Origin of the sequence: Caballeronia hypogeia (genome assembly GCF_001544875.2) — a bacterium.
Lineage (GTDB): Bacteria > Pseudomonadota > Gammaproteobacteria > Burkholderiales > Burkholderiaceae > Caballeronia > Caballeronia hypogeia.
Window position 1 is genome coordinate 114092 of record NZ_FCOA02000007.1, and the last position, 56336, is coordinate 170427.

The 56336-nt window shown below is 60.7% G+C and carries 56 protein-coding genes and 1 pseudogene (2 of these 57 running past the window's edge); 35 read left to right on the forward strand and 22 right to left on the reverse strand.

Annotation, left to right across the window (positions count from 1 at the left end; genetic code table 11):
• The 4 genes in view from AWB79_RS13495 to AWB79_RS13510 are tightly spaced (at most 15 nt apart) and all read left to right on the forward strand, a layout consistent with a single transcriptional unit that may run on beyond the window.
• A protein-coding gene (locus AWB79_RS13495; protein ID WP_232470902.1) for a GspE/PulE family protein crosses the window boundary here: on the forward strand, positions 1-2463 show its 3' portion. Its footprint begins 21 nt before the window's first position; 2463 of the gene's 2484 nt are visible here — the last part of the coding sequence; its start codon lies beyond the left edge, outside the window; its stop codon occupies positions 2461-2463.
• Between the two features lie 12 nt (positions 2464-2475).
• Positions 2476-3594 (forward strand): type II secretion system F family protein, encoded by a 1119-nt coding sequence (locus tag AWB79_RS13500; RefSeq protein ID WP_061167931.1) that lies wholly within the window; start codon positions 2476-2478, stop codon positions 3592-3594.
• Between the two features lie 11 nt (positions 3595-3605).
• Positions 3606-4220: a hypothetical protein gene (locus AWB79_RS13505; RefSeq protein WP_082862358.1), complete on the forward strand. Its 615-nt coding sequence runs from the start codon at positions 3606-3608 to the stop codon at positions 4218-4220.
• A 15-nt stretch (positions 4221-4235) separates the two neighbouring features.
• Positions 4236-5537 carry a hypothetical protein gene (locus AWB79_RS13510; RefSeq protein ID WP_061167932.1) on the forward strand — a complete coding sequence of 434 codons (1302 nt, stop codon included), beginning with the start codon at positions 4236-4238 and terminating at the stop codon, positions 5535-5537.
• Positions 5538-6287: 750 nt separating this feature from the next.
• On the opposite strand, the gene AWB79_RS13515 is transcribed toward AWB79_RS13510, so the two are convergent.
• From AWB79_RS13515 to AWB79_RS13535, 6 genes are all read right to left on the reverse strand, one after another.
• On the reverse strand, positions 6288-7274 hold the full coding sequence (locus AWB79_RS13515; protein ID WP_061167933.1) for a CAP domain-containing protein: 987 nt from the start codon (positions 7272-7274) through the stop codon (positions 6288-6290).
• Positions 7275-7481: 207 nt separating this feature from the next.
• Entirely contained in the window at positions 7482-7856 is a 375-nt protein-coding gene (locus tag AWB79_RS13520) for a hypothetical protein (RefSeq protein WP_061167934.1), read from the reverse strand.
• A 3-nt stretch (positions 7857-7859) separates the two neighbouring features.
• Positions 7860-8030, reverse strand: a complete 171-nt coding sequence (locus AWB79_RS40060; protein ID WP_165830008.1) for a hypothetical protein — start codon at positions 8028-8030, stop codon at positions 7860-7862.
• A 25-nt stretch (positions 8031-8055) separates the two neighbouring features.
• Entirely contained in the window at positions 8056-9252 is a 1197-nt protein-coding gene (locus AWB79_RS13525; protein ID WP_061167935.1) for a FlhC family transcriptional regulator, read from the reverse strand.
• A gap of 78 nt (positions 9253-9330) precedes the next feature.
• Positions 9331-10569, reverse strand: coding sequence for a coiled-coil domain-containing protein (locus AWB79_RS13530; RefSeq protein WP_157695766.1), 1239 nt, complete (start codon positions 10567-10569; stop codon positions 9331-9333).
• 281 nt (positions 10570-10850) lie between these two features.
• Positions 10851-11591, reverse strand: coding sequence for a nuclease-related domain-containing protein (locus tag AWB79_RS13535; protein WP_063963493.1), 741 nt, complete (start codon positions 11589-11591; stop codon positions 10851-10853).
• 383 nt (positions 11592-11974) lie between these two features.
• Here AWB79_RS13535 and AWB79_RS13540 point away from each other — a divergent pair, with 383 nt between their 5' ends.
• From AWB79_RS13540 to AWB79_RS13565, 6 genes are all read left to right on the forward strand, one after another.
• Complete coding sequence (locus AWB79_RS13540; protein ID WP_157695767.1) at positions 11975-12274, forward strand: hypothetical protein; 300 nt, start codon at positions 11975-11977, stop codon at positions 12272-12274.
• Positions 12275-12381: 107 nt separating this feature from the next.
• Positions 12382-12816 (forward strand): hypothetical protein, encoded by a 435-nt coding sequence (locus tag AWB79_RS13545; RefSeq protein WP_061167938.1) that lies wholly within the window; start codon positions 12382-12384, stop codon positions 12814-12816.
• An 11-nt stretch (positions 12817-12827) separates the two neighbouring features.
• Positions 12828-13619 (forward strand): hypothetical protein, encoded by a 792-nt coding sequence (locus AWB79_RS13550; RefSeq protein WP_061167939.1) that lies wholly within the window; start codon positions 12828-12830, stop codon positions 13617-13619.
• Positions 13620-13631: 12 nt separating this feature from the next.
• Positions 13632-14174: a single-stranded DNA-binding protein gene (locus tag AWB79_RS13555; RefSeq protein ID WP_061167940.1), complete on the forward strand. Its 543-nt coding sequence runs from the start codon at positions 13632-13634 to the stop codon at positions 14172-14174.
• Between the two features lie 254 nt (positions 14175-14428).
• Positions 14429-15511, forward strand: a complete 1083-nt coding sequence (locus AWB79_RS13560) for a DUF7146 domain-containing protein (protein WP_061167941.1) — start codon at positions 14429-14431, stop codon at positions 15509-15511.
• Positions 15512-15614: 103 nt separating this feature from the next.
• On the forward strand, positions 15615-15839 hold the full coding sequence (locus AWB79_RS13565; RefSeq protein ID WP_061167942.1) for a hypothetical protein: 225 nt from the start codon (positions 15615-15617) through the stop codon (positions 15837-15839).
• Between the two features lie 585 nt (positions 15840-16424).
• Here the strand turns inward: AWB79_RS13565 and AWB79_RS13575 are convergent.
• Positions 16425-16787 (reverse strand): hypothetical protein, encoded by a 363-nt coding sequence (locus AWB79_RS13575; RefSeq protein ID WP_061167944.1) that lies wholly within the window; start codon positions 16785-16787, stop codon positions 16425-16427.
• Positions 16784-17821 (reverse strand): PRTRC system protein D, encoded by a 1038-nt coding sequence (locus tag AWB79_RS13580; protein ID WP_082862359.1) that lies wholly within the window; start codon positions 17819-17821, stop codon positions 16784-16786. The genes AWB79_RS13575 and AWB79_RS13580 overlap by 4 nt, the downstream gene beginning before the upstream one ends.
• Before the next feature lie 1790 nt (positions 17822-19611).
• Here AWB79_RS13580 and AWB79_RS13590 point away from each other — a divergent pair.
• A complete protein-coding gene (locus AWB79_RS13590) occupies positions 19612-20748 on the forward strand; it encodes an integrase domain-containing protein (protein ID WP_061167947.1) in 1137 nt (378 codons plus the stop codon).
• Between the two features lie 205 nt (positions 20749-20953).
• Here the strand turns inward: AWB79_RS13590 and AWB79_RS39485 are convergent, their stop codons facing one another.
• The 7 genes from AWB79_RS39485 to AWB79_RS13620 form a co-directional block, all read right to left on the reverse strand.
• Positions 20954-21094, reverse strand: a complete 141-nt coding sequence (locus tag AWB79_RS39485) for a hypothetical protein (protein ID WP_157695768.1) — start codon at positions 21092-21094, stop codon at positions 20954-20956.
• Positions 21095-21165: 71 nt separating this feature from the next.
• Positions 21166-21831, reverse strand: a complete 666-nt coding sequence (locus AWB79_RS13595) for a Lar family restriction alleviation protein (RefSeq protein ID WP_061167948.1) — start codon at positions 21829-21831, stop codon at positions 21166-21168.
• Between the two features lie 121 nt (positions 21832-21952).
• Positions 21953-22345 carry a DUF7682 family zinc-binding protein gene (locus AWB79_RS13600; protein ID WP_061167949.1) on the reverse strand — a complete coding sequence of 131 codons (393 nt, stop codon included), beginning with the start codon at positions 22343-22345 and terminating at the stop codon, positions 21953-21955.
• Positions 22346-22713: 368 nt separating this feature from the next.
• On the reverse strand, positions 22714-23235 hold the full coding sequence (locus tag AWB79_RS13610; RefSeq protein WP_063963494.1) for a hypothetical protein: 522 nt from the start codon (positions 23233-23235) through the stop codon (positions 22714-22716).
• 52 nt (positions 23236-23287) lie between these two features.
• Positions 23288-24499 (reverse strand): DUF1173 family protein, encoded by a 1212-nt coding sequence (locus AWB79_RS13615; protein WP_061167951.1) that lies wholly within the window; start codon positions 24497-24499, stop codon positions 23288-23290.
• Positions 24480-24809, reverse strand: coding sequence for a hypothetical protein (locus AWB79_RS40435; protein ID WP_133246985.1), 330 nt, complete (start codon positions 24807-24809; stop codon positions 24480-24482). Before AWB79_RS40435 ends, AWB79_RS13615 begins: the two co-directional genes overlap by 20 nt.
• 26 nt (positions 24810-24835) lie before the next feature.
• Positions 24836-25273 carry a hypothetical protein gene (locus tag AWB79_RS13620; RefSeq protein ID WP_061167952.1) on the reverse strand — a complete coding sequence of 146 codons (438 nt, stop codon included), beginning with the start codon at positions 25271-25273 and terminating at the stop codon, positions 24836-24838.
• Between the two features lie 385 nt (positions 25274-25658).
• Between AWB79_RS13620 and AWB79_RS13625 the strand changes: the two genes are divergently transcribed.
• From AWB79_RS13625 to AWB79_RS13645, 5 genes and pseudogenes are all read left to right on the forward strand, one after another.
• On the forward strand, positions 25659-26591 hold the full coding sequence (locus tag AWB79_RS13625; RefSeq protein ID WP_232470903.1) for a hypothetical protein: 933 nt from the start codon (positions 25659-25661) through the stop codon (positions 26589-26591).
• A 63-nt stretch (positions 26592-26654) separates the two neighbouring features.
• Positions 26655-29774, forward strand: a complete 3120-nt coding sequence (locus tag AWB79_RS13630) for an SNF2-related protein (RefSeq protein ID WP_061167953.1) — start codon at positions 26655-26657, stop codon at positions 29772-29774.
• Positions 29775-30023 carry a hypothetical protein gene (locus AWB79_RS13635; protein WP_061167954.1) on the forward strand — a complete coding sequence of 83 codons (249 nt, stop codon included), beginning with the start codon at positions 29775-29777 and terminating at the stop codon, positions 30021-30023.
• A 431-nt stretch (positions 30024-30454) separates the two neighbouring features.
• Entirely contained in the window at positions 30455-31039 is a 585-nt protein-coding gene (locus AWB79_RS13640) for a DUF7673 family protein (RefSeq protein WP_198399020.1), read from the forward strand.
• Positions 31040-31216: 177 nt separating this feature from the next.
• A pseudogene (locus AWB79_RS13645) lies at positions 31217-32182 on the forward strand (PRTRC system ParB family protein); the annotation flags it as partial.
• A 201-nt stretch (positions 32183-32383) separates the two neighbouring features.
• On the opposite strand, the gene AWB79_RS13650 reads toward AWB79_RS13645, so the two are convergent.
• The 4 genes from AWB79_RS13650 to gmtY all read right to left on the reverse strand — a co-directional run bounded on the left by AWB79_RS13650 (position 32384) and on the right by gmtY (position 38588).
• Positions 32384-33519, reverse strand: a protein-coding gene (locus tag AWB79_RS13650) for an IS3 family transposase (protein WP_374728541.1) whose coding sequence is annotated in 2 segments (ribosomal slippage) — positions 32384-33255 and positions 33255-33519 — 1137 coding nt in all. Because the reading frame shifts where the segments join, the coding sequence is not laid out codon by codon here.
• Positions 33520-33915: 396 nt separating this feature from the next.
• Positions 33916-34575 carry a gamma-mobile-trio protein GmtX gene (gmtX, locus tag AWB79_RS13660; protein ID WP_061167957.1) on the reverse strand — a complete coding sequence of 220 codons (660 nt, stop codon included), beginning with the start codon at positions 34573-34575 and terminating at the stop codon, positions 33916-33918.
• Positions 34572-37178 carry a gamma-mobile-trio integrase GmtZ gene (gene gmtZ, locus AWB79_RS13665; RefSeq protein ID WP_074169372.1) on the reverse strand — a complete coding sequence of 869 codons (2607 nt, stop codon included), beginning with the start codon at positions 37176-37178 and terminating at the stop codon, positions 34572-34574. The genes gmtX and gmtZ overlap by 4 nt, the downstream gene beginning before the upstream one ends.
• 9 nt (positions 37179-37187) lie before the next feature.
• Positions 37188-38588: a gamma-mobile-trio recombinase GmtY gene (gmtY, locus tag AWB79_RS13670; RefSeq protein ID WP_061167958.1), complete on the reverse strand. Its 1401-nt coding sequence runs from the start codon at positions 38586-38588 to the stop codon at positions 37188-37190.
• Between the two features lie 273 nt (positions 38589-38861).
• On the opposite strand from gmtY, the gene AWB79_RS13675 reads away from it, so the two are divergent.
• From AWB79_RS13675 to AWB79_RS13720, 9 genes are all read left to right on the forward strand, one after another.
• Complete coding sequence (locus AWB79_RS13675) at positions 38862-39569, forward strand: hypothetical protein (RefSeq protein WP_198399021.1); 708 nt, start codon at positions 38862-38864, stop codon at positions 39567-39569.
• A gap of 85 nt (positions 39570-39654) precedes the next feature.
• Entirely contained in the window at positions 39655-40143 is a 489-nt protein-coding gene (locus tag AWB79_RS13680) for a PRTRC system protein E (protein WP_061167959.1), read from the forward strand.
• 9 nt (positions 40144-40152) lie between these two features.
• Entirely contained in the window at positions 40153-40389 is a 237-nt protein-coding gene (locus AWB79_RS13685; protein ID WP_061167960.1) for a PRTRC system protein C, read from the forward strand.
• Between the two features lie 99 nt (positions 40390-40488).
• Positions 40489-41628: a PRTRC system protein F gene (locus AWB79_RS13695; protein ID WP_074169373.1), complete on the forward strand. Its 1140-nt coding sequence runs from the start codon at positions 40489-40491 to the stop codon at positions 41626-41628.
• Between the two features lie 13 nt (positions 41629-41641).
• Positions 41642-42370 carry a PRTRC system protein B gene (locus AWB79_RS13700; RefSeq protein ID WP_061167963.1) on the forward strand — a complete coding sequence of 243 codons (729 nt, stop codon included), beginning with the start codon at positions 41642-41644 and terminating at the stop codon, positions 42368-42370.
• A complete protein-coding gene (locus tag AWB79_RS13705; protein WP_082862360.1) occupies positions 42370-43026 on the forward strand; it encodes a PRTRC system protein A in 657 nt (218 codons plus the stop codon). Before AWB79_RS13700 ends, AWB79_RS13705 begins: the two co-directional genes overlap by 1 nt.
• Positions 43023-43856 (forward strand): PRTRC system ThiF family protein, encoded by an 834-nt coding sequence (locus AWB79_RS13710; RefSeq protein ID WP_061167964.1) that lies wholly within the window; start codon positions 43023-43025, stop codon positions 43854-43856. Before AWB79_RS13705 ends, AWB79_RS13710 begins: the two co-directional genes overlap by 4 nt.
• Before the next feature lie 92 nt (positions 43857-43948).
• Entirely contained in the window at positions 43949-44428 is a 480-nt protein-coding gene (locus tag AWB79_RS13715; protein WP_061167965.1) for a hypothetical protein, read from the forward strand.
• A gap of 93 nt (positions 44429-44521) precedes the next feature.
• Positions 44522-45529, forward strand: coding sequence for a hypothetical protein (locus AWB79_RS13720; RefSeq protein WP_157695769.1), 1008 nt, complete (start codon positions 44522-44524; stop codon positions 45527-45529).
• Positions 45530-45587: 58 nt separating this feature from the next.
• Here the strand turns inward: AWB79_RS13720 and AWB79_RS13725 are convergent, their stop codons facing one another.
• Positions 45588-46778, reverse strand: a complete 1191-nt coding sequence (locus AWB79_RS13725; protein ID WP_061167967.1) for an adenine nucleotide alpha hydrolase family protein — start codon at positions 46776-46778, stop codon at positions 45588-45590.
• A gap of 958 nt (positions 46779-47736) precedes the next feature.
• Here AWB79_RS13725 and AWB79_RS13730 point away from each other — a divergent pair.
• From AWB79_RS13730 to AWB79_RS13770, 10 genes are all read left to right on the forward strand, one after another.
• Positions 47737-47982: a hypothetical protein gene (locus AWB79_RS13730; RefSeq protein WP_157695770.1), complete on the forward strand. Its 246-nt coding sequence runs from the start codon at positions 47737-47739 to the stop codon at positions 47980-47982.
• A gap of 117 nt (positions 47983-48099) precedes the next feature.
• Complete coding sequence (locus AWB79_RS40795; RefSeq protein ID WP_269767937.1) at positions 48100-48234, forward strand: hypothetical protein; 135 nt, start codon at positions 48100-48102, stop codon at positions 48232-48234.
• A gap of 97 nt (positions 48235-48331) precedes the next feature.
• Complete coding sequence (locus AWB79_RS13735; RefSeq protein WP_061167969.1) at positions 48332-48793, forward strand: outer membrane lipoprotein; 462 nt, start codon at positions 48332-48334, stop codon at positions 48791-48793.
• Positions 48794-48908: 115 nt separating this feature from the next.
• Entirely contained in the window at positions 48909-49292 is a 384-nt protein-coding gene (locus tag AWB79_RS13740) for a hypothetical protein (RefSeq protein ID WP_082862361.1), read from the forward strand.
• Complete coding sequence (locus tag AWB79_RS13745) at positions 49289-49672, forward strand: hypothetical protein (protein ID WP_061167971.1); 384 nt, start codon at positions 49289-49291, stop codon at positions 49670-49672. Before AWB79_RS13740 ends, AWB79_RS13745 begins: the two co-directional genes overlap by 4 nt.
• 309 nt (positions 49673-49981) lie before the next feature.
• Positions 49982-50440: a hypothetical protein gene (locus AWB79_RS13750; RefSeq protein WP_061167972.1), complete on the forward strand. Its 459-nt coding sequence runs from the start codon at positions 49982-49984 to the stop codon at positions 50438-50440.
• 99 nt (positions 50441-50539) lie between these two features.
• On the forward strand, positions 50540-52057 hold the full coding sequence (locus AWB79_RS13755; protein WP_061167973.1) for a hypothetical protein: 1518 nt from the start codon (positions 50540-50542) through the stop codon (positions 52055-52057).
• 252 nt (positions 52058-52309) lie between these two features.
• Positions 52310-53335, forward strand: coding sequence for an ATP-binding protein (locus AWB79_RS13760; protein WP_061168061.1), 1026 nt, complete (start codon positions 52310-52312; stop codon positions 53333-53335).
• A gap of 109 nt (positions 53336-53444) precedes the next feature.
• Positions 53445-54359, forward strand: a complete 915-nt coding sequence (locus AWB79_RS13765) for a hypothetical protein (RefSeq protein WP_061167974.1) — start codon at positions 53445-53447, stop codon at positions 54357-54359.
• A gap of 9 nt (positions 54360-54368) precedes the next feature.
• Entirely contained in the window at positions 54369-55655 is a 1287-nt protein-coding gene (locus tag AWB79_RS13770; protein ID WP_061167975.1) for a vWA domain-containing protein, read from the forward strand.
• 73 nt (positions 55656-55728) lie between these two features.
• Here AWB79_RS13770 and AWB79_RS13775 read toward each other — a convergent pair whose 3' ends face one another.
• Entirely contained in the window at positions 55729-56199 is a 471-nt protein-coding gene (locus AWB79_RS13775) for a hypothetical protein (protein WP_061167976.1), read from the reverse strand.
• A 26-nt stretch (positions 56200-56225) separates the two neighbouring features.
• Positions 56226-56336: the 3' portion of a zinc-finger-containing protein gene (locus AWB79_RS13780; protein ID WP_061167977.1), read on the reverse strand. It continues 357 nt past the right edge of the window; only the last 111 of its 468 coding nucleotides appear in the window; its start codon lies off the right edge, out of view; its stop codon occupies positions 56226-56228.

Sequence of the window (56336 nt, forward strand, 5' to 3'; positions counted from 1 at the left end):
GAGCAGGGCGCGCCAGACGCTCCTCGCGGTGGCTTCCTAAAGCGGTTTCGCGCGCCGCGCTCGAGCTTCGTCGAGCCGGGCAGCAGTGCAGAGCCGAAATTCTCCGCTCCTAAGCCAGTCGCGCCGGAGGCGAAAGCGCCTGGCAAAGCGCCGGGAAAACCGAGGGGCGACGCGTCGACGCGTGCAGTCAATCCGCAAGTCATGTTTCTAGGTCGCGCACTGTCGGGCGGCGATGTCGAAGACGTCGAGAGCACTGAGCTCGACGATGACTGGCGCGGGTCCGTGCCCCCTGTGCAGACGCAGTCGAGGCCTGAAGGTGACGCGGTCGATGATGAGCCAGGTTTCAGCCCGTTCGTCCCACCGAGCTTCGAGCGACCGAGCTACGCGAGCATGTCTGCTGCGATGGCGGCTAGGGAGGGCGGTCAGCCGGTGAACGACGAAGCCCTGACGGCGCAAGCAACGCCGTCTGGCGCGCAACATCGATCTAAACCTCAGGCCGAACTACAGGTCGAACCGCCGCAGCCGCAGCCGCAGCCGCAGCCGCAGCCGCAGCCGCACCCGCAGCCGGAGCCGGAGCCGGGGCTGGGGCTGGAGCCCCGGTCGGCGGCAGCGCCATCGGACTCGATCAGGCACGCGAGTGTCGCCGGGAGCGACGCTAATGCCGAGCGGTTCGGTGCGCAACCGGAACCTGCGCCACAACGACCAGCAAGTCCCAACGAACATAAGGCCGCGTCCGCGCCGACTATCGCTGCGCAGGAATACCCAGCGGATGACGAAGAGCAGACCGATGGCGGCGGGCTGGCATCTGGCCGGCCGGAACTGGTGTCGCCCGATTCGCTTCCTGACTTCAAGCGCGTTCTCACCGTCGCTGACGACGACGCCGCGCTGCGCATTCCGGCGGCTGCGCGCAAGGAGTTCGTCGCCGTCGAATTGCAACCGGGCGTGGCGATCACGGTGGCCACCGCCCGATTCGCGGAGAAGGCCCAATACGCAACGTTCATCAAGGATCTTGGCGCCAACGACATTCTCGTGCGCGAGGAGATGATCGCGACGGAAGCTGTGATCGCCGCCATCTACTCGGGCAAGGCCGCCGCTTCCGCCAATTCCACAGTCCGCGAAGCCAGCCGGGCGATCGGCAACTTCCGCGATATCGTTGAGGCCGCGCACGCATACGGTGCGAGCGACATTCATTTCGAACCACGCGAATTTCACAATGAGGTCGAAATCCGGTTTCGTGTGAACGGCGATATGTACACGTTCAGCCGCATGCGAAAGGCGATCGTGCGTCGCGCGTTATTTGCTGCGTACAGCGATCTCGTTCAGCGCAACACCAACTCCGGCAACAGCTTTCAGCCGAGCGCGCCGCAGTCGGCAATGATCCCGCTGGTCGTCAAGACGGACACGGTCAACTTGCGCTGGCAATCGTCTCCGCTGGTGGGCGGGTATGACGTCGCCCTGCGTCTGCTCGACGGCAACTTCAAGAACTATTCGGTGCTGCTGCCGAAGGACATGGGATTCGAGAAGAGCCAGCTCGAGCTGATCGAGACGCTTAACTATGTGAGCGGCGGCATCACGGCGCTCACCGGCGAGACCGGCTCCGGCAAGACGACGACGCTGCGCGCGCTGTCGTACATGCTCCCGGATCGCGAACTCAAGAAGCAGTTCGCGGTGAACGAGCCGTCCGAGTATCCGATGCCGTGGCTGTCGGACTACTCGATCATTCGCCGCCCTGACGAGACTGACGATGAGGCGAACCGCAAGTATGCGGAAGTGATTCGAACGCTGATGCGGCAGGACCCGGACGATTTGACCATCGGCGAGGTCCGCGATCGCGTTGTGATGGGCCTGGTCGCGGAACTGGCGCTGACCGGTCACCCGGTGCGTTTCTCGCTGCACGCCGGCGACATCATCGCGGCCGTGATGCGTATGGCGGGCGGGCGGCTGCAACTGCCGATCGACGAGCTAGCGTCCGAAGGCTTCATCAACGCGGTCGGTAACCAGAAGTTGATTCCGACGCTTTGCGAGCACTGCAAGCTGCCCGCCGAAGACGTGATGCCCAAGGCCGACCTGGAACTGTTACGCACGAAATTTGGCCTCGACACCTCGCGCATGGCATGCCGCAACTACGACGGCTGCGAGCACTGCCGACTGAAGGGGCTTTTCACCCGCAACGGCAAGGCAGCGGGTGGAACCACGCGCCCGTCATTGGCCGCCGAGCTCTACCGCCCGACGCCTGAGTTTTTGGAGCGTGTGGCCGAGCGCGACTGGGCCGGTGCCCGCAAAGTTTGGCGCGGTGAACGCCGTACCGGGTTCGATAACGCGGATATGACGGGAAAGACCCTCTATGAACATGCTCTTTTCAAGGCTTCGCGCGGTTTGATTGACCCACAATTCATCAATCGCTCGATGCAGTCGTTCGCGCAGTACCGCGTAATGCCCGGCGTCGATGGCTTAATGGTCTAACCCTGGTCCTCCATGTTCACCACGTTCGCAAAAATGCTGCCCGAGCGGCAGCAGTTGGTCGTCGCGCGCTGGCGGTTTCAGAAAGTCCGCGAGGACTTCTACCGCGAGACGCGTCTCGATATCGCAGCAAAGGGCCTGCGCAACACCGAGACGCTGTTCGACCGGCTCGAAACGTACGAAAAGCGCAGCCGCACTCGCGGCAAGCTCGAATGGCGGGTGTTCTCCAGCATCCGGGAAACTATGCAGCGCGGGGAGAGCTTCTCGCTCGCTATCAAGCCATTCATCCCCGGCGACGAGTACGCGCTGCTGGACATTGCCGATGAATCTTCGCGCCAAGACTCCGTCGTGCGTGGCTTCGAACTCGCGGAAATGGCGGCGAAGGCTAAGCGCGTGCTGTCGTCAACAACTTCGGTGCAGATGGCCTACCCAGCGTTGCTGCTGGTCTATATGTACGCGTACTGCATGCTGTTCGGCGGCGTCATCTTTCCGCAAGTGCTCGATGTCCGCCCGCTCGACCAATGGCCCGATCTTGGCCGGTTCCTGTATCACGTTGACACGTTCTGCTACGAGTACTGGTGGCTCACGCTCACGGCGATCATCGGCCTCGTGCTCGCTTACTTCTCGAGCCTGAAACGTTGGTCTGGGCCTCTTCGAGACAAGTTCGACCGCATGCCGCTGCTTTGGCGCAATCGCCGCGACCTCCGCGCGGCACTGCTTATCGTCTCGCTCGCGGGCCTCTTCGACTCCAATCTCACGCTGCGCGCCGCGCTCGACCGGCTCTTAAAGACGGCTGACCCGTGGCTGCGCTGGCATCTGAAGATCATGGATCGACGCTTGACGGCCCGGTCCGATGAGCCAATGCGCGCGCTCGACACCGGGATTTTCTCGGTGACGATCGTCGACACGATCACCGACGCTGCGGGCCGCGACCAGTTTGAAGCCGCTATCAAGAGTCTTGGCCGTGAGTCACTCGATCGCGTCGTTGAAGCAGTCAAGCGCAACGCCCGGATGACGCACTTCATGCTGCTCGGTTTTGCCGCTGCACTGTTCCTGACGCTTGGCATTGGCTCATACGTCGTGACGGGCGCCGTCAATCTCACATCGGGGAATCCCGCCGCATCTAGCTATTAAGGAAAAGCAGAATGACCAACGAAAATAACCAAGCAGTTCAGACCGACCCGATCAAAGAGCGCCGTGCGCGCCTCCTCATGATCGCCCGTGCGAAGAAGCAGTCAGGCGAGTTGTCCATGATTGAAGCGGGGGCGGTGATGGCGGGTGCCGCGTTGCTCGCGCTGGCTGTGTACGCGGGCGGCAAGTATGTGCTCGATCTGATCCGTGCGGCGCAGTTCAAGAGCGAAGCGCAGATGTTCCACACTGGTATCTTGAACGCGACGCAGAACGACGCCGATTTCTCGTCGGAGACGCTCACTGTCCTTGCGCAGAACCACGCCTTCGACTCGGCGGGTTCGCGCGTCGCATCGGATAAGTCGTCGGTCAAGGGCATGTTCAATGGCACCGTGACCGCTGCCGTTGGCACGCTCGTGACCTCCAACGACGCGTTGGTTGTCACGTATCCGGTGACCTCGACGGTTTGTTCGTTGAGTGCGGCCGCATTGGTCACTGTGTACACACAGGTGACGGTGAACGGGACGACGATCTTCTCGCCAACCACGACGTACAACCCGGCGACCGTTGCGACCGCCTGCGCGTCGAACGGCGGAATGGCGTCGATGGCGCTGTGGACCACTCGCACCTAATCGCGGGGCGCCGATATGGGAAGCATTCTTGAGATGTTGATCGTCCTGATCGGCGCGGCCTTGCTGACGGTACAGGGAATCAAGGAAGACATTTCTGCCAAGCGCCAGAACCTGCTCCAGATCGAAGGGCAGAACATTGCGTCGATCAACTCGGCGCTTGGCAGCTACATCACTAACAACTACGCGTCGTTGATCCCCGCAGGGTTTTCGCAGACGACGTCGACTGCGATAGCCGCGCCCACGCTCGCTCAGTTGAGCGCGCAGGCTAACAACAAGGTCTCGTTCAAGGACGGTCCTTTTTGGGGTGGAACCTACCAGATAGCGCTGTCGATCGTGCCCGACAACTGCTCCACCGCAGCGGGCAACTGCCATATTGCATCGCAGATCTATCCGAGCTTGCCGCTGATCAGCATGAAGGACAAGACGGCTGACATCGCCGGTGCAGGTGTGCTCACGGCTGCGGGGGGAGCACAGTTCGGCTACTCGACAAACCGCACGCCAGCCACGATTACCGGGATTCATGGACAGTGGACGGTGCCCAATCCCGTTGGCAGCAAGCCTGGGATGGTGCTCGCGATCAATGGCTTTGGCGCGGACGGTAACTCGCCGTACTACCGGCGCGATGGTGCATTGCCGCTGACCGGCACGATGAACGCCAACAATCAGGACATGCAGAACGTCGGCAATGTGACGCTTGGCGCGAACAAGGTTATGAAGTTGCAAGCGGGGAACAGTCTTCAGATCGACAATGGCGCTATGTACTACGGCGATAGCGTGAATGCGGCGGTTCGTACAAAAGGCGCGTTGTACGTCCAGAACTATCAAGGTACCGGCGCTGCACCGATCAATGTCGGCGACGTGAATTCCAGCGGAACGGTGAACGCCAATGTCGTGAACACGAACGTCGCGAATATCAACGCTGCCGCCGGCAACTGCGGCTGGAACGGCGTGACCATCCGCAACAACCTCATGTACGTCTGCAACAAGTGGGGCAACTGGGTCGGCGCCAGCAGTCTCGTTAGCAACCAGTCGGCCGACGCGCAGTACAGCGGTTGGTACAACGGGTGGGGCGTGAATCCGCCCGCATGCGGTCCTGGCGGCTCAGCGTGGTACCGAATTACTCCGCTATCCGTAACGACTGACTACTCGAACCATAATCCGCCGATCGCCGGTGCGCGCTTTTCAATGGGCTGGAACGGGTCGCAATGGGTCCTCCAGATATACGACGTTCTCGCAGATGGAGCGAATACCCTCGTCCCAGACCAGCTTGGCCTGCAGGCGCAGATCGACGTCGGCTGCAATTACTCCAACCAATAAGAAGATGAAGCGAATCAAGACGGCAATCTCGCTGACATTGCTTGCGACGCTGGGTGGTGTGCTGACGGCTCCTATCAGCTCTAACGCCGAGTGGGTGCAAAATCCCATGGGTGTTCCGCGCGCCCCTGGCTGCGATCCGGGATATTCGTGGCAGAAACTCGGTGTGCGGTATCAGTGCGCCACGCCGCAGCCGTCGTGCGCTTATGGTTTCGCGAGCGGCCCTTCTTGGAACGGCAGTACATGGGTCTATTCGTGCAATGCGCCGCCTCCGCCGCCGCCCCCGCCAGCGTGCCCGAGCGGGTACACCCAACAGACTGCGCCATCGTGGAACGGCTCGGCATGGGTTGGACAGGTGTGCATACCAGCCGCGCAGACCCGACCTCCGGGACCGAATCCGCAAATCTGCCAAGCCTACGTAACTCAGAAGCTCGGATTTTGGCCTGGGTGGGGGCAGCAGAACTCGATTTATGACGACGGCAGGAATACCACCTACACAACCAACACCTGGACCGCATCCGTGAACGAGTACGAGTTCGCGACATGCAGTGTGAGCGATAGCACCGGCGCCGTCACAGGCTACGAAGTCCAGGGTTATGGCGACACCTCGGGCTTTGGCGGGTGAGGCAACTGGTCTTAATAAAACGCCTCGGAGCTTTGCTCCGGGGCGTTTTTCTTCCGGTCTTGCAACCAATAAGAAAGCCGCCAGATCAACTGGCGGCTTCTTCTTCCTACTACTCGCAACCTTGCTCGTTAACCGCCGAGCGAGGTTCCGGTTGTGAAGCTGAAGGTGCGCGAGAATGCGACGCCGTTGATCGCACCGGTGAGCGAGACGGTGTATTGCGAGTTCGGGGACAACGGCGTGGTCGGGTACGCGACCCCCTGATCCGCCAGCAAGAGCTTGTTGGGGTCCTTGGCTGAATCGAGAACCTGCAAGGCGATCACGTGCCCGGACGAATCCGTCATCGTGCCCGTTTGCATAACGATGGTGTCGGTCGAGTTGCCGACTACAGCTACGGGCGTACCCCAATGACCGGACGTTGCAGGCGGCGTAGGGATTTCTCCAAAGCTGTCGTATGGAACGCCGGTCGTCCCTTGGCACGGGAACGTCAACGGCGCGTTGGCCGTTCGCTGCTGGAAGTTGGTCAGATTCAACGAGAACTGCTCTTGGGGAAAACCGTTGTACGTCTTTGCGACCTTGCCAATACCGACCGTGGTCGCAAGCGACGCCGCAATGCTGACGTGATATACGCCACCCAAGAATGCATAGATCGCTCGGTGCCCATATTCTGCTTCGGTCAACGTCTCGTTCGTATAATAGCCACCCGACACCCCGATAGAACCGTTGTACTGCGTATATCCGAAATGGGCTGCGCGATCAACGAAAGTAGCTCCTGTAAAGCCGGGATTGCCCGCTACTTCGGTATCGGTAATTACATCGTTCGCCGTAAGATACTGCGCGTGTGCCGCCGTCGCCTGATCAAGCGCGGTGTTTTCCTGAAGGGCCGGGAAGCCGCATTGCTGGCGCTGTTGGTTGAGCAAGTTGAACGCTGCCAGATGGAAGCTGTCAGCGGGGTACTGAGGCGTCGTTAAATCCGCCGGATTCGTCGTCGCGGGCGTGCTCGCACCGCTTGCAGGGGATGCACCGCTGCTGCCGCCACCACCGCCGCCGCAAGCGGCCACCAGCAGCGATGCAGCGATCGCGGCCATCGAGAGTTTGAAGTCTTTCTGAATCGTCATTGTTGTTTCCGATCTAGTTGTTGCAGTCGCCCCCGCGATCTGCTTACTTTCATCATATCGAGCGGTGTTCGAAGTCAAGGCAATTCGGAAGCCCGCTCCGAAACCGCTTTCCTCGTTGGCAAATTGCGTTGGCCGTTGGCGGCGCACGCATTGTAATACTCGGAAAGGGTCCGTAATTCCGCACCGTTGCTGGATCGCAACCGTTTGCTAACGATGTTTGGCGCGGGCTCGGAAGTGCTTCACCCGCAAGGCGACGAAGACGACGCCCAGCACCGCAGCGACGGCGACGGGCTGCGTCGCGCCGACGGAAGAAAGGAGCAAGGTGCCGCCCCACAGGAGAATCAGGAAAGTTGCGAGCGCGCCGAATGCTTCGCTTTTTGACACGGCCGCGAACTGCCGCCTGCCTGAGCCGAATCTTTGCGCGAAGCGAATGTTGCTTTGCTCAAGGTCGAACGCCTCCTGCGACTGCACCGTTGCCCGATCTGCGCGGTAGTGCCTCTCGTACCGTTGGAATCGCGCGTCGCCGCGGCCTTCGAGCCACGCGGCGGCGCTGTCGGGAAAAAGGTAGGCGAAGTCCTGCATGGCTCAGTGCGTCACGTCGGAGTGAAATTCGATTGCACCGATTGCGTCCGGAATGCAGCGTCCGTCGGCCTCGGAGTAATAGGCGCCCGTCTCTAAGTCGAGCCAGCCAAACTGCGCGCGGCCGTCGTGTGAAAAGACGACTAGACCGGCCTCGATTGAGAAATCGTGGGACATCCTGGACACCTCCTTTTCCTGTTTATCACTTGCTCTTTGAGCGCTTTTTTCCCTTGCTTCTCGGTTCACTATGGCGGGGCCTAAGGTCGCTCTCGCAACCTGGGCACACGAAGTCCTTCGCCAATTCGATCTTTCCTTCGTCGTTGGACAGGATGTAATCGGTGCCGCAGCTTCTACACGGCGCCACGTTCAGGCGCGAATCCATGGCCATCGAGCGGGTGAGGTGGTTTGCTCGGTCGGCAGAGAGAAGGAGCCGGGGCCCGAACATCTTGTCAAGCACGTCGTTGGATGCAATGAGCGCTTCGGGAATGTTGGCTCCGTTCTTGAGTGCGCAACGATAGAGCCATACCAGCATGGTCGCCTGTAGGCGTTGGACCGGGCGCTCAACGTACCAAGTCAGGGAGCTTGCACTGTTGCCGCAAGGCGAGCTGACGCCGTGGATCTGGCGGTAAGTGTTGCGGGTGATGGCCGAGTTGAGGCTAAACAAATTCGTTGCCGTTGAGGCCCGGCAGCCCTGAGTCATCATCAGACGCGCGTAGACTTCTCGCTTGGCTCGGTCGAGTCGCAGATCGGACCACAGGTTCTTATAGGGAAGCGCGCCCGCCTTGAGCGTGGAGGTGCGCATGACATAGTGCGCCACCGACTCTTCGGTAAGACGGCCAGCAGGGTATTCAATCCAAAATAGTGCGTCGTCAAACCGCCATCTATACAGCGGAAAGCGGATACCCCCGATAGCGGCTTCGAGTCGACCGATTGGCAAGCTCATCAAGTACTCGGCCAGTTCGAACGAAATGCCAAGCAAGGGTGCGGCAAGAACATTCTGGTGCAGCACGTCTTTCAGCAGAGAAACGTAGCTGCAGTTGTAATGGAAGATATCGCGTGCGGTCACGTCGTCAACGAATGGCATTGCAGACGACAGCTTTGTCACTGTCTGGGAATGCATGATGCCGTCGACAAACGTCGACCAGTCACGAGGGTCCTGAAGAGCTGGGGACAGCGCTAGAAACGGCATATTCATCAGCTTCGCCATGGGTACGGCGTGGGCCTTGAGCGTTTCCATGTTCTCGAAAGACACGCCAAAGAAGGCGTCTGCGGCGCTGTACCGTGCAAGCACTTTGTGCATCACAGCGGTGAGCGCGTAGTTGGTCCGCTGGATCTTCTCGGCAAGATACGTTGGCAGCGGAATATTGGTCTCGACGGCGTCTAGAATGTTGGTCGTCATACTATTTATTTTTTTGGTTACGTGCGGAAGCGACCACGTTCGCTTCCGCCTCATCATTTCTCGTCCGGCGAGCGCTGACTACTTGCGCAGTGCCGTTTCGACTTCCGTCAGATACTTGCGCATCATCGCCGCGAGCGTTTCGATCATTGGATGATGATGTTCCGGAGCCTCACAAGCTTGGACCGCAACCTGTGCCGTCGATAGCTTGCCGGCAAACGCTTCGAATGCAGACACGGCCTCGACCATCGTGGCCTGCACGCGGCTCGCAGCTTCAAGCGCGTGCGATTCCTTTTCCCGATCGGCTTGCAATTGTGCGAGTTCCGCGCGCTTTTCGAGCAACCTCTCCTCGATTGCTTGGAGTTCCGCATTGCGCTTTTCAAGCGACTCGGACAGCGTCTTGTAGCCTTCAGGAGTGGTAGGCACCTCCTTGATCTGTACTTCGGGCTTCCGGTTGAGCAAAGCGTTCCTCTCGGAGACGAGCTTCGAGATTTCCTTGTCCTTATCTGCGAGGTCCTTTTCCAGGTTCGCAAGTCCGGCTTGACGGCCGGTGTAGTAGCTGTCCATGCGTTGCAACTGCGCCTCTTTGTCTGCGATGAGCTTGCCCGTCGCCTCTAGTTGCTGTTGGAGACGACGTGCTTCGTCTTCGGCCACTCGCTGAGCGGTCTTGCTGTCTTCCAACAGAGTCTTATAGTTGTCGACCTGTACCTGCCGGTCCGCGAGAGCCTCTTCTTGCTTCTGCAACGTAGCAAGCATTTTCCTGACGTCCTCGCGCGTCATTTGATCGTTGGCTTTCTTGGCCTCCAGGATCGCTGTGACCTGCTCGTCAGTCACGTGATCGGCCGCAAGAATGTCAAGTTCGCCGACGTTGAATACGCGAATTGCCTCGGTGTTGTCTGCGAAAGCTTCGTAGCAACGCATGTACTGGCGGGCTGCCGCGTACTTCACCCCAAGTGAGAGTTCAAAGTACGAATATCCCAAAGTTGCGGCCTTCCGCAACGTACTGGTCTTGTTGCCGGACCTCGCGACCATTACGTTCTTGATCAAGTGCATGGAGTTGATCAACTGCCCACCGATCGTTTGCAGGTCGGATGAGATTCGCGCTCGAGCCTCAGAGATCGCCATCATGTTCTCGGCAAGTTGGCCGATGAGCTCGGTGAACTCGTCGCCGTCGCCGAACAATTGCCGGGCGACCTTTTCAAACTTCGAACGCTCGGCCCCGCTCGCCGTGATACCGCCGAAGATGTCGTCCAACGACTCTTGGAGTTCGGTTTTTCGCAGTTGAAGGTCTTTCTTGGAATCGTCTTTATTTGAGGACAAAACTTCTCTCCAGATTGCCGCAGCGCCCCCGCGCGCTGCCGTGAAACGCCACAAGGAGCCTGCCTTGCGGAAACGAAAGTGCTGTTGTTACGTGTTGTCCACCTGCGACCCGCTTCGCTATCGCCGTCAATGTGTAAGCGATCGTAACGGTCCGGTTACGGATTTCACCTCACGAAAGACGCCGTCTTTTACCCGTCTTTCGCCCTCTGCGGACGAAAGACGCATTTTTTCTATCGAAAGCAAACGTTTAACGGTTCATTTCTGTAACACTTAAGCGCTTTTTAAGTATTTGCATGGAAGTAGTTACCTAGAATTCCCTCTTGTAATTTGGCGAAATTACCGCTATCGGGCGCTACGCGCGTCTTGTGGTCCAGAAGACTGTTTGCCGACGTCTCCGCGTACATCAACACTGCCGCGCGGGCCCGGCTGATATCTATCGGCGTTTTTCCGTTGAATGCTTCCCGCCTGAGTCTGAGCCAGTGGAGGAGATCGTTTATCGACAGAAGATCCGTCGACAGCGTTGGCTCGAGCATGACTTCTGGGAACGTAAATAGGCCGGCACCGGTCACCGGCCAAATGGGAGGGAGCTGGTCCCGGAGGAACCGGACTTTGCTGCGGTTTTGTTCGATAGGCGAGCGCCTGTCCTCAGCCTCACCATTCGGTGCGATACGCGTGAGCTTCCCGGGGCTGCTCGACGGCGCTATCCGGCGCGACCAGTTTTTTGTCTCGAAGATGAAGATGCCGAACGGCGTGATCGCGAGGTGATCGATCTCTGCCGTGGGAAACGCTGTGCCGGGAGCGTGTTCGATGAGTAACTGCCCATCGTGCAGGTAGAAGTCGTTGCCGCACAGCCATTGAAGCGTCGTGCGCAGTTTTGCCTGCGCCACAGCTTCACCAGCCGCACCGATTTCATGCGATGAGCGCTTCACACGACCGGCACTCCGCGATCCGGACGGGCGCCGCCGCCGAAGCCCCTTGAACAAGCGGTAACCGCCGACTGCGACAAGTATCTCTAAGAACATCCGCTGCCTCCGTTGTGTATGTAGATCAGCATGACAGGGGGTGGAAGAAGTCAAGGATGCGATGCGGCACTGCCAAGAGCGCCCGAAAACCGAAAGGCCCTATAAAAACGGAAGCTTTCCCGACCACGCGTATCGGCGCCGCGCGTAAATTGCCTGTTATCCCCGCGTCAACGACGCATCGACTCGAGCCGCCGCCAAGCATCGGTGCGCGTGCTTCCGATCTCTTCTTTCATCCGCAGTGAGCTGCTTCCGCCACGCCTTTATCGAGCCGTGACGAAAGCGCCTCTCCGCGCGCCCGTTTTTCCTGCTCACCCGAGCATCGAAAATCATCCAGCGCTGTACTGGCTGGACATCCCCTAGTGCGTCTTTTTCTGGAGAGAAAAATGCCGAAGCAGTTGGTATTGAAGGCGATGAAATCGCCCGGCTGGTTGGTCGCTCTTTGCTTTGCCCTGTGGTTTGCCGCGCACTCGTTCTTCGCCTTTCTGTTTGTCTCTGCCACCGTTGCTATATGGATCAAGAGATCCATCAAGGCGGCGTTGAAAGAGGAGAAAGTCGAGGATTCGAAGGCGCCCGCGCACGCCGTTGTCGCTCCGGCTCCCGCCGACGCCAACGTCACGCCCCTCAAACGTCAGTACGCCAAGTCCGCAGTGGTCGTTCCACTTAAGACAGGCACCGACGACTAGTCGCGACGCCTGAATGTCAAGACTGCCCGTACGGGCGGTCTTGACCCCTCACCCCAACGGGAACCATCCCGTTGCGGGCATGGGTTCCCGTTCATTCGGAGATTCCCATGCAAACAGAAGTAGCAGCATGGCAACTGGACATGTTCGACGCTCCTCCAGCGCCGATCGCGCGTGTTCAAGCCAAGCCTGATCCGCTGCCCGATCCGCAATTGTGGAGCGAGGCGGTCAAAGACAAAATGGTCGACGCGTTGATCAGTCTCGCGACTGACAGCAGACGCGGCGACAACATGCCCGAGTCGTTGATGGATTGCGCTGTCCTCTTCAGCGAGCGACTCAAACACAGAAAAAAGATGGAACTCGAGGACTACCGGGCTACGCTCGGTTGGGTCATGGAGTTCTGGAACGGCGCGCTGCCGTATCGGTTCGTCTGCCAGATCAATGGCGTCGATCCCGAGATCTTGCAAGACGTCATCCTGAGCAACCCACTGCTCAGGCGCGACTTGGAAGAGGTGCGTCGCGAGTGCTTCGGCACGCTGCTGTAGGGGGCCGATCAATGAGCACATCAACATTCGGTCGGCTGCTTGGGACACTTTTCGGGGTGACTCCCCAGACGCAGCCTCGCAGCGGCTATCCCGCAGGCCAGTCATCCCCGGTTGAGGTCGGAAAGGGCGGCCCCAACGAACGGCACATCGCCATCGCCGGTCAACCGATGCTGTTTCGCGATGAAGGTGGCGTCGTCGTGCAGTTCCGTCCGGCGTTCGACTACGAGCTGCGGCCAACGGCTGTCGGTATGAAACTGATACCGACGCTTGCGCCACACTGGGAAGTGCTGCACGAGCACGAGGGAACGTTGACCGAGGCCATTGCGGCTGCTGTCAAGGGCGCCCAAGCGCAAGACACGCCTGTTGGCCGTATGCCCGACACCGAACCCCCTCGATCGGTCCTCGTCAACGAGGCTCGACCCCGGCCGGCGATTGCGGACGCCGTCGAATCGACGCCGCCTCGATCTGCTGAGTCGTCACATCGACGCACTGAGCGCGGGAGGTACGGCGTGTTGAGAGAGTGGGGCGAGAAACGCTTCCCCGATGGCAAGCGCCCTGGCAAGACGTATGAATCGTTTTGCGTGACGCTCGAGCATCGCGGCGAGACGCACGTCCTGCAAGGTGAGGGCCTGCGCGACGCAATAGCAGAGTCGGCCTGCCGCATTGGCGACCGCGTTGAAGTCAAGCGGATCGGCAAAACCAAAGTGCCAGCAGTCGATGGACGTGGACGGCCCAAGCTAGACGCCAGCGGCGAGCAAGTGCTGTGGGACAAGTGGCTTTGGTCAATTTCCAAAAAATCTTAAAAGGAGTCAGTTATGGCATCAGTAAACAAAGTCATCCTCGTAGGCAACCTCGGGGCTGATCCCGAGACGCGCTACCTGCCGAGCGGCGATGCGGTCGCGAACATCCGGCTCGCAACGACAGATCGCTACAAGGACAAGTCCTCAGGCGAAATGAAGGAGCAGACCGAGTGGCATCGTGTTTCGTTTTTCGGTCGCTTGGCTGAGATCGTCAACGAGTACTTGAAGAAAGGCTCCTCGGTGTACATCGAAGGCAGAATCCGCACGCGCAAGTGGACGGACCAAGCTGGCCAAGAGCGGTATTCGACCGAGATCGTTGCGGAGCAGATGCAGATGCTCGGCGGCCGCGCGACGGGCGATCGTTCATCCAATGACGGTTTCGAGAGCCAACGCGCCGCGCGTCAAGAAAGGTCTGAGGCGCCTCGGTCAAGCAACGCTGCGCCGGCGCACCGGGAACCGCAATCGACGTCGTCCGGAGGGGGGGGCGGCTTCGCAGATATGGACGACGACATCCCGTTCCGACCCTATTTAAAGGGGCGCGAATGGTCTGCCGTCTGATCCCGTAACTGCTCACCTTACTTCCTGTTTTCCCTCACCTTCGTAGCTTCGTCGAACCGGAAACGGTCGGCGAAGCCGCGAAGCGTCTCTTTCTCGCGCGACCTTTCGTCAGTCGCAACTCCCGCCTTTCGCTTTCCCCTGCTGAAAAAAGCCGCCCGCCGTTGCTCGCCTCGCGCGAGTCGGACGGCTTTTTTGAGCACGGTTTCACCGCCTGTTCAGGCATCGACCTCAACCACACCACTACTGGAGTGCCAATGAATATCAAGGACATCAAGCTGTCCCCGGAACAGTGGGTTGCGTTGCTCCAGAAGTATGGAGTTCCCGCAAGCTCATTGACCGGGAAGGGCGCACCCTGTCCCATCTGCGGCGGAAACGACCGCTTCACCTACGACAACAACCGCGGCCGCGGCGACTGGGTCTGCCGCAAGTGCAACGACGGCGACCGAAAAGCCGGCGACGGCTTCGAGCTCATTTGCAAGTCCGCCGGAATGACCTTCCGCGAACTCATGATCGAACTCGAAGGCGGCAGCCTGGCCGATGCACGGCAAAACCGAGCGCAACCGGCGGCCCCGGCGCCCGGCCGAAAGGTCGATCCCGAGTGGGCGCGCAAGCGCCTCGACTCGATGTGGGATCGAGCGACGCTGGTCGGTTCGGATGGCCTCGTTCCGCGGTACCTGCGCGAACGGGTGCCGGGTCTGACTGTGGCGCCGTCCGCGGCGCTGCGCATGGCGATGCTCGATTACCGCCACGAGAAGAAAGTTATCGGTCAGTGGCCGGGCATCCTCGCTCGCTTCACGCTGCCGGACGGCCGTCTTGGAACGCTGCACCGCACGTTCCTTGAACGCTCGAAACCGGCGAAGGCGTCGATCGTCACTAACGATGGCGAGATCCTTCCGGCCAAGCTGAACGACGTGACGCTTCATAAGCTCAACGGCGGCGCAGTCCGGCTGATGGATCCAGTCGATGGCGAAATTGGCGTCGCGGAAGGTCTCGAGACGGCGTATGCCGCGCACATGCTGTTTGGTGTGCCGGTCTGGTACTGCCTGAATCGAATCCTTCTCGCCGATTTCGTTGTACCAGACGGCCTCGGCATCCGCGTTGTCCATATCTTCGCGGACTTCGATGCGGTCGACCCACGTACCGGCAAATCGCCGGGCGTCGATGCGGCCTTGAAACTCGCGAAGCGGCTGCGTGCGGAAGGCTACACGGCTATGGTTCACCGGCCGAAAAAGCGGGAAACCGATTTTGCCGACGAGTGGTGCGCAACTCAGGTTGCGTGTCGCCCTGCAGTTAGAACGCTGGTGCGTCGCGAGCTACGCGAAGCACTGCACGTCTGAAATTCCGCGGCCTTCTGGCCGCTAACAGTAACTTTTTGCCCGGTGGGGATTCGTCCCCTCCGGGGCCGCAATCCGCCCGAGCTTTTCCAATGGAGACGAGGAAATGAGCTTCAGCATGATTGTTGGCCGGTATCAGATCGTGGCAACTTCCGGCGTCGAGAACGGCTCCGTGAGAGTAGGGAAGTCGGAGGCGGAAGCCTATGACGTCATCGACCGAAAGCGAGGCGGTCATGCCCGACTTGAAAAACAAGGCGTCACGCTGGACACTGCTTGGTTTTACTGCATTCGTCGACAGGCGAGCGCACAAGGGGTATCTCTGCTGCACTGAGTATCCCGTTAAAAAAAACCCCGACCGATTGGTCGGGGTTTTTTTGTCTGTCGTGGCGACTTCTCACCACGGATTAGTGTGGATTCGCAAAGCGACCTTGAACACATAGAGCATGACCTTCATAGCCGGAACCATCACGCCGCTAGCCCAAAAGGAACCGACGAGCGAAAGTCCGAAAATCCAGTTGCATAACGGCGTATCCGGCAGACGAGCCGCGACGCAGGCAACGCACAAAAGAGTGACCGCAATCACCGCGCGACGTGCGACTGGGGGCAACGTCTTAAACTTAGCGTACATCGTCGACGCCTTCGCTTGGTCGGAACACGGCACGACGAAACAGATAAGCCGACTCGCATGCGGCGAACGCGGCCGCCACGAGAATCCACATCCGAACGCCGCGGGTCCAGTCGAGTTGCGTCAAAGTATCGAGTATTGTCATTTGGTTTTCACTTGGGCTTTGCGGCCGCTTAGCTCGGCCTTATGAGTAATGATGCCACGACAGGGTCGGAGTCAAGGTGCGGGGTGCTGACACGGGCGGACGGCGAGAAGCCACCGCTCCGTGACACGCGCAGAGAACTGCGCTCTCTAAGCAAAAGCTGAGAGGCTATCTGCTAAGTAGTTCAGATGCCTATCATCGCCAATGGGCGACGACTGCTCCGGGTACTCAGCCCGCACTTGCGGCTTTTCGTCTTCACCAGATGCCGGCTTCATCTGCGTTTCGATTGCCGCTGCTCCTCTGTCGGTAACCTCGCTCTGTTGGGCCGCCGTGTGCGCTTGGTCGGCCGTGGGAACGAGACCCACGCTTCCCCGGCCGCGCAGTGCGTCGTCGGCAAGACGCTTGAGCAGCGCGGCCCGTTGCCTTGGATTCGAGACCGCCATTAATGCAGCAAACAAAGTGGGCGTGACAGCTTCGCTGACGGTCAGCTTAATCTCGATAGCCCCTCTCATGCGGTCATGGCCTCCTTCCGCTTCTTATCGCGCTCGCGCATCAGCGTTGCCTCGCCGGCCGCAAAGAACCCACGGACGTTCGAGAAGCACGCGTTCTTCATGACTTCGATGCGGTTGCGGGGAAAGAACGCGCGGATCGCGGGCTCGTAAAGCGCCGCACCGCCGCCAGTGAGGAAAATGCAGCGGATGTCATTTGTGCTCCCGACCGAATTACCGATCGTATTGACCGCTGCTTCCGGTACCGACTGAGCCTGTGCGGCGTAGTGCCCCAGATCGATCTCTTCGTTGAAAACGTAGTAGGGCGTGCCTGCGCGAACCGCCTCGTCGATTTCTTCGATCGCCAAGGCCGACTCGTTCGTCGCTGCACCGATAAGCTCCGCCATTTTCTGGAAGAAATGGGACGCGCCGCTCTGATGTCCGCCACTACGACGCTCTTCCATCGTCAGCCCCTTGGCGACGACCCAGTCGGTCGTGTAGTAACCGACGTCGATGATCATATTGCGCTGCGACGGGGCAAAGTCGGGGTGCTGTGAAAAATGAACCAGAGCGCCCAACGGTTGAGGCAGCACCATCAGATTTCCGACGCGAACTTCCTCATCGCCGAACTGCAGCGTTCCCGAAAACTTGCTGCGCAACGCCTCGGCGTGTTGTTGAAATGTCTGAACGGGCAGTCCGAGCACAAGCCGGTCGACCGACGATACGTTGGCGAAGTGGAAGGCTCCGCCGAGGAGCGCTTCATAGCTATCTGTAGTGCAATAGTTGCCGACGAGCGTGCGACCAGGGTCGCCGTTGCGAGAGGTCAACGGCACTTCCGGTCCGACCTCGTACTGCTTTCCGTTGACTTCAATTCCAACGGTCCGGACTGCCTTCAACACGCCGTTGCTTTGCTTCGTCATCGTCTTAGCCTGATAGTCAGGGGTCAGAGACGGAAACATGAACGTTGAGACTTCCGAGCCGTTGCGAACGGCAACCTTGGTGTTCCCATATCCGACGTCCACGGCAAGGACGGATGCATGCGTTTTCATTGTGTTCATTCTCTCTCCAGAGCAGTTCGATTGGTGCGCTATCTGCCCGTTATCTGACCGAAAAGTGGCAGATGGGCGGTGGTGGCGGCTCCCTTTCTCCAAACGTCCGCATAAGTGTCAGTTATCTCCCCCTAAACGGTGAGATAAAGAATCTGCCCGTTGAGGCGGCGAAAATCTGTCAGTTATCGGAACGAAATCGGTGAGAAAAGTCCCCGTTACGCCTGTCCAACTCTACAGAGCGACACGCAATGTCAAGGAAGCAAAAGCTCGCAACATTTAGGCAGCTTTTAACTCTTCGATTGTTCAAGGCGCCGGTATTCTTTTAATTACCAACCGCGCGCATGCGCATCGACCCTCCTGAAAAGGACCATCGAGGGGACCGCTTTGCCTAGCGGAAACCCCTCTGTCACGGCCGCAAAATGAAGCGGCCTTTTTCTGAATCTAATCAAGTGCAAAGTGACCCACATTGAGGACACTGGACACGCGATATCCATTGGGTTTGCGGGCGGTTTTGCCCGATTGTCCGAATTGAGACGGCTTGGGAGTGGGCATGGACACTTATCCGTGATCCGCTTTTCAGCACTCAATGACGATGGACGCATCCTTACAGCACACGACGCTGGGTACGTTGCATGAGGTCCGACACACCGCGACCGAGTGAACGCGCTTTGGGATGGGAGACCAGCTAGGCCGACACGGCAAGCTGATCTCTGTACGAAAGACGAACGGGCGGCGCACCCGGAAGAACGAGCGCAAAGAGATTACCGAGCACTTGGCCGAGGTCGTGCCGTCGCAAAGACGAAGCACACCGGCGCGCGACAGCGCGTTGCTGGCCGGCGCGGTAGCCGTAGCAGCGGCATAGCCGAATCGCACACTCACTAGTGCGACGGTTCGACTGCTGGGAGCAGCGGGAAGTACACGACGACGAGAGATTCCGCGAAGCGGGTCCGCGTTGGATGTGCGCCGGCAGCAAATCAGCGGCGGTCAACACGCGAAGCGTGACGACTGGCAGCACGCAGCAGTACGGAGGTCGATGCACGTTTCTTCCACGTGCGGGGCTATCGGATGGAATCGCTAAAGGACCGGAAGGCAGGACCCGGCGGGGATACGCAGCAGCTGTGCGGCAAGACTCGGGGATAGGCTCCCGAAGCCTGCGGCGCAGGGGCATTGAATGGCACCGGGCACAGATGTGCACGTCGCTGACTCGTTCGCAAAGATGGAGAACGCGCTTGCTAGAGCCGCTGAAAAATTACGTTTCGCGATCGGAGCTCGTCTCGAGCGACGTTGCAATTGCGTCGTATGCGCTGGGCTGGTACCGCACGACTGCGAGCGCTGATGCTTGCTGATGTGATCGACGCGTCAGGCGCTGATGCGCTGGCGCGAGCGCTGTCTGTGTGGACGCCCAGGCGGGGCGAGGTACCGAGCGTCGCTACCGTGGCAGTGAAGCGCTGCCAGGTCCAGAGCAATGCGACTCGGAACGAGAGACCGCACCGCTCGACTGCCCCCAAGCAAAGCCAACGACGTCGGGCTTTCACGCTGATAGATCACGCCTTCGAAGCTGAAGTCGCGTGGTCTCTGTGGCGGCTGTCGATCAGCTACGGATTTGACGACATGCGCTCTCGGCGAAGGGCAACACGGCATGCGGCGATAGCTGGATGGATTTTCGCCACGTGCGCGCCCGGCGGGTTCTCGGGTGCCTTCCAGCGCTCAAGTGAGCTGGCGAGGGCGTTCGAGAGGGGCCGAGCGATCTACTTCGCGGCCATGAAACTGCAATCAACCAACGAGGAAGAAGCATCTGCATGACAGTAACCATCTATGTGAAGGGCGTCGTTGCCGATTATCCCCAGCTTCCACCCGACTTCCGGGCCCACCTTGAACTCATCTTCACCAACAACGTAAATCGTGTTCACAGTCGCACGCGCGTTAGCGCTAAGCCTCTTTCAGTAAAGACGCAAAGCTTTCGACTGCGCACGCTTTGCCGGTCGTTCGTCGAGCTGCGCCAGATCGGCTTCGCGCTACAAACGCCGTATGCGCTCAGGGAAAAGCACATCGAGGGTCTCGTGACACTGTGGCACAAAGGGGGGCAGAGTCCGGGGACCATCGAGAACAAGTTGACGTACTTTCGCGCATTCGCGAAATGGATCAATAAACCCACCGTAGTTAAGACGATGGCGGAATACATCGACCCGGACGCGCATAACTTCCGGCGCTCCTCCGTTGCGACAGAGGATAAATCGTGGGAAGGCAAGGGAATCGACGCGGTAGCAATCCTCGGAGAAATCGCGAAGACAGAGCCTGTGGTGGCAGTGCAGATGAAGTTGCAAGTAGCGTTCGGGCTAAGGGTCGAAGAAAGTTTTCTGTTGAGACCTAAAGATGCAGTCCGTAAAGACGGAAAGCTCAACGTAGTCCACGGCACTAAGGGCGGTCGCGCTCGTGTGGTGCCGATGGAGTTCAAGATGGATGTGCTACTAGAAGCTGCTCAGATTTCGAACAGGTCGACCGGTTCAACTATCCCCGACGGCTATAGCAAGACACAGTGGAGGGACCACTTTTATACGGTTCTCAAACGCCATGGTGTGACGAAGGCGGGATTGGGCGTGACCTGCCATGGCCTGAGGCATCAGTTCTTGCAGCAAATGTTTGAAAAGTACGCTGGCGTTCCTGCGCCGATCAAGCGCAGCGATCAGCGGGCCGATCCGGCGCTTCATCGGGAAGCGATGCAAGCCGTGGTAGAGGCTGCCGGCCACAGTAAAGCGCAAAAGGCCGGTGCTTACCTGTCGAGCTATTTCACCCAGCGGCAACTCACGTCACCGAAGGTCTCGGTCGACCAAGTTCGCGACGCCGTTGCTGTGGCGGAGGGCAATATTTCCGCCGCGGCCAAATCTCTTGGCATCTCCAGGCAGAAGGTGTATCGGATTTTAGAGGCAGCAACCTGAACGGTCCTGTTTACGCCGATGACCCTAGCGGCAACGCGTGTGCGGAACGGCAACGTGGCTTACTGGAGTGAAAGGAAACCTGCCGTTTAAGAGGGTGGTGACTAAACGGCAGTTTTTGTAACACGCATTTTCGTCAACGAAAACATGTACTTGCCGAGCGGAGGGCAGTGCGCGTGACGCTATCCGGATAGCGTCTCTTGCGGTCTTAACCGAGCAGCCAGTCCAGTTGACGGCTTGTTTCCGCGTGATACGTGAGGATTGCAGCGAGCGCGAGCACCGTCGTGATCTGCGGTGCGAGCTTCCTCCGGAACCGATAGGCAGCAGCGATGTATTGGATGGGCGACATTTCTCTTTCCGGTTGAGCTCGGCCGAACGACCGAGTTACATTCAGTATGACCGGCGTTTCGCAGAGTCAAGTCACCAGCGGTTTCGATCGGGCAGATCGTCGACAGCGAGGTTGATGCTGTTCTCGAAGTTTCCTTCGTCACCGCCTGTGGCCGGGATGCGCGGAAACTGGATCGAGGCGATACCGTCAATGTAAATGCGTTTGGCCAACTGTTGAAGTTTTCGATAGCGGGCTGCATCGTTGAGCACGGTGTCTACAGGCCAAAAATCACTTAGGGTGATTTTGCTGTCGACGATCTTCCTGGCGAGCATGGCGAACACGGGACCGCGCTTCTCCCAGTCACCTTCGGTTCTGGCCAGCAGGTCAATTAGGAAAGGAGCGTCGACGGCGCTGAGCTCTTTCCTAATCAGTTTCAAGAGGTCGCCCTCTTTTGCGGCCGGACGCCTCGTGCGGGCGTTCCAGATAGTGCCGGCCTTTTCAAGAGCGGCGTGCCGGTCATTCCCGATTGCAATCCAGGGCGTCTGCATCCCGCAGTCTTCGCAGAAAATGCAGCAGACTTTTTCCTGCGGGATCGCATACAGCGAGCGCGCCTCGAGATCGTTCATGTCCGGCGCGACGCTCGCGTCCGCGCCTAGGTAGTCGATAGCGGGTGCGGACGGGCGTTTAAGTAGCCGGTGAGAATAGCCGAAGGCCCATTTTCCACCGCAATGGTCGCAGGGGAACAACTCGTCAGTCATGGCAGCGTGGTCCGGGGGCTCTCGCCGAGGGCCGGCGAATAAAAGTTGGCGTGAAGCATTATAGCTACGGCCGTTCTCGCCGAATTAGTGGGAAACGCCGACCTTAACAAAAGCTTACAATCTAAGCCGCTACGCGACTTGCCGCGATTGCGTTGTACTGCTCGTGACTGACGAGACGTAAGGGCGTAAGCGACGGCGCGTCGAAAAGGAGCCGATACGAGCGGCCGACGGGGACTGATAGTACTTTGCCGGCTGTCGATCTCAGGTATTTGCCGTCGAGCGACAACGGGTGCGCGCCGTTACTGACTTTCCCGAGCAGCTCCCTGGCTTCTCGTTGGACTGCGGCCAGGTGCCGGACGATGGACAGGTCGATGGGATCGTCGGCGTGTGACTGCTTTGCCGCGCGCTTTTGCTCGAGGGCAAGGCGCTGTTCTGCTTTTTGCTTTTCTGCGGCTGCGCATGCGTGGCAATACTTCCCTTTGCCGGTGTGACCGCACGAAAACGTCTGTTTCATGATGCATTCAATAAGGTTGCCGATGAGGCTATTGCACCATCTTTCGGCATCCCGTCAAGGCTCGGTAGACGACGGATTTGAAGGGCTTTCTTTCCGAGCGAATGCGTCAAGTTCGGCAGACAGTTCAAGCACTCGAGCGTCGGCGAGGGATAGCCGGGTGGTCAGTCGCTCGATCTGAGACATAGCAAGTCTGTACTGCTCGGACAGCATGGACAGCGCCCAGAAGGGCGCGAGCGTTGCATTGCAATCGACGCAAGTCACGACGCCGCCGTGAGGTTCGAGCCGGATGCGGCGATGAGCGCAAACACCCGGGGGCAATGCCCGCTTCTCGATGATGACCGGTACGCGCCTGAAGGGGATGACGCGACTCATTCGGGCAGTAAAGGATGCTGGCCGTCAGCGTGAAGGTGCGTCGCCGAATCCCCGCGGTACAAGCCGTCGGGGAACAAAACGCGCGAGACTGTTTCGTCGCGTCGGTATTGAAGCTCGACCGCGTCCAGATACCGGCGGAACGACGTCGTGTCAGTTGGCCCGCCTTCGACGTCCCGATTGGCGAAACGAAGGTCGGTCGGCGCGAAAGCATTGTGTTCAATCCACTGAGCGTCCTTGAGGCTCGGCAACCACCATCGGTTCCAACGAATCGTGAATGCGAGCCAGCCACGCGCACCCGCGTCGATTTCCGTCCAGGAAGCCTGGAAATCCAGGATTGCACCGAGCGAGCTGAAGAAGACCATGCGCAAGTCTGTCTCGTCCGCGGCCGCGACGACGATCTGTTTTCGCCGCTCGTCGACCGCGTCGATGGAGCTCGCCATCGACAGTGCCGGATAGCTCACCTGCCAGTCGGAATCACGCGCGACTGCGCGCTTGAGGAAAAAAGAGTTCGAGTCCATGGGGCCTTCGGCGGTTATAGATGCGCTCACGCTATCGCGGCAAAGCGCCGTGTCAAGCTCCGTCGGGAAGTCGAACTGAAGCCAGATCGTTGGGTGGCACCCATTCGACGCATGGCGTACGTTCACGCGCGTACAACGCCTGTTTTTTGGCTTTCCTTGCCATGTATTGCGCGTTGCCTTGCATCCCGTATACCTCTATCGCTGTGGGCACGGGCGTATCGGTCAGCCTGAAGTCGGGCAGCATCGCATCTCCCGGTTCAAGCCGCATGGGTTTTACGAACCGACGGCGTTGCCCCACAAGCCGGTTCGCCATTTCGACCTCAAAGCTCGAGTCGCAGGGTAGGAAGGTGCTGTTGCATAGTTGCAGCGCACAGTCGACGATCCGGAGGTTGCCCTCTTTCGTCCGCTCGATAACGGCCAGTGTCACCACCCGAGCGCAAGCGTCGCCGATCATGGCCCACGCCGACCGGAACGAATCAGCGGCAGAGTCAATCACCGCTTTCGACGCAAAGAACGTCTCCCTGGTCTGGCGCAGTCTGACGACGAATCCGTATCTCGATGGTTCGACGCTGCGAAGTTCGGCAATCAGAAGACCGCGGTCGGACCGGGCCGGGGTTGTGACTATTCGATCAAGGAATGACTGGAACTCGGCGAGCACAGACGAACTGTCAGCATCGTCGTATCGGCGCATGACGTGAAGCACATCTTGCATGGATTTGCCGTTAAGCTTTCCGTCCCCGAGCACAGAGAGAAGTTGCGCATTGCAGGCGCCCCACCCACGCGAGGGCGCGCCCGCCCACTCGTTCAGTCCTGCGTCCTCCCATACTCGTTGCAGGAAGCCGAGCAGCGGGGCAGCGCGGCGCGAAGTGCCGCCCGAGGTCTGGTCAGATGACTGCCGCGTCGATTTACCAACGGTGCGGACCGACAGCGAAGTGCTCAGCTTGACGTCCAGCCCACCAGCAATGGTGCGAATCGCGGCCAGCGTGTCACTGCTGCTTCTGTCTGGCTGGGACACCGCGCGATAGAACGAGCAAGTCTTGGCGTTGTGCCGGTGACCATCGTCAGGCCACCTCGCGAGATGGAAAAGTGCCCCGTAACGCCGGATGACTAGACGTAAGGGCGCCCTCGGCGATTCGGGCAGGCAGCGGCAAACGGCGTGCCCCGGGACCTTCTTGGCTCGCTCGAGCGCTCGCGCGTACTTTGCGGGGTTGTCTTGAACCTCAGTGAGCGCTACGGTTATGCCGTCAAATGAAACGAGCGTCATACCCCTTCACCTCGCGCAACGTTGAATGCGCTTGCTCAATCGGAACCTTGTGAACGTGAGCGCGCGTGCCTAGCAGACTCGCCGCTTTGCGAACGCACAGGCAAAACTGCTCGGCATGGTCGCTGCTCGGGAAATGGAGTCCAACGGTCGATACCGCACCGGGCGCCGCGTAATCGCGCGAGAAAACTTCACCTGTTCCGACCAACGCGTCTAGCCAGCTGTCCGGGAAGCCGGCGCACGGTGTCGAGTCAGCGCGCGCGCCCGCCGGATCTCGAGTGAAATCTTCGAAGCTGACAACAATCAAGTTCATCGTTGGGAAGAAGCGGCCGAACCGCCTTAAGGTGTGACGGCCGCCACCCGCTGCTTCCGAGTGGCCGCTATGTCGTAGGTGGCGATTGCGCCCATTAGCGCTGCGATGCCTGCAAAGGCGCACGCAGCCAGCAAGCCCGCCAAACGCTTGTCGTTGGCCCTGAGCGTGTCCGCCCGCACTTGCTGCGCCTCGCCAAGTTCCCGACGCCTATCTCGCAACGCCTCGTCGAATGCATCGCGATCGGAAAAGCCATATTTCTGGAGCAACGCTTGTTGGTCCGCCGCTGACAGATATCCGACTGCGTCGGAAACACCCTGCATGCGTTCAACGACCGCCGTGTTGACGACGACCTGCACAGCGGTGCGCTCGATCGTGAATTGGCGAGCGACCAAGCCGACCCCTGCTATGGAGCTAACAGCGGATGCGCAGAGTATGGCGACGGTGATGATGTGACTGAGCTTCATAACGTCGGTGATCGTTTTTTATGCATTGCTGATTCGGTGCCCAATTTTCGTCGGACGCCGCGAGCAACGGTGTCCGAAAGACGCCCCGAATGAGGCGTCTTTCGCCGGCCGTACGGACCGTTTGAGCGCCGAGCCGAAAGCGCGGCGTAATGTACGCGGGCGAAAGCTATATGTTTTTGTGCGTCATTTCGCGAAACGGCTGCTATCCGGATAGCGTTGGTCGGCACCAGCGCCAGGACCGCACTCCCGACCGGTGATTGCAGCCGAAATAGTTATCCCCAGGCTTATCCAGAGAAACTGGGGATATCTTTCGGAAGCGTTTGGCGAGAGGCACCATCAAATGGTCGTCTTTCTGCCTGTATGAGCAATCTCCAGCAGGTATCGTTTGTCGATCACCCGCGCATCTCGCGCATCGACGTTGCGGCGCTCCACGAGCTCACCGCGCAATCAATTTTCCTATCTCAACCCGCAGGGGCATGTCCCCCTGGCGGGCGTGCGCCTGCTCACCTTTTGGAGCAATCGCATGTACACACAGTTGATCGAGCAATTCAAGACGGCACAAACCGCGGCAGCAGCAGCCTACGGCGCTGTCGTTCAAGCGGAGCGCGACGTCTTTTCGGACGGACTGACCGAGTATTCGGCGATGGAAGCCCGAAGCGAATACAAGGTCGAGCGCGAGCTGGAAACGTTCTGTCTCAGGCTGCTCTCGAGGCTTGTGATGGAGGCAAGTCGCAAGTTCGCGCCCGCCGGCGGCAGAATTGAGATCGATCAGAATCACGAACTCGATCGAAGTGGCGTTGATGTTGGGCAAGCTCTGAGGAAGGGCAACGTCCCTGACTTGGATGGCTTCTGGCAACACCTCGAGCGAACGTTCGGCGGTGAAGCTGGTGAGCGCGTCGCGTTCGAGCAGGCAGCCAAGGCCATCATCAACGGCTTTTGGCTCAAGCCCGATACCGAGATCAAACGCACCAGCAGCGCGGTCATCTTGGAAAAGCGCGTCACCTCTCAATCGTGCTTTCATTCGAAGGGCCAACGCGAGGTCTATTACTCCTCTCAGCAGGCGGTCGTCACAACCTTCGACGGCCTGGCGACCTTCGCGAAGAAGCATCAGTTCGGCGCGCTGGCGATGCAACTGCGCAATTTCAGCGTTCACCGGCTGACGTTTTCCACCCGCGAAAAACTATCGTTCACGGGGCTGGAGATCGTGATGTTCAACGACAAGTGGCAGTTCAAGTTCGCTCACGACGTGGGCGACGCGCTGTCCCTCTTCATTAGTGAGTTTGGTGCGGAATACCTCGCCTCGCGCGACCGGTACTGACGCATCCACCTTCCCATCGTTTCGACCCGCTCCGGCGGGTCTTTTTATTTCTAGAGGCAATTCATGCAGAGAGATCTGTTTTCGTTTGAGCCAGATTGGTACGAGCCGTTGCGTGCGATCAGAAGTTTGGGATCGCAGGCGCCGTCGATCGCCCATCAGGGCGAGCTGGCCGCCGCGCGTCGGCTGCACCTCGGCCAGTTCTTCACGCCGGATGCGATCGCGGCATTCATGTGGAGCTTCGTGAGCGGCTGGAAGGTGAATCGGCGTATCCGCGTCCTGGATAACTCGGTCGGCTCCGGTCGGCTGCTTCAGTACGCGGACCCGGAACGCCATGCCTTGTACGGTGTCGATGTCCACGCCGATGTCATCCAGCAGTGTCAGAAGGTGTTTGAGGACGCGGGGTTTCATTGCGAGTTCCGACAAGCCGGCATGGAGGACATTCATCCGACGCGCTTCGATATCGCACTCATCAATCCGCCGTTCTCGATCCACCTCGAATCACCGCATCTGCAGACGCTCGAATGCACGACGTGGGGCCGGTACGGCGCGCACACCAGCGCGTTGAGCCACGACTACGCGGTGCATCAGGCTCTGGAGGCGGCGAACATTGTCGTCGCGCTGCTGCCGATCTCGACTGCTGAGTCGATGATTGGGGGCGAGCAGGGCGACCGTCTGAAGCGGCGCGCGGCGGGCCTGTTCGAATTGCCGGCGGACGCGTTCAAGCTCGAGGGCGCGAACGTGCGAACGGCGGTTGTGGTGTTCGACCGCTACCGCGATCGTCCCTCGGACTTCGTGCGTGCGCTCGTCGACGATCTGGCCAAGCCCGGCCCGGATCTCGGGCTGCACTTCGAAGATCGCTCCTTTGGTGAGGCGCGGATGCGCCTGCAGAAGCTCGATGACAGCGTGCCGTTCATCACGCGTGCGGTGACCGGCGACAAGTCGGTCAAGGTGTCGCACGATGGCCGGCGCATTCGTTTGTCCTTTGCCTGTGGCTTCAACGAAGCGATGGTGCTCAACGCGGTTCTCGTGAAGCGCATCTATTCGCGCGACGGCCACCGGCTGCCGCGTGGCTTCCGTTACTCGGGGCAAGGCTTGCTGGATATGGAAACGTATCTTGTGCAGGACGATCCGGTCGCGGCGCTCGATCAGTTGCTCGATCGAATCCGCAGCGTCGGTGGCGAGCCGCAACTGGCGCCCGGCTTCATGGAGCACTTCGGGAGACGCATGCAACGCAGCGTGCGCCAGGCGATACCGTTGCGGCATGTGGCGTGGACGACTGGTGCCGGGTCGCGGGATCAGGTGTCGGGCATCGCAAAGGAGACCCACAAGGTCGACGCGACGCGCTGGGCCAGTCCGCTCATTAAGGCGGGCGACGAAGTCCAGTTTGATCGCGAACCCGACGGGCGCTACCGATACGCGCTGCATGGCGTCTGGTACCACCTGTCTGTCGACGAGCTCAATGCGCGGTTCGCGGTCGAGAACGTCAGCGAGGGATGGGAAGTGGTGCACGAAGGTCTGTGCGCGCGTTTCCCTGACCAAGCAGCGGCGCTCCGGTCGCGCGTGAAGGCGCTCGGCGTCGATCAGTGGCTCGACTGGGAGTTTCAAGTTGATGATCTGGTCGAAACGCTGCTCAAGCCGACCGGCTGTGTCGTCGCATGGGAGCAGGGGTGCGGCAAGTCCCGGCTCGCGTTGGCGCTGATCCTCGTCTCGGGCGTGAAGCACGGCCTGATCGTTGTTGAGTCACGGCTCATCGAGGAAATGCTCAAGGAGGTGGGGCAGTTGCCCATCTCGGCTGAGCAGGTGAAGGTAATCGAATCGGCGGCCGACCTTAACGACCTCCGTCAGATCAACCTTATCTCGTATGAGCGCCTGCGCATGCCGGTCGATAAGGCGGCTTCGGCGCGCGTGACGTACGCCCATCGACTGCGTCGCCGCATCGGCCTGCTGGTAGCCGACGAAGGCGAGCGCCTGGCCAACCCCACGAGCGACCAGAGCCGCGCGCTTTGGCAGCTTTCGGCGCGGCGAAGGTTTGTTTTGACGGGGTCGCCGATCCCCAACTACCCGAGAGATGCGTTCGGTCTGATCGCGTTTTCTGGTGGTGATGGAACGGCGGCTCAGCCGTATGGTTATCGCTTGGGCTATCTGGAGCAGAACTGGATCAATTCGGTGGAGTACGCCATGCGCGGCGTCGATCGATTCAGGGATGACTTCGTGGTGCTGGAGTGGGTCACGTGGCAATTCGCGGAGAGCCTGCAGGATGGGGCGAAACGCGAGGTGCCCAAGATCGGAAACCTGCACCTGTACCGCGCGATGCTCGCGCCGCACATCAAGCGGCGGCTGGTCGCAGAACCCGAGGTGTCGCGCTACATCCAGATCGAACCACCGCAGTTCGAGGTGGAAACGGTCGATTGGGATCGCGGGCATTTGGCCGCGTATCTCCGCGCTGCCGACGAGTTCGCCGACTGGTACCGCTCATCGCGCGATGACAAGAAGGCGTGCAACCTGGTCACGATCCTCGCTCGTATCCGTGCCGTTCACTTTTCCGCCAATTACCCGCAGTTTGGGATGGATGGCGTGGAGTACATCGGCGGGCTGACGAGCAAGCAACGCGCAATTGTCGCGCGCATGCGCGCGATCGCGGCGGAAGGAAAGCAAGCGATCGTGTTTGCCGAGAATCCGGGCGTGCTCGATCTTCTAGCGCGCGAGCTGGATGCGCACGGTGTGCAGACGGTGCCGTTTCACGGCGAGATACCGATCAAGCGTCGCGTGGCCGATAAGGACAAGCGATTCTTGGGCGGACTGGCAACCGGACTGATGGCCACCAAGGCATCGGGTCGCGCGGGCTACAACCTGCCGAACGCCGACTACATCCTTTTCTACGACCGTTCGTGGACGTGGCGCATTGAGTATCAGGCGATGCGGCGCGCGCTGCGATGGAACCGGAAGGGCGTGCTGAAGGTTGTCTATTTTCATCTCCCGGGGAGCATCGACGAGTATCAGGACCAAATGGTCGCGCACAAGCGTGATGCGACGCAGGCGGGGCTGGACTGGGCGACGCCGGAACTGGAAGACGAGACCTTCCTCCATATGGATTCGTTACTGGACCGCTTTGTCGATGACCTCGCATTGCTGGCGGCCGAGACCGCGGGCGACATGCGCAAACTTTTGAAGGAGGCAGCTTAAATGCCGAAAGACTCGAATGTGTTTGTGGTGGTCGGGGAGGGCGTCGTCACGGTTAAACGTGAAGGCTCCAATCGCGCGGTGCTGGCGAAAGTCCTCGGCAAGGTACAAGTCGATGGCGTCGAGGTGCTGTGCCTCGACCGCCTCGTTCATGAAAGCCATGAGCAGCAGTTCGGCGAGTGGACGTTGGCGGGGGCAGTCACGACCTTGCTGTCACGATCGCTGCCGCCCATGACTGGCGCTGCGGCATAAGACACAGCGGCATCCTCGGGTGCCGCTCGTCACACCCTTTAATCAACCCGGCTTTCGAGCCGGGTTTTTTTTCGACCTGCGCGCGGATCTGACGACCATTCGGCCACGCGTCGGCGTGTTTTCGCCATCGCGAGCGGCAGTGTTCGCTGCGCCGCATCATTCGGGCGTCGCAGGAAATACGCTCCGTTCGCGGTATGGCGTCCCCCTCGTATGCGTCGGCCGTCTTGGGCGCCGGCGTTCTGCCGGCGCACTTTTTCACTCATGGCATCATGCGGACAGGGCGCGCTTCGAGCGCCGGCTACGCTACTGCAAACGCAATAAGTAATTCCCCAACACCCAGCACCCAATCCGTCGCCTTCACTGTCCCAACGCATTTAGCCGCCGCACTGAAAGAGACCGTTGACGACTTCCTGGCGCATGCGGCGGGCGGAATGACGCCCGCGCAGCGAGCGGCCGAGATACGCGCTCAAGATCGCGACGCGAGCCTGGACTCACTCGCCTATCTCGTTGAGGTGGCGGAGGGCAGTTCAGGGCAGGCGCGCGTCGCCGCTCAGTTTCTCGCAGGTCTCTACAACGGCTTCGACTTCCCATTTAGCCTCACGGACTTTCGACGACTCGACGACGATCTGATGGAGCACTGCATCCAGGTTCTGCGACTAGACAGTCGGCACGCGACCGAAGTGCACCGCTACTTTCCGAATGGCGAAGCCCGGTGGCAGGCGATGATCAAACGATGGGGGCTTGCTGACGAGCCGGCGCACACGCCGCTGCCGGACGACGACGTCGTGCATTCGTGCCAGTACCACAGCAAGCTCGACGCGCCGGGTTATCGCGACGTGACTTTGATCGTCAAGGTGGCAGTCGGCATCGACGATATACGGTCGATGAGCCTCGCGCTCTCGGCCGCCGATTCGGAGCGGCTAGCGGCGGACCTCGTCGCGGTCCATCGCCTCGCGTGGACACGAGGCAAGCCCGTGGATGCGGATGAGAATGAGCCGAGACCCGCATGGCTATGAAAGACGGCATGAATTCGTGAGCTTTTGCATGGCGTGCTCACAAAGTAAACCGCTATTGTTGCTCCATCACCCGCGTCAGAGACGCATCGACCCCGCGCTGACGTCAGTCAGCCCACGTTGTTCAACCCTTTGGGAACCACTCCCAAAGGGGACAGGTTCCCTCTCAGGAGACCTGTCATTCAGCAACAACCTACTCTCGCCCTCAAGCAAATTCAGGTCAGCGTCAATCCCCGCAAGTACTTCGATGCGGCGGAGATGGAAGAGCTGACCGCGTCTGTGCGCGAAAAGGGTGTCATCCAGCCTGTCATCGTGCGCACGCTCGCTGACGGCGGCTTCAGCCTCGTCGCTGGCGGCCGCAGATACAAGGCGGCGCTTGCGGCGCACGGCGAAGACTATGAAATCCCGGTCGTCGTTCGAGACATCGATGAGGTGGAAGCGAAGCAGCTCGCCATCATCGAGAACATCCAGCGGGCCGACATGTCGCCGGCCGAAGAAGCCATTGCGGCAGCCGAGCAAGTCGGGCTGTGCAAGGGCGATCGCGACGAAGTCGCGCGCATCTTCGGTTGGTCGCGTGCGACGCTGGATAAGCGTCTTGCGCTGATGAACTGCAGCACTGCCGTGCTCGATGCATTGAGCACCCGACAGATCCTTCTCGGTCACGCCGAGCTGCTTGCTGCGCTCCCCAAAGAGACGCAGGACAAGCTGCTGCCGGTGATCATCAAGGAGGGCAAGGCGGTCGCTGAGGTCAAGAAAACCATCGAGCAGGTTGCCTGTTCGTTGGCGGCCGCGATCTTCGACAAGGCCGACTGCGCCGGATGCCCGCACAATTCGTCCACGCAGGGCGAGATGTTCGGTGAATCCATTGGTACGGGCAATTGCACCAACCGCACCTGCTACAACGAGAAGACCGAAAAGATGCTCGAAGTGACGGCCACCGGCCTGCGCGACGAATATCCGGTCGTGCGCATCGTGCGTGCTGGCGACAACCACACGCGCGTGCAACTCTCAGTCGATGGCCCGAAGGGCGTCGGCGAAGAGCAGGCAAAGGCGTGTCACGCGTGCCAGAACTACGGCGCGGCGGTGAGCGGTCTGCCTGACTCGATCGGCAAGGTCTATCGCGGCCAGTGCTTCGACACCGTCTGCATGTTGAACTCATACCCTAACAGTACATAGTTCGCGAGTAAGTGGCGAGGAATTCAGTTAGGGCGGTGTTTTAAGCATCAAAGTCTTGCGATGTATAAATACATCGTAACGCACCGAAACTTCCAAGCACCGGCGACAACAGAGGTGGCCTCATTCGTTTGGACAGGATCCGCGAGTTTTTAAGTGGAATCTCTGAGGCAATCAAGCTGCCGATTTTATCGCTGGCAGCGTGGCGAAGTATGCTTCATCCGGTGTCTGATCGGCCAGCCTGGAATGAGGCCGATTCTGGTTATACCAGCTCAGGTAGTTGCCGATTGAGCGGCGGGCGTGGCTGACCGAGTCGTAGGCTTTCAGATAGACCTCTTCATATTTGACGCTGCGCCACACCCGTTCAACGAACACGTTGTCACGCCAGGCGCCTTTTCCATCCATGGACAGAAGAACGCTCCGGCTGAGCACCGCGTCGGTGAATTCGGTTGCGGTGAACTGGCTGCCTTGATCGGTGTTGACGATCTCAGGCAGGCCGTATTTCGCAAACGCTTCCTCCAGCGCCTCGACAGCATGGCAGCTCTCCAGCGTGATCGCCACCCGGTGTGCCAGCACCCGACGACTCGCCCAGTCCACGACAGCCGTCAGATATACGAAGCCGCGCGCCATCGGGATATAGCTCGTATCGAGCGCCCAGACCTGATTGGCCCGGTCGATTTTCCGGTTGCGAAGCAGGTACGGCCAGATCCTGTGGGCTGCATGCTTGCGGCTCGTGTTTGGTTTGCGATACAGCGCTTCGACACCCATGCGCTTCATCAAGGTGCTGACGTGTCTGCGCCCGACCTTGATGCCTTCGCGACGCAGCAGCCGTGCCAGCATTCGCGCCCCCGCAAATGGATGCTCGAGGTGAAGCTCGTCAATCCGGCGCATCAATTTCAGATCCGCTTCGCTGACCCCGCGCGATTGGTAATAGGCGCTCGACCGGCTGATGCCTACCAGCCGCGCCTGCTGTGTCACCGGCAGGGCGTGATCACGATCGATCATCGCCTTACGCTCAGCAGTCCCGCCTTGCTGAGCGCGCTTTCTAAAAAATCGTTCTCCAGCGTCAACTGCCCGATCTTCGCGTGCAGTACCTTCACGTCGACTGGCGGTGCCGCTGGCGCCGAGTTGCCCGCGTCGAACACATCGGCAACCCGCTCCTGCAGTTGCTTCTTCCAGTCCGTAATCTGGTTCGGATGGACATCAAACTGCTGGGCCAGCTCTGCCAGCGTCTTGTCGCCCTTGAGCGCTGCCAGGGCCACCTTTGCCTTGAACGCTGGCGAGTGGGTCCGTCGGTTTCGTTTCGTCATCTTCTGGTTCCTTGTTGCCGGCCATTATGGCCGACTCACGCCCCAGCTTTTCCACTCAACGAACTGTCCGAATTCCCGAAGCCACCTCTAACGCTGGCGCTTTTCTATTGCGTGATTCGTACGTTAGGGGACTTGGTGGCGTTCCGTTTGAGCATGTTATGCCCCGTGCGACGCCTCCCACTCCTTGCCATCATCAAGGATAGGATGGGTATCACTCACCACAACGAGCGGCTTGCCACGATGGGCCAGCGCAAATCGCGATACCGCGCCAGCTTGCCCTTCCGGCATAGCTTGGCAGTCCGGACCTAGTGCCCCGACCCACACATACTTCCCGGATTCAATGCAGGCAAGGTAATAAGCCACACTCATGTTGTTCTCCTTTAAAGTTTGCTTCGCCTATGCAAGCACTTTTCGAATCGCCCGCGCGAACCCCACCTCAAACACTGTCCGGCCCCGCGCGTTGACGATTTCGCCGTGGCTGCCTTCCCGCAGTCCTCGTTCCTCGAGGTAGTGTTCCGATACGGCTTTCTGCAAGGCTTCGCGTTCCGACGGCGTGAACTGCGCGGCCATGGCAGGCGCCGTCACTGACTGCGCGTGGGGCACGGCTGCGACGGTGGCGGCCAGTGGGCGCCGGTCCACGGTCACCTGGCCGTTGGCTTTCAGCACGTTAAGTTGCGCCTTGAGCTTGTCGCGCTCGGCGATGATGGCCTGCATGATGGATCGGATGGCCGGGTCCTCGATTCGCATCAGGTATTCGTGGCTCGCCAGCGTCTTTGGCGGCTTGGGGGCAGGCGGCCCGGCGTAGGTCGCCCACGCCTCGATGAGCGCGCGGTAATCGGCGGATGGGGCATTGTAGAGGGCGCGGCCCTTCATGATGCCTTCGGCTTCGGCCAGGCGGCCGATGGCGGACAGCGAGAAGTCGCGCGAGCCCGCTTCATGCTGCCTGCGGCATAGCTCGTGCATCTTTGCCAGGCTTGCTCGCCGGTTCGAGCGTCCGCCCTTGGCGAGCAGCGACTCGAGCACGGCGTCCGGTTGGATGTCAGTCGCTCCATTCATACTTCATCTCTCAGCAGGGACGGTCGTCCGGCGGGGAACGCCTGGACGTGATTGGTCGTGGGCAGCAGCGAGGCAAGGTCCATGTCGAAGTGCTGGCTTAGGCTCACACCAGCGTCCATCAGCCGAATCACTTGGCGCTGGCCCAGCGCGGGATTCGGTGGGTCCATCTGCTGGGCAAGACGGCGCATGAAGGCGTTGCCCGCAAGCAATTGCTCGTCCTCGCTCATCAACATGAACACGGGCGGCAAGTCGTCGCGATAGAGCACGGCATCGAGCAACTGGCTGCGGCGGAACACTGCCTTACCGGGTTCAAGGTCGGAGTAGACCTCGACGTTTTCGCAGACGCCCGCAAGTTGTAGCAGCTCCGACTCCGTTTCCTCGAAGGCGACATGCACGTCGCCCACCATGCCGGCGGCCACCATCTGCGTACCGCTGCCCTGCTGGGCTTCGAGCACCGCCTTGCAACGTTCGATGAGACGCCAGCAGGCTACGAGGTCTTCAGCGAGATCGCTGAAGCGCTTCATGGCACCTTCCCAGACCCGCTCGGCCTGTTGGTAGGCGTCCAGTCGGGCGAAAGGCTGGACGGACTCCTCAGCATCAGCCTTCTGTTTTTTCAGGTCCTGCACCGTCTTCTCGCGGCCGAGACACGCATTGCGCGCCTCATCGAAGTGGTAGGCAATGGTGTTGAAGTGCGCAGCAAGTGCCGGCAGGTGGTGCGGCTCGGTGACGAACCAGCGGCAGCGCACGCAATTGCGACTTCCTCCGGGTACCGGGCCATATTTCGGATTCACCGATGAGGTCCCTTTGGCAATCACCGCTCCCCCGTTGTAACAGCCGCCCACCGACCCGTTGCCTTCGACCTCGCTGGTGTTGCCGCCGACTAGGCACATTCCGTGGTGCATCAGCATCCAGCCGGCCGGGTTGCGAGCGGCCGGATGCAGCGGGATGGCAGCCGCAAGGCTGGGCACACTGTTGCAGATGGCCTTTTTCAGGAGCTCCTCATGCTCGGTGTCGAGCAGGAAGTTCTGGATGCTCGCCTCCTTGTTCATCTTCAGCCGCTCCGCGGCGCCAAGCAGCACGTCGCGGATGTGCGACGCACCGGGCTTGGTGTAGTACAAAGTCATCAGCAGGCGGCTGTGGCCGACCAGCTTTTGCAGCAACGGGAATGGCACCTGGCCTTCTAGTGCCAGCGCGGTGATAAGGGAGACACGCAGGCTGTGCAGCGGGAAGAGGGTCGTCGTTCCTTTGTTCCGTTTTTCTAGCGACGGGAGGAAACGAATCGGCGTACCTCTGCGATGCGTCTCGCCCCGGTCGGCGAGCCGCAGCTCCAGTGCTTCCAACAGGTAGAACCATGGCGTGCCCAACATATTTTCGCTTGGCGGCAGATTACGCACGCCGTCTCGCGCCTCCGGCATCCGGAAGAGGAAGCAAGTGTCGGGGTAGCCTGCCAGTTGCACCTCGCTCTTTGCGGTCATGTGGCGGCCCTCCAGTTCCGTCCAGGACGTGCGCCGCTCGATGGGGTTGTACTTCTCCTGCCAATTGCGCAGCTTTTCCAGCCAGTAGAAGACATCCTGATGCATCGGCCCACCGGAGGACCACGGCAGGACGTAGCCCTTGTCGGCTCCAGACTGGGCGATGTCGGCGGTCTTGTTGGTGTTGATGTAGAGCACGGTCGAGACGGACTCGCCATCGGCGAACGGGACGCTGCGGCGAAACACACCCTGTTGCAGCGGCCTCCGCTCGCTGCGCTGCATGAGCCGGCTCGAATTCAAAGTCCAATTCCCCACCGCGTAGCGCCAGCAGTCGGCTTCGCCCGAGTCCAGCATGCGGACCTGGAAGCTGCGCAGCGGCAAGATGAGTTTCACGAGCAGGGCCACCCAGCGGACCGGGCTCCACATCTGCAGCACCTGCCTGCCGCGATAAAGCTTGCGGACCCGCCACACACAGTCCGGGTCGTTCTGGTCAATCTGGTCTTCGGTCACCTCGAACCAGTCGGTGGGGGAGTTTCCCCCGCGCTGTCCGATGTCGCTCCCCAGCGCGCTCTGCGCCCAGTGCCAGTCGCGGAAGTGCGGCCCCGCAGCGAGCATCTGGCGCAGTTCGTCAATGTAGCCGTAGGGCAGCGGCGAATGCACGCTCTCGTCGCGCTTGGGCAAACCGTGCTTGGTCATCTTGGGCACGGGATTGTGGAAGGCCGGCGAAACGACTGGTAGGCCGCCGGCGTCGGCTGCGCTGAACTCGCGCAGCAGCACGAAGCGCAGGAAGGCGTGGACGCAGTTGTTGTACTCGATCCCCGATATCGAATCGGGACAGGCTGATTGGTAAAAGTCAGGCAGGACCGTGGTGCGCGCCAGGAACACCACCGGGTCGAGCGGCAACTCCTGCTCGATGAGATAGCGCTCAAGGAAGGCCACCAATGCAGCGAGCCTCACGTTGAGACCGCTCGTTTCGCCTTTCAGCCACTCCACCGCCAGGGCACGCCAGGCGGCAAGTTGCGGGTAGCTCTGCTCGACCCAGGCGAGGGAGGTATCCCTTGCGCGCGCACCCTTCTTCTTTTGCGGGGAAGTGGCAGAAGCGGCCGCAGTCGTCGTCTTCTTTTTTTCCATGAGGATTCCCTAGTGGTTGAGTTCGATTCCGGACAGCAGCAGTCTTATCGCGGGTTGTGGCCCGGCGTACTTGTCCCGCAGCCGCTGCGCAGCCGCTTCAAGCGTTGCCAGAATCTCGCGGGTATTCGCCCGTGTGTACACCTCCTGGCTTTCCAGCGAGGCGTGATGCATGAAGCGGCGGATGAACGGCTTGTCGACGCCGGCGTTGCGCAGTCGCCGGCCATAGGCGTGGCGGTGACCGTGCGGCGTCGTGCCCAGAGCCTTGCCGACCGTGAGCCCAATGCGCTCGCACGCAGCAGCATACGCCTTGTTGTACTGAGTGAGCGTGTACATGGCGCCGACGGGCTCGCCGTTCAGGTTGATGAAGGCGAAGGGGTGCCCACGCTCGACGCATGCCACCTGTTGGAGATAACGGTGCCAAAGGTGCAGGAACCATTCGCCATACTCCGGCAGGAACCAGTACGCCTGTTTGTAATACTCGGCGTCGTGCATGCCGCCTTTCCAGCCAGCGTGCCGTCGATCCATTAGATCGGTGCGTGGCACGAGGCCGAACTGGAGGGCGAGATACTCCGCTCGGTTGCCTTTACGCGTGCGTCCAAGCTTGTCACGCCAATCGGCAGGCGCGGCACCGTAGCTCGGATGATGGATCAGAACCTTGGCCTGCCTCGGATTCGCCGGGTCCGGGAACACGTCGTGGATGAAGAGATGGAAGGGCTCGGATTCTCGGAAGCCCGCCCCGTGCAGTAGCAATGTGATGAGCATGCCCCGAAAGTCATAACGTCCCCGCGTGCAGAATCCCTTGAGCAGCAGTTCCTCAAAGCGGTCCTCGGGGAAGGCCGGCGGATCACCTTTCTCGACCTTGGGAGCGCGCCGGCTTCGCACGCGGTACGCAGTCTCGCCTGAGGATGAGTTCGCCACCCATGTATGTCCAAGGAACGCCTTGCTGCGTCGATACTGGTAAGCAGCCTCATCGGTCTGCCGGTCGAAAGCTCCGCCTGCATAGCGAGGATTCACCGTGGCAGTCCCAGGGCGCGTTTCCCCGAGCCAATCGAAGAAATCGGACAGATGCGTGATGATGTGTGACGCATCTCGCGGCGAGCGTGGCGCCCAGCACAAGCCACTCGGGTCAAGGCCAGTGACACGATCAAACGTGCCGGTGTAAAGCCTCTGGGCGAAGTTCTGGAAAAGGCGGTAAGTGTCGCGCTCAGTGGGATTGGATTGCAGGTATTCGAGAAACATCCGGACGGACCGAGTTACCTTGGTCATCCACGCCAAGCTGCGGTCGTGACCACGAAAGAGGTAGTAGTCAAGCAGCGGTTCCAAGATACCCGCTGGCGTCAGCACTACCGGAAGCTCTGTGTACACGCCTGTGGAGTCGGTATGTATGCGCGCCTTGACCGTCACAAACATGCGAGGCGGCTCGTCAGCAGGTTGGATAAAGCGACTTCGCAGGACGGGCCACCAGGTGAAGCATCAACGGCACGTAGGGTCACGTCTACATTTGCAGGTCTGCGCAAGCCAGTCTCGGCGTACATAAAAAGCCGCGCATTGTACATACGATGTCATCGCACCGTATAGCTTCAATATCTGTAGGGCAAAAAAACCCCCTTCGAGAGGGGTGTCGGAAACAGATTCGGCTCATCGCCACCGAACTATGTATTCCTTGGTGGGGGGAATATCAACATGAAGAAGGTGGCGGCGCAACTGCAAGCGGTGAAGGCCGCAACGCAGCCGAAGCCCGAGGCAGCCAAGGCCGGCGCGAAAGCGTCGCCCACAGCAGCGAAGGGCGCGGCCGGTTCGTCGGCGGGCTCGACGACCAGCAATCCGCCGGCGACCGTGGTGGCTGAGTCGGACAAGATCAAAGCGTATCGCGTGGCGTTGTGGCGTAAAGCCCTACGCCGTGAGGTAGGTGCGGATCCCGCGCTTGCCCAGCGATACCTCGTTGCGATCGCTCTGTCCGATCAGATGCGCTGCGTCGACCAAAAGACGCTCTCCGGCATCTGGGAAAAGCTCACCGAAGAGCAGGTCGGGTCCGGCGATGTGACGAAAGCGGCTGCCTCGACGGCTGCCGCTGACGATACGAAGCTCGCGCACGCGGTCACCGGTGTGACGGTCGCCGCGATTCAAGGCCTCGACGTCCAGTACCTAACCCGTCTGTGCACGCACCATCACCTCGATCTCGCGAAGCACTGGAAGCTCTGCAAGGAGTTTCTGGAGCTGATCACGAAGTCCGAAATGATGGTGGTCTCTGACGAACTCGGCATTCGTGCCGCGCTCGGCGACAACTTCAAGAAGGTCTTCGGCAAGTCCAAGTCCGAAGTCATCGACGCGCTTCTGGCGGTCGATGGCTTCGACTACACGGGCAAGATTCCGAAGGTGCTCAAGTTCTAATTGCGCGGCGTCCCCGTGCATCGATCGTAGTTTCCATCCTTTATAGACCGCCTCCGCGCGGTCTTTTTTCTTTTCGGGAGTTTCCATGTTCGTAGCTATTGAACCGCTTCTGCGTCACTGCACGAAGCTCACGTTGTCGTTGCAGATGAAGGGCAAAGAGATGGTTGTCTGCGTCATGCCGCAAGGCACGGCAAAAGACGCCGCCATGCTTCAGCCGCTCGCGCTCACCGCGACGGCGCCTGAGCTGGAAGCGGGTTTCGTGGACGCCCTTGCGACTTACACCGGTGCTCACGCGTCGCTCGCTGAGCAAGTTGCGGCCACGGCAGCGATCCTCGAAGCCGCCAAGACGACGCAAGTCTCGAAGGCGACGAAGACGCTGGCGAAGGGCGGCAGCAAGCCCGCCTTGCCTGCACCCGGCAGATCGAGCATCGATGCGGACAACGATGATGACGACGGAAGTGCCGACGCTGAAGGGCAGAGCACCGCCCCGACTGCGTCTTCGGCATCGTCCGCAGCAGAGGCATCGGCGGAACCGGCTAACACCGGGACCAACCTCGCATCGCTTTTCGACTAAGGAGCAGACATGGCTATCCAAGTTGCGAAGCTCACGCGCGAGTTCGTCTACAACGGCGTGACGTTCCCCGATCCCGGGCCGACGTTCTCGCCCGACGATGTCCGTGATCTCTACTCCGCGCAGTACCCGGAGCTGACGACCGCGGCGATCGACGGACCCACGACGGAGGGCGATGTCATGCGCTTCACGTTCGCGCGCGCGGCCGGTGCCAAGGGTGCAGTCATGCCCTGCCGCGTCCATGCGTAAGCGCGACCTCCTCAAAGCCCTGTCCGATCCGGACTTGGCTCTTTCTCATCAGCAACCGCCCGGAAGGGCGGTTTTTTTTCATGACAAGGAGATCGAGCAATGCTCTTCGATCCTCGCCCGTCTAGTGCAGAGGTCGCTGTCTCGGGAGAGCCTTGGCAACCGCGACGCGCTCCCGCTGCCCGACGTCGAACTCCCAATGATTTTCTAAGCCTGCCGGCCATCGGCTCGGACGTCAAAACGCGCGCAGTGATGCGTTGGCAAGCCGAAAAGGATGTCGCCGGTCTCATCGCCGCCCAGTTCAACTCGGGCGTGCTGAGGTCGCGCGACGTACCGGAGTTCAAAGGCGCGGGTGACGCGCTTGCCCACGGCTTTTTCGCGTGGGCCAAGCGTCATACGCCGCGTCTGGACTGCCTCGGCTTTGACTTCGTGTTGTGCGACGTGCAGGCGGTGCAAGACGTCGTCCAGTACCAGGAGGACAGCAGCGACTTCAATCCGACCTCGCCCGTGTATCTCGGCATCGAGATCACGGAGGAAAACATCTTCGAGATCGGCAGGCGTGCCGCCGAACTTCGGGATGTCCATCCGCGCTTGGTGTCGACGGCGATGGTGCTAATCAATCGCGCAGCAGGCCGCACGATGTGGGTCCGAACGCCGGACGAGTTCCTTGGGGAATTCGCCTCGTGGTTCTGGGACGGCGACTCGAACGCAACCGATGAGGAAGCGCGCGAGATGCTGACGGACCGATTCGGCGAGGACGAGGCGGAGATTGAGTACTACCTCCCTTCCGTTGTGCGTCCGCAGCTCTGTCCCGACGACATGGACGTCTACCGCTGGAATGCAAAGAGCCGACGCTATCTGCCTCAACGGGCACTTGGCGTTGCCGCGCTCAGACGGCTTCAGCGATTCACGTCTGGCCGCACACGTCGAATCTGTGCGGAACTGGAGAAGCTCTCGTTGATGTTGCAGCGGGTCGGCAATCGCGACCTTTTCGGCTGCGAATATCGGCCTCGCTGCGCTTATGCGTCGGCCACGCTCACCGTGGAAAACGACACCCGCGTGGGCGAGGTGCTCGATTCGCACTACGAGTACCTCGCCAGCGCCGGCGACGGCACCACCTACTACGGCTTCACGCCGATTGCCTCTACGCCTGATGCCATTCGCAAGCAGTACGCGGACTGGTCGCAGGGCTTATCCATTCTTGGCCAACTGGACCGCGTCATCGCGTGTCTCGCGGCATAACTCGGAGCTTTCTATGAAAGGGCTTGATATCGGCTCGGACCGCGTCGACGAACTCGCCGCGATCAGTGCCATCTTGCTGTATGGCCGTCAGGACCGCAGCGCCGTCTACGGCACCGTTCATCCGGTGACGCCGGGCAAGAGCGGCCGGGCGACGATCGGTGCCGGACGGCCGATCGACCGCATGGCACTTGTCGAATGCCTGCGTGAGCTGGCGCAGAACGCGGCCCCGAAGGCGGAATTCCTGCCTGAGACGGTGCTCGCGGTGTCGCAAGACGCGGTGATGTGGTGGTGCAGACCGGCGATGCGAAGAGTCTTCTTCGACTGTCAGGAGATCGGGCGACGCAGTGCGGTCGTCCCGCATCCAGGGTTGGTGTTCCGTGCAACTTCGAACGGGTTTTCCGTGTTCGCGCTGCAGGAAGACAGCCGGCCAACGCCTGCATCGAAGCTGCACGAACCGCCTTACTTTAACACCTGGGACTGGGGGCGGATCTGCGTCGGCTCGGCTCATGTACCCAAGCGCATCGACATCGAATCGATTGCCGGATGGGAGAGCGGATTCTTTGAATCGGCCTTCACACACCCGAATCACGGCAACAAACGTGTTTCGCATCCGAATGGCGAGTTCGCATTCTGGAAGGAAATGCTCGACGGCAAGTACGGCGAGCAATTCCCGAAAGACGCGCTCGTCCCTATGGACCTTACCCTCGCTGAGCTGATCGCCGGCAAACAAGGAGTTCGATGATGAATGCTGGTGCTTTGAATCCTGCAGATGCCGCGCTTCAACGCTCATTTCCTACCGTCATGGTGCCCCGGCGTGAGTCGGTCGCGCCGATGCAGGCGGCCGGTGAGCGACTGCTGATCGGCGAGAACGGAGTCTTTCTTGAAATCGATCTGCCGTGGCTCTCGGTTGTTCGCCGCATTGCGCACTACACGGTCCCGACCGCGATCCCCTACGGGAAAGTGGTCGAATCGACCGAGTTGCGTTGTGGTGCGGTGCCGCCCGAGTTGGTCGGCGAGTTCGTCGCGATGGCGCGCGCCGCACATCCGCTGGAGACCGGTGCCTGGATCGTCTGGAATGTGGAGACGAAACAGTTCCGGCTCGCGCCTGTAAAGGTGCTGTCGCAGGGCACCGGGTCGCTGAAGTACGAGCGCCCGGAACTTCTGCCAAGTGAACTGCGGGTGATCGACTGCCATTCGCATGGCGCGCATCCCGCGTACTTCTCGCCGACAGACAACGAAGATGACCGACAAGAGACGAAGTTCGCCTTCGTCGTCGGCAACTGCGCGTCGTCGGTACCGAGTATGGCGATGCGGCTGTGCGCGAAAGGCATCTTCGAGAACGTCGAGCGCGTGCCGAGCAGTTGGTATGCGGCGGCTGGCGCTCAGGAGGTCGCATGAACGGAGCCATCCGACATCAACTTCCTTCGCGGATGCTTGAGCGAAGCTGGAATGTAGTCGTGGTAGGCGCGGGCGGCACCGGAAGTGCGGTGCTCCCGAGTCTCGCGCGCCTTCATCACGCGATGCTCGAACTGGGTCACCCGGGCGGCATCGACTGCACCGTGTTCGATGACGACACCGTCAGCCCGACCAACGTCGGCCGGCAGGGCTTCTATCCGAACGACGTGGGCGAGTACAAAGCCTCGCTCATCGTCAATCGGCTCAACGCACTGATGGGCACGAACTGGCGGGCGGAAACCCGGCGATTCGGTCCGGGCGAGCCGCTCTACAACGTCGATCTCGTGATTGGCTGCGTCGATACGCGTGCTGCTCGGGCCGCGATTGTTGGCGCAGCCCAGCACAGCGGGGCGTATTACCTCGACTGCGGCAACGACACGGATCGCGGCCAAGTCGTCATAGGCCAGGTCTGTGGCAAGAGCTACGCGCTGAAGCATCCTGAACGGCTGCCGCATGTGGGCGAGTTGTTTCCGGAACTTATCGACGCGAAGCTCGATGCGAAAGACGAGACCCCGTCCTGTTCGATGGCCGAGGCGCTGCGCAAGCAGTCGCTGGTCATCAACCAGGCCATCGCGGTCCAAGCATTCAACATGCTCTGGACCATGTTTCGGACCGGCGCCGTGCCGTTCTCGGGCGTGTTTGTGAACCTTGCAACGGGGCGCACAAATCCGATTCCGTTGGACCCGGCTGGGTGGGCGCGCTTCGGATATGAAGTCCCGAAGCCGCCTGTGAAGATAGCGAGCAAGAGCCGAAAGGCAAAGCTCGCTGCCTAAGTAGTCGCTGTTCCATCACTGCCGACCTCCGCAAGGGGTCGGCATTTTTTTATCGTGCTCAACAGCACGACAACCTCAACAGGAGTATCCGAATGTCGGAAGACATTGAAATCGTTGTTTCGGCACCGCTCAAAGTGGCGGCGGCGTTTTGGCAAGAGCGCTGGTGGTGCTGTGCGGCCTTTGTTGTCGCAACGGCCGCAAATTCTTTCCCGCCGGCGGGCTACCTCGGCATGGCCGTCAGGTTCGCGTACGAGCACTTGTTGCACGACGCATCGGGCGTTGGCCGAATCATGGCCGGGGTCCTCGGCATTCTGGTGGCCTCGCTCGCATGGCAGGTCGCCTGTCAGCGAGACCGCGCCCGCCCAGGACTCTTCGCCCGTGCGTGCGACTGGGTCGTCAACCGCTTCCTGATGTCGCACCTTGCGCGCGGCGTCGCGGTAGTTATCGGCGCGAGCTTCGCCTGCGGCGCACATGGCGTTGTATTCGGCGTTGCGTTCGGCGTATGGCTCGGCCTTGTCATGTGCTGCATGCAGTGCTTGACGGCCTTCTCGCTTATGCCGCGTCTGCGCTAACAGCATTAGCCGCTCCCTCGTGGAGCGGTCCTCTTTCACCTCAGCGGGTACGCAGCCCGTTGGGGCTGCTCCGCGCATTTACTGGAGCAAAACATGGGTTCTTCAATTCTGACGGGCAAGCGCGCAGGCGCAATGCAGAAGGCCGACGGCGAGTGGATCTACGCGTTGTTCGAACGCGGCTATGAGTCGAACGTCTATCCGCACACCGACCACTGGTCGGCTGTCGCGCTGGGCAACTATGCGCAGGTCATGCGCCGCGTCTTCTCGCATGCGACCAGTTGCGAAGGCGGAATGCTCCGAAGCCGCAATGGATCGATCCGGCCGGAAAACTACATCGCGAGTTGGAGAAGTGAACTCGCCAAGCCCGCGCTGCTTCGGGATCGGGCGATCGATCTGTCGGTCGGCTCGTCGTGCTACTCGGCGGTGCCTGAGTCGCAGCTCGATGACGTCCGGTTGTCGTTGATCCGGGCAGGCTTCGAGTCCCGTATCGATGAGTTGGTCGGCGGCAGCTTGAGCGTTTCCCTGCATGCGGACATCGACCTGCTGCTCTCGATCTACGGGAACAGCGGGCCGCTCAGCGTGTGGCGAGTGCTCAAGGAGTACGACTGTGGGGCCGCCCAGATCGAGGTGCCGGTGCCGTCGGCAACGAAGACGGCGATGGAGCGGATGCCCGAGGTACGTTGTCATTCGATTGACCAACACAACGTGCTGGTCGCGATGGGCTCCGCGCCGTGGCGTCACGCTGGCTGGCAGTACAGCGCGGTCGGTTCGTTCGTTATGGACGTTGCGTATCCGGTGGAGATGGAAGCGCCGGGCTTCGCCAAGAAGGCGATCCCAGCGTTCCGCGACGCCGTTAGCAACGCCCCGCAGGTCCCTGCGCGGACGCTCGGCCTCGTGGCTGAGGACGCATGTGCGCCGGCTGTCTTCAGCTTTGCGTTCGGCGACTTGCTCAATCGCGAAGACACCGACCGGCTGTTGTACGGGTTGGGTTCCTTCAGCGATGCGCAACTCCAGTGGGAGGTGCCCGTCACGCGCGCAGGCGCTGAGCCGGATCCTGCATTCTTTGCGGCTGACGTTCAGCTCTCGCTGTGTCTCGCCTAGTGCTGTTTTGATCAACGCCACGCCCCGGATTTCCGGGGCGTGGCTTTTTTTTCGCCCGCTAGAAAGCGAAGCTCGCTTGCGCGGGGATCGTCACCGCTGAGGGCGTTGTCGCCGAGGGTGCGCCGGGACGTTGTGCTAGCAGTTCGTCGTACCGGCGCAGGACATCGGCACCGCTGACGTATCCGACGTCGATGCCGACCGCTTGAGCGACGCGGCGGCGTACGCTCGCGAGCAACTCCGCTTCGTCGGGCGTCGGGCGCACGGTCGGCCAACCCGACGAGAAAAGCAGATGCGTAGGAATCTCGGGCTCGATGGCTTGGCGCTCGATGGCCGCTGCCTTTGCGCGCGCGACGTCGGCCGCCAGTTCAGACGACAGCAGGTGGGGCGCGACGTCAGCCAACCACCGTTGCCCTTGGAAGGCGAACGTCGATTGCGCTTCTAGCCTCACCATCTCGCGGTACACGTCGTGGTTGTCAGCGCAGCTCGCCGCAGCGCGCAGGTCGTCCAACGAGCTCATGATGCAGTAGGCGCACGAGACGCGCGACGCACCGTACACGGTGTATGCCTCGTGCAGGGCGAGTCCGGCCGCAGCGATCTCGGTAAAGACTTCGTCGATGGTCCATTCGATGATCGCGTTCCACGTCACGCTCGTCCGACCTTTCGTCGATAGGGGAGCGAGCGGGGCCGATACCGGCATCTTGCTGCGAGCGCTGCTTTCCTGACGGCGCACGCCGGTCACGTTCACGATGTTGTGCGTCGGGAAACGCTTGTTCAGCGCACTGTTTATTAAGGAACCTTTTAATTCTGACGTGCAGAAGCGCATGGACGGTGTGCTCCACGGCAAGATCAGCCGCACACAGGCGAGATCGCGGTAGCGTTCGACATTGTTCGACCAGCGTTTCTCCCATCTGGCGAGCATGTCACCCGCTTGCCGTTGGAGCGTGAGCAGGTCCCAGCCGAGGTGGGCAGCAAGCCGCTCGCACGCCGGGCCGCTGTCCTTCCACTCGACACGCCCGAGGTCGGAATGGACGAGGATGCGCGGACCGGTGTGGCCGATGGCATCCAGATGGCGGGCGACCGCGAGCGCACAGGCGACGCTGTCCTTGCCGCCGCTCACGCCGATCGCGACGACAGCATCGGTCGCGAGCAGCGCAGACACCTCCGGCGTGAGTGCGACGTTACGGGCACGCGCTGGAACGTAGGCGTGTGAACGGGTGTGAAGCGAGGATAGGTCGATGGTCTGGAGCATGGTCGAAGAAGAATCGGGGTAGATGATTCATCTTCGCAGCTACAGCGCGAAGTCAAGGCGGGCGGGGCTCCGACGCCCGCTGCGCGCCAGACGGGGCGAAAGAAAGCCCGCATCGCGGCGAACGATAGCGGGCCAAGACTTGGATGATCTACAACAGCGCGCCCACAGCCAGAGGACACGCAGTAATAGCTTAGTTGCTAATCTCCGATGCGCAAGAAAAAGCCCGCCTACAGGTAAGACGGGCCGGCGTCCGACGCAGAGAACGTGATGTTTCGAACACTTGGATTCAATTTGTCAGTCTATATTGTCCCTACCCGCTAATGAGGGTGCTTGAGAGACCGCACTATACAAAAACGACAAACTGAGGCCACCCATGGCGCGTCCCTGGGTGGCCTTTCTTTTGCCCTGTTGCGCCAGCTATCAGCACCGTACTCTTACTCGCACCTTGTGCTTCGGTCGGGCGCGCCCATTCGCGTCGGCCTTCGCGTTTCCGTCATACCGCTGTTATTCGAATTGCGGTGTTTTTAGCGGCCTTTTCCTCGCCTGTGTCCTAGTGCCGATGGCTAGAATGGCCTCTCTCTCAGGTTCGTCGACGGCCCTCGGATTATGCGACGGACTTTCAAGCGCCGCTCCAGCAATGGAGCAGGCGCTTTTTTTTCGTCCTGGATGGGTGCTTCCGGTCCCGGGCCGGGTAATTGGTCGTGCGTGACGAGCGGCAGGGCGAAAGGCATAGCGAATCGTTGAGCTTTCCCACGCCCACCACGCGGCCGACTCCGTAGACTGGCTCCATTCCCCGCGCTTTTGCGCATCGACCTACCCCTCCAGCGTGCTGGAGGACCATCTTCTCTCCAGCCGTCTTTGACGGCAATCTTCTAGGCGACCCTCGTTGGTCGCCTTTTTTCGTCCCGTTGGGAGCCAATCCCACGGGAGACGGCTCCCATTTTTTTAGGAGCTGTCTATGTCTCGCAATCTCGCACCTGTCGTCAAAGTTTCCAGCAAGAACGGTTTCATGGCGAATCAGCGTGTCGTTGGTCAGGACGTCGAGGCCAGCCCGCCGCAGCTTTACACCGGACGTATTCATTCGGTGTGGAGCGACGGCACGGCTATGGTGGACTGGGACTATTCGCTCAATCCCCAAGCCGAACGGCATCTGGTGCAAAGCGGTCGTGTCAGACTGCATCACCTCAGCCGTGCCGCCTCGTAGGCCTTCATAAATGACGCGTCCAGTGCAGCCTGCTGGACGCCGTTTCTTCATTTCCAAATCTCTTCTCGATGGGAGCTTCCCATCGCGGGCGGCTCCTGCTTTTCTCAGGAGTTGCCCTTGTTTCCGGTGATCAAACACGCTCTCAACAGTCTTGCCTGGTACGCCAAGCAGGACGCCGAAGCCTGGAAGATGCTGTCGTTCCTCGTTGGCGTGATGTCCGTCTCGATCGCGATCGCCTCAGCCACGCACTGACGCAGGCAGCTTGGTGCTGCCCCTGCTCGTTCTTTTTCCCTTTGGGGCAAGCCAGCCCTTCGGGAATGGATTGCCTCGCTTTCATTTGAGGTAACCCATGATCAAGTTTCTCTGCTCCGTGATGCTTCTCTCCGCTCTGACTGGCTGCGCCACGGCGGACTTCGGTTCGCCGAATACGTACCAGCGCTACGACGTTCAACGCATCGGTCAGTTCGAGCAGGCAACCATCCTGCGCGTGCGTCCGATCACCATCGAGAGCAATTCCGGCTCGTCCGGAATTGCATCGTTCGTAAGTGCAGCGGCGGGTGCCTTCCTGGGCTCGCAAGTCATTGGCAACGGTAGCGGCCGTTATATCGCCGGTGCGCTTTCCGGCTCCGTTTCCGGGTTAGTGGCTCAGCGCGTAAGCGCCGCTATGTCTCGCCACAGCGGTGTCGAAGTCTTTCTTCGTCGCGCGAACGGTCAGACCGTGACCGTCACACAGGTCGACGATCAGCAGTTCGCTGCCGGTCAGCAGGTGTTTCTCGTCTCGAATGGGTCCGGCTACCGGATCACTCACTGACCTGGTAGTCCACTTCCTTTAGCTCGCGGTGCATGCCGCGTAATTCCCTTGCGGGGCAGGCTCCCCGCAAGGGACCTGCCTCGTCTGCAATGAGGCAATCATGAAATTTCCCCGAGTGTTTTATGCGGACCGCAGTAGTGCCAATGCCGGCGCGAAAGCGGCTCTGCAACGTCATGCGGCGCGCGTTCTGCGACGCGTCGCCCAAGACTTGCGTCTTCCGGCGCATGCTCACGAGATCGTCACCGATACGCGTCGCGGCAGCTCTGCGGTACGGGTGTCGTTGCGCACGGAGACGTTGTTTGTCGACGTGCTGGAGCGTCGAGGCGGTTCGGGTGTCGCGCTGAGCTTCAGAACCCGGCGCGGCCGCTCCGACCTGACGGGCGGTGGTGAGAATCACGTCGCCCTGACGCAACTCGAGACGCTCGCGGGCTATCGAGCGATGTTGGACGGCCTGCGTTTGGCCGGTGGCATCGACTTGAAGTGCGGAGGTCGTCGATGAAACTGGCGAAAGTAAAAATCGAGTACAGCTCTGGCACCACGATCGTGGACCGGGTCACGCTCGATCCAACAACAGGTCAGGTTCATCTGGCGCCGCGTGTACTCGGGTTGCTCAATAAGATGGAGGAGTCCGAGTGCTCGCCGTCGTTCAGCCTTGAGTACAAAGGCGACGTCTTGCCGGTGAACATGACGGGCAACGGCGGGTACGTGGTATCGATTCCCCCTGACCCCGGCCCTGCTTGCGCCGGCTGCTCCACGCAGTCGCGACGCCATCCAAGGACCAGCGGCACCAAAACGGCCGCTATCTGCACACTCTATCGGCGGCATCGATCGGCGGCGCAGTCGGATACGCACATTCCGCATCGTCCTGGGATCCGCTGACAATTGCAGGTACGAGCGCACTGGCTGCCCTTGGAGTAGTATTGTGGTATGCAGGCCATTACGTGATGAAAGGAGAATGACGTGGGCGCAACAATTTTCACGGTAGTGCTTGGCGTGTCCATTGCAGCTTTCTTCATGTGGACCGCGAACAACGGTCGCAAAGCCGATCGCGAACGCGATTGGGGCAAATGATTCGACGCAGCGCAAGCTGAGTCCAAAGACAAAACCGCACCTTTTTGGGGTGCGGTTTTTTTTCGACTTCCTTTTCTAGCGCGCCTTCGGGCGCGTTTTTCATTTCAGGAGCAGTTTATGTCTCAAGCAAACGCCGATGTGCTGCCGGCTGCTGTCACCAGCGGTATCACCGCTTCTGGCGCCGTCGATATCAAGTCAGTCGCCCGGCTGAACACCGACGGCAAGACTGTCGATCAGGTTTTCGAGGGTTTGTGCCGCTTCTTGCGCGGGACGGAGCTCGAACCGGAATGGCTCTGTCACGCGAACCTGCAGGACGACGCCAACGAAGCGATGTACGGAGCACGCCACAACAGACCGTGGCCTGAACCGTCGTCACATGACCGGATTTCCGTATCTGTGTGCATCGGCAATTCGGAAGGCTGGATCGTTCATGTGGACTTCGTCAGCCGACCGCGGCTGAGCGACTCGCTTGATCGGACCTGCGCGATCATGCCGCTGCTTCGCGCCAAGGTGTTTTCGACTGACCACGCGTGGTCGCTCGCTCGTCTGATCGCCCGTCTAATCGACGCGGCCTAATAGCTTTTCAACTTCCCGCGCCCGTTTCGGCGCACTTAACCCTTGCCGGGCATCGACCCGACAGGGTGCGATTGCCCGCATTCTTTAAGGCAATCCACCATGTATCAGCTTTCCTTTTCGGGCTTCGCCCAGTCTTTCCGCACGATGCTCGAAGTGCTCCGTTTCCTGCGAGACGACACGCGCGTGGCAGCAGTCGACGCGGCAGAGATCGCGCTCACGTTCTTCAGCCACCCCGTATCCGTCACTCGCTTCAACGGTAAGCTCACCGTTCGTCGGCCCGGGACGGCGACGACCCTTTTCCTGTCGCTCATCGACGAAATCGACGCGGCTCACTTCAGACCGTCGTTCGCGACGCTCGAGCCGTGGCAAATCCGGCGCGAACGCTGGCAACTGCTCTATCTTGCTTTCGAGCTGGCGCGGGAGCCGCTGTATCTGTTCTCTTCGGATCAGATGGCGCAAGCCAACGAAGAGGCGGCTAAGAGCGGCCGTCGCGGGCTCGATCTGTTCGAGCTGCTGCAGGACGAGTCGCAGCGCCGGTTCGGCTTCCGCTACGCGGGCCCGATCCTGGACAACCGGCAGAGCAATGGTCGGCACGAGGTTCATGTCGCCTACGCGCTCGCGGCGGGCAAGCCCGTTCCGCAAGCGGTGATCGACGACTACGCTTCGTTGTCGAAGTTCGACTCCGACTTGCAATGGGCCAAGCCGCTTCTCGCGGTGCCGGAGTTGCGTGGCGCGCTGCCGCTTGCGAAGCTGGTGCCGCTGGCAACGGTGATGCGCCATTCGAAGCAGGCGATCACCTCCGACAATGCCGCACTGCTCGCGATGGTGATGGGTCTCGCGCCGAAGGAGCCTACGACGGTCCAAGTCGACGACTTGCTGTACGCGAAAGGCATTCTCGAAGCGCATTCTTTGCCGGAGGCGTACCTGAAGCCTGTTGACGTCGGCTCGCCGACCTGTCAGTTCGCGGAAGTGCTGCGGCGTACGCTCGCCGATCGCTCGCGCGACAATCGGCTGGCGGAACTCGAGAAGGCGCGGAAGTCGGGCAGCATCAGCGCACGCCGCTTTCAACTCGACTCGCAACTGGCCATTCTGGATCACGGCAGCCATACGCACACCTTCGCCAACGAGTGCGCGAAAGCGGTGCAGACGGCCGACATGTCCTATCTCCTGAGCATCTTCGACCGGCCACACGACGCCAACCGGGCGTCCAAGCAAGCGGTCCGCGAGGTGTTCGGCATTAAGCTCATCGGTGTTCGCGCTGCGGCCCGGCGCCGGGGCATCTTCGAACTGGCAGGTATGGACGCCGCGCAGCAAGCAGAGTGGGAGGCGTTGTCGGTTTCCCAACGTGAGGCGAGGCGCGTCGCGCGCGAGGTCGCACGCGCTCGCGAGGCGGCTGAAATGTCACGCATCCGCACGCAAGACGGTGCTGTCGTGACCGGTGCGCAGTGGGTGGACAGCACGATCGCCGAAGGCTTCTCCGAGATCGTGGCCGTGCGGCAGGGCACTAGCGTGCGTTACGCGCTCGCTGACCCAGTCCGGCACTTGCAGGTATCGCTTCGCGCGAACGACGGTACGCTCGCGTATGCGCGCGTGGCGCTCGAACAGCGCGCAAGCTGATTCACTTTCGACCAACCCGGCCATCGTGCCGGGTTTTTTTTCGCCGCGCGGGCCGTCGAGATGGCTTAAGGCACCCTGAATTAGTGACCTTTCCACCGATTGCCCGAGAGCCCGACCCCTACACTGCATCTATCACCCGCGTCACTGACGCATCGACCCAGCCGGCTACGAGCCGGCTTTTTCATACCTTGCCCCACAGGGACCACGTCCCTACGGGCGTAGTCTTTATGGGGCTTCTCTTTGGAAGCCATCATGAAAGTCACGCCCGCTCAACTCACCGAACTCCTCTCGCTGTACGTGCCGAAGCGTTTGCCGGTGCTCATCACTGGCCGCCCCGGCATCGGCAAGAGCGACATCGTCGAACAGACCGCGCATGCGACTGATCACGAACTGCTCATCAGCCACCCGGTTGTCGAGGATCCGACCGACTCGAAAGGGTTGCCGTTTCCCTCGCCCGATGGCACGACCGCCAAGTTCCTGCCGTTCGGGGATTTGGAACGCGCGATGACGGCCAGACGCCCGCTGATCTGGTTTCTGGACGACCTCGGGCAGGCCTCGCCCGCCGTGCAAGCCGCGAAGATGCAGTTGCTGCTCGCGCGGCGCGTCGGCGAGCACGTCCTGCCACCGCAGGTCACGTTCCTCGCGGCCACCAATCGTCGCACCGACAATGCCGGTGTCTCCGGGATTCTCGATCCGGTGATCTCGCGTTTCGCCACCGTGGTCGAGCTTGAACCGACCATCGACGACTGGACGCAGTGGGCCGTGCGCGGAAACATCCCGCCCGCGCTCATCGCGTTCCTGCGCTTCCGTCCGGACTTGCTGTCCGTGCAGAAGACGTCGCGCGACATCGAAAACGCACCGAGCCCGCGTAGCTGGCGGTTCGTCGCGAAAACCATGGATGTAGTCCCCAAGCATCTGGAGCACATCTCCTACGCCGGTTCGGTGGGAGAGGGTGCCGCGACCGAACTGGTCGCGTTCCTCCAGATCTTCCGCGAACTGCCGAATCCGGACGCCATTCTTCTCGCGCCGGACACGGCCATGATCCCGACGACGCCTTCGGCGTTGTACGCGATCGCGGCAGCGCTTGCGGCACGCGCGAACGAAAACAACTTCGATCGCGTCGTGCGCTACACCGAGCGTCTGATCGGTGAAGGGCACCGCGAGTTCGCGGCGCTGCTGGTGCGAGACGCTGTCCAGCGCTCGCCGCAGATCCAGAACTCGTATGCCTTCATTGGCGCGCAAGGCGGAGAGATCGGCAAGATCATCCGCGGCGAGTAACCAAGCACTCCACTTTTCTCAGCATCACCCAAGTTGGCCCTGTCGCGTCTGCGGACGCACAGGGCCTTTTTTCTTTGCTTTATCCATTCCATTTCTACGAGGTTCTCTCATGGACATCACTTCCATCCAATCGAAGGTCATGCTCTGCTCCGTCACGATTTCCACCTGGGTCGCCCGCCGTTTCGACGGCAAGGTGACGCAGGAAGTCGAGAGCAAGCACCACGCGAAGGGCATCGGCAGATTCAATAAACGCCTGTTGCCCGAGCACGCGCCGAGCTTTGCGGAAGTCGTGACGCTCGCCGGCCGCATCCGCTCGTACTTCTACGATCACACCCTGAAGTACGACCAGTTGGGCGTGCGGCTGCTGCCGACGATGGTCTACATGGACTTCGCCGAAAAGATGCGCTCGTTGAAAGACGAGTTCGACTTGGCGGTTTCCGTGTTCCTCACCGACTACCTGAATCTCAAAGAGGCGGCTCGCGAAGAATTGAACGGGCTTTTCAACGAGGCGGACTATCCGACCCTCGCTGAGCTGTCTACGAAGTTCGGCGTTAAGATGGCTGTTCTGCCGTTTCCCGACGCTAGCCAGTTCGGCGTCGAGTTGCCGGCGAATGTGCTGACCACGCTCAAGAGCGAACTGGACCAGCACGTTTTGGCCTCTATCTCCACCGCGAACGAGGACTTGGTGCGGCGTCTGTACGAAGCCGTGTCGCAGATGGCCAACCGCCTGTACGCGACGGGCAACGTCCGACTGGACGTTGCCAACAACGTGCGAGAACTCTGCGCGTTGCTGCCGAAGCTCAACTTCTCGAACGACCCGCAGCTCACGCACATCCTCGAGCAGGCCAAGACGCATCTGGCGGTGCACACGGGAGCCGAACTGAAGGACTCGCGCGTGCTTCGTTCTCAGGTGGCCAGCAAGGCGCACGAGATTGAAGGGCTGATGGCCGCGTTCATGGGCGTGCAGCCCGAGCCGATGGAAGTCGAATCGGCGCACGCGAGCCAACTGCGCTTAGTCGCGTAAGGGGGCGTCATGGACCGCAACGATGTGGTGTTGGGCAGTAGCGCGGTCCATCCGCGCATTGCCCGGCAGCGGACCGAGCTCGTCCTTTCGCAACCGTTCTTCGGGGCGCTCGCGCTCCGATTGAACGTCCGCGAGGATCCGTCGGCCAAGACGTTCTGGGTCGACGCCGAGACTTTGGGCTACAACCCGGCTTACATGGAGTCGCTCAGCGACCTCGAAGTCCGGGGTGTCGTCGCGCACGAAGTGCTGCATGTGGCCAACGGCCATTGCTGGCGGCAGGGTGCGCGCGATCCCGACCGATGGAACGATGCGTGTGACTACGCGATCAACCCGATCGTGCTGTCATCGGGCATGGTTCTGCCGAAAGGGGCGCTCGTCGATCCGCGCTATACGGGCAAGTCGGCGGAGGAAATCTACGGTTTGCTGACGCAGGAGGCGAAGCAGAAGCAGCAACAGCAGCAGCCGCCTCAGCAGCAACAGCAGCCGCAGAACCAGCAGCCGCAGCCGAGTCCGCAAGATCAGCAGCAGCCGAGCGGCAAGCAGCCCTCGAAGCCGGGTGGCCAGAACGGCACCGCGCCGGGGCAGTCGCCCGGCGATCAGCCTTCGCATCCCGGCTCATTCGGTGAAGTCCGGTCCTACAAGGGGCCGGACAAACCGGTAAAGGAAGCGGAGTGGAAGGTTGCCGTCACCCAGGCCGCGAAAGCGGCCGCGATGCGCGGCAAGCTTCCCGGCGAGTTGCAGGCGATGGCGGGCGAGGCAGTACGGCCTGTCGTGGATTGGCGCTCAGTGCTGCATCGATTTGCGCAGCAATCGTCGCCGTCGGACTACAGCTTCGCAACGCCTAACCGCCGGTATCTGCATCTCGGCTTTTATCTGCCGTCGCTGCATACACCGGCGATCGGCGATGCGGTTTTTGTACGCGACTCCAGCGGCTCAGTGTTCGACGAGACGCAGGCGCAGTTCGACGCGGAGATTCTCGCGGTCTTCCATTCGTTGAAGCCCGCGCGGCTAATCGTGATGGATTGCGATACACGCGTGACACAGGTGCAGATCTTCGAGCGAGGCGACTCACCCGATATCAAACCTGTACGCGGCGGAGGCGGAACGGCGTTCGTCGACCCGTTCAACCGCGTGGCACAGGACGGCATGAACCCCGCCTTTCTGGTCTATCTGACAGATATGGTGGGGAGCTTCCCGACGGTCGCGCCGCATTACCCGGTGCTGTGGGCTTCAACCACGCCTTTGGCACGGGCTCGGAAAGCGCCGTTTGGCGAAACCATGGAGGTGATTTGTTAGTCCCCGGCTTGGCCGGGCATTCCCTGAAGAACGAAAGCCCGGCACGCCGGGCTTTTTTTTTGACCGCGCGGGCTCAGGCGCGGCGTTTCTTCTGCAGCGGCTGGTACTCATCGCCCGCCTTGAACCGGTCCAGACGGTCGCTCGCCGTGGTCAGCGCGCCGAGCGTTGCGCTATGGAGTTGCCTGTCGTACATGCTGACGATGGCAGCAAGCAGGGCAAAGGCGGACTCCGACGACACCCCCCACATCGCAGTCTGCCGGCCGCCTTCGAATACCTCGGCCATTGCCCGGTCGGCCGCCAGCAGCGATTCGTGCGAGAACTCGCCGTGGCCCGCCTCGCTGAGGAACTTACCGAGCAACACGACTTCGGTGATGTGCTGCGCGGGGCCGACATGGTCGCAGGCGCCGCGGATCGCTTCCAACGACAGATGGGCACGAAGCGCGAGGTCATCGGCGATTGCACGCGGGATCGGGAGCAGTTGCGCCTTGGTCAGGCGCGCACGGGCCGCTTGAGCGGAGCGCTGGAAGGGAAGGGTGCGAGACATAGCAAACGTTTGGTTGACTGCCCGGGTTAACGATCTTCCCACGCCGTTTCTGAAGGGGTAACGGTGCGGTCGCGTCGAAAACGCTCGACGACAGCGATCGCGCGCTCGCATTGGTCCGCGTCGAGCGAATGGATCGA

Coding starts and splice junctions, on each gene's coding strand:
- AWB79_RS13500 (WP_061167931.1), top strand. CDS start 2,476: ATGTTCACCACGTTCGCAAAAATGCTGCCCGAGCGGCAGCAGTTGGTC.
- AWB79_RS13505 (WP_082862358.1), top strand. CDS start 3,606: ATGACCAACGAAAATAACCAAGCAGTTCAGACCGACCCGATCAAAGAG.
- AWB79_RS13510 (WP_061167932.1), top strand. CDS start 4,236: ATGGGAAGCATTCTTGAGATGTTGATCGTCCTGATCGGCGCGGCCTTG.
- AWB79_RS13515 (WP_061167933.1), bottom strand. CDS start 7,274: ATGACGATTCAGAAAGACTTCAAACTCTCGATGGCCGCGATCGCTGCA.
- AWB79_RS13520 (WP_061167934.1), bottom strand. CDS start 7,856: ATGCAGGACTTCGCCTACCTTTTTCCCGACAGCGCCGCCGCGTGGCTC.
- AWB79_RS40060 (WP_165830008.1), bottom strand. CDS start 8,030: ATGTCCCACGATTTCTCAATCGAGGCCGGTCTAGTCGTCTTTTCACAC.
- AWB79_RS13525 (WP_061167935.1), bottom strand. CDS start 9,252: ATGACGACCAACATTCTAGACGCCGTCGAGACCAATATTCCGCTGCCA.
- AWB79_RS13535 (WP_063963493.1), bottom strand. CDS start 11,591: ATGTTCTTAGAGATACTTGTCGCAGTCGGCGGTTACCGCTTGTTCAAG.
- AWB79_RS13540 (WP_157695767.1), top strand. CDS start 11,975: ATGCCGAAGCAGTTGGTATTGAAGGCGATGAAATCGCCCGGCTGGTTG.
- AWB79_RS13545 (WP_061167938.1), top strand. CDS start 12,382: ATGCAAACAGAAGTAGCAGCATGGCAACTGGACATGTTCGACGCTCCT.
- AWB79_RS13550 (WP_061167939.1), top strand. CDS start 12,828: ATGAGCACATCAACATTCGGTCGGCTGCTTGGGACACTTTTCGGGGTG.
- AWB79_RS13555 (WP_061167940.1), top strand. CDS start 13,632: ATGGCATCAGTAAACAAAGTCATCCTCGTAGGCAACCTCGGGGCTGAT.
- AWB79_RS13560 (WP_061167941.1), top strand. CDS start 14,429: ATGAATATCAAGGACATCAAGCTGTCCCCGGAACAGTGGGTTGCGTTG.
- AWB79_RS13565 (WP_061167942.1), top strand. CDS start 15,615: ATGAGCTTCAGCATGATTGTTGGCCGGTATCAGATCGTGGCAACTTCC.
- AWB79_RS13575 (WP_061167944.1), bottom strand. CDS start 16,787: ATGAGAGGGGCTATCGAGATTAAGCTGACCGTCAGCGAAGCTGTCACG.
- AWB79_RS13580 (WP_082862359.1), bottom strand. CDS start 17,821: ATGAACACAATGAAAACGCATGCATCCGTCCTTGCCGTGGACGTCGGA.
- AWB79_RS13590 (WP_061167947.1), top strand. CDS start 19,612: ATGACAGTAACCATCTATGTGAAGGGCGTCGTTGCCGATTATCCCCAG.
- AWB79_RS39485 (WP_157695768.1), bottom strand. CDS start 21,094: ATGTCGCCCATCCAATACATCGCTGCTGCCTATCGGTTCCGGAGGAAG.
- AWB79_RS13595 (WP_061167948.1), bottom strand. CDS start 21,831: ATGACTGACGAGTTGTTCCCCTGCGACCATTGCGGTGGAAAATGGGCC.
- AWB79_RS13600 (WP_061167949.1), bottom strand. CDS start 22,345: ATGAAACAGACGTTTTCGTGCGGTCACACCGGCAAAGGGAAGTATTGC.
- AWB79_RS13610 (WP_063963494.1), bottom strand. CDS start 23,235: ATGGACTCGAACTCTTTTTTCCTCAAGCGCGCAGTCGCGCGTGATTCC.
- AWB79_RS13615 (WP_061167951.1), bottom strand. CDS start 24,499: ATGACGCTCGTTTCATTTGACGGCATAACCGTAGCGCTCACTGAGGTT.
- AWB79_RS40435 (WP_133246985.1), bottom strand. CDS start 24,809: ATGAACTTGATTGTTGTCAGCTTCGAAGATTTCACTCGAGATCCGGCG.
- AWB79_RS13620 (WP_061167952.1), bottom strand. CDS start 25,273: ATGAAGCTCAGTCACATCATCACCGTCGCCATACTCTGCGCATCCGCT.
- AWB79_RS13630 (WP_061167953.1), top strand. CDS start 26,655: ATGCAGAGAGATCTGTTTTCGTTTGAGCCAGATTGGTACGAGCCGTTG.
- AWB79_RS13635 (WP_061167954.1), top strand. CDS start 29,775: ATGCCGAAAGACTCGAATGTGTTTGTGGTGGTCGGGGAGGGCGTCGTC.
- AWB79_RS13640 (WP_198399020.1), top strand. CDS start 30,455: ATGACGCCCGCGCAGCGAGCGGCCGAGATACGCGCTCAAGATCGCGAC.
- gmtX (WP_061167957.1), bottom strand. CDS start 34,575: ATGAATGGAGCGACTGACATCCAACCGGACGCCGTGCTCGAGTCGCTG.
- gmtZ (WP_074169372.1), bottom strand. CDS start 37,178: ATGGAAAAAAAGAAGACGACGACTGCGGCCGCTTCTGCCACTTCCCCG.
- gmtY (WP_061167958.1), bottom strand. CDS start 38,588: ATGTTTGTGACGGTCAAGGCGCGCATACATACCGACTCCACAGGCGTG.
- AWB79_RS13675 (WP_198399021.1), top strand. CDS start 38,862: ATGAAGAAGGTGGCGGCGCAACTGCAAGCGGTGAAGGCCGCAACGCAG.
- AWB79_RS13680 (WP_061167959.1), top strand. CDS start 39,655: ATGTTCGTAGCTATTGAACCGCTTCTGCGTCACTGCACGAAGCTCACG.
- AWB79_RS13685 (WP_061167960.1), top strand. CDS start 40,153: ATGGCTATCCAAGTTGCGAAGCTCACGCGCGAGTTCGTCTACAACGGC.
- AWB79_RS13695 (WP_074169373.1), top strand. CDS start 40,489: ATGCTCTTCGATCCTCGCCCGTCTAGTGCAGAGGTCGCTGTCTCGGGA.
- AWB79_RS13700 (WP_061167963.1), top strand. CDS start 41,642: ATGAAAGGGCTTGATATCGGCTCGGACCGCGTCGACGAACTCGCCGCG.
- AWB79_RS13705 (WP_082862360.1), top strand. CDS start 42,370: ATGAATGCTGGTGCTTTGAATCCTGCAGATGCCGCGCTTCAACGCTCA.
- AWB79_RS13710 (WP_061167964.1), top strand. CDS start 43,023: ATGAACGGAGCCATCCGACATCAACTTCCTTCGCGGATGCTTGAGCGA.
- AWB79_RS13715 (WP_061167965.1), top strand. CDS start 43,949: ATGTCGGAAGACATTGAAATCGTTGTTTCGGCACCGCTCAAAGTGGCG.
- AWB79_RS13720 (WP_157695769.1), top strand. CDS start 44,522: ATGGGTTCTTCAATTCTGACGGGCAAGCGCGCAGGCGCAATGCAGAAG.
- AWB79_RS13725 (WP_061167967.1), bottom strand. CDS start 46,778: ATGCTCCAGACCATCGACCTATCCTCGCTTCACACCCGTTCACACGCC.
- AWB79_RS13730 (WP_157695770.1), top strand. CDS start 47,737: ATGTCTCGCAATCTCGCACCTGTCGTCAAAGTTTCCAGCAAGAACGGT.
- AWB79_RS13735 (WP_061167969.1), top strand. CDS start 48,332: ATGATCAAGTTTCTCTGCTCCGTGATGCTTCTCTCCGCTCTGACTGGC.
- AWB79_RS13745 (WP_061167971.1), top strand. CDS start 49,289: ATGAAACTGGCGAAAGTAAAAATCGAGTACAGCTCTGGCACCACGATC.
- AWB79_RS13750 (WP_061167972.1), top strand. CDS start 49,982: ATGTCTCAAGCAAACGCCGATGTGCTGCCGGCTGCTGTCACCAGCGGT.
- AWB79_RS13755 (WP_061167973.1), top strand. CDS start 50,540: ATGTATCAGCTTTCCTTTTCGGGCTTCGCCCAGTCTTTCCGCACGATG.
- AWB79_RS13760 (WP_061168061.1), top strand. CDS start 52,310: ATGAAAGTCACGCCCGCTCAACTCACCGAACTCCTCTCGCTGTACGTG.
- AWB79_RS13765 (WP_061167974.1), top strand. CDS start 53,445: ATGGACATCACTTCCATCCAATCGAAGGTCATGCTCTGCTCCGTCACG.
- AWB79_RS13770 (WP_061167975.1), top strand. CDS start 54,369: ATGGACCGCAACGATGTGGTGTTGGGCAGTAGCGCGGTCCATCCGCGC.
- AWB79_RS13775 (WP_061167976.1), bottom strand. CDS start 56,199: ATGTCTCGCACCCTTCCCTTCCAGCGCTCCGCTCAAGCGGCCCGTGCG.